79 protein-coding genes, 1 other RNA gene and 2 pseudogenes (2 of these 82 cut by a window edge) are annotated in these 48946 nt (G+C 58.4%); 41 read left to right on the top strand and 41 right to left on the bottom strand.

Going from position 1 to position 48946, the window contains the following annotated elements; genetic code table 11:
- A protein-coding gene (psb29, locus tag FZZ85_RS02330) for a photosystem II biogenesis protein Psp29 (RefSeq protein ID WP_226411804.1) crosses the window boundary here: on the top strand, positions 1-191 show its 3' end. Its footprint begins 457 nt before the window's first position; only the last 191 of its 648 coding nucleotides appear in the window; the start codon falls outside the window, past its left edge; the stop codon is at positions 189-191.
- On the opposite strand, the gene FZZ85_RS02325 is transcribed toward psb29, so the two are convergent.
- From FZZ85_RS02325 to petN, 3 genes are all read right to left on the bottom strand, one after another.
- Positions 173-475: a hypothetical protein gene (locus FZZ85_RS02325; protein ID WP_226411802.1), complete on the bottom strand. Its 303-nt coding sequence runs from the start codon at positions 473-475 to the stop codon at positions 173-175. The two genes, psb29 and FZZ85_RS02325, sit on opposite strands and share 19 nt — an antisense overlap.
- 301 nt (positions 476-776) lie before the next feature.
- Positions 777-902 carry a hypothetical protein gene (locus FZZ85_RS12020; protein ID WP_255615952.1) on the bottom strand — a complete coding sequence of 42 codons (126 nt, stop codon included), beginning with the start codon at positions 900-902 and terminating at the stop codon, positions 777-779.
- 8 nt (positions 903-910) lie between these two features.
- Positions 911-1012, bottom strand: coding sequence for a cytochrome b6-f complex subunit PetN (gene petN, locus FZZ85_RS02320; protein ID WP_011364412.1), 102 nt, complete (start codon positions 1010-1012; stop codon positions 911-913).
- A 72-nt stretch (positions 1013-1084) separates the two neighbouring features.
- On the opposite strand from petN, the gene clpS reads away from it, so the two are divergent.
- Positions 1085-1381, top strand: a complete 297-nt coding sequence (gene clpS / locus FZZ85_RS02315; RefSeq protein ID WP_226411800.1) for an ATP-dependent Clp protease adapter ClpS — start codon at positions 1085-1087, stop codon at positions 1379-1381.
- Between the two features lies 1 nt (position 1382).
- Here clpS and FZZ85_RS02310 read toward each other — a convergent pair whose 3' ends face one another.
- Positions 1383-1610, bottom strand: coding sequence for a hypothetical protein (locus tag FZZ85_RS02310; RefSeq protein ID WP_226411798.1), 228 nt, complete (start codon positions 1608-1610; stop codon positions 1383-1385).
- Positions 1611-1684: 74 nt separating this feature from the next.
- On the opposite strand from FZZ85_RS02310, the gene FZZ85_RS02305 reads away from it, so the two are divergent.
- On the top strand, positions 1685-1960 hold the full coding sequence (locus FZZ85_RS02305; protein WP_226411796.1) for a DUF2103 domain-containing protein: 276 nt from the start codon (positions 1685-1687) through the stop codon (positions 1958-1960).
- On the top strand, positions 1957-2187 hold the full coding sequence (locus FZZ85_RS02300; RefSeq protein ID WP_226411794.1) for a hypothetical protein: 231 nt from the start codon (positions 1957-1959) through the stop codon (positions 2185-2187). Before FZZ85_RS02305 ends, FZZ85_RS02300 begins: the two co-directional genes overlap by 4 nt.
- Before the next feature lie 109 nt (positions 2188-2296).
- On the opposite strand, the gene FZZ85_RS02295 is transcribed toward FZZ85_RS02300, so the two are convergent.
- Positions 2297-2449: a hypothetical protein gene (locus FZZ85_RS02295; protein WP_226411792.1), complete on the bottom strand. Its 153-nt coding sequence runs from the start codon at positions 2447-2449 to the stop codon at positions 2297-2299.
- Positions 2450-2577: 128 nt separating this feature from the next.
- Here FZZ85_RS02295 and FZZ85_RS02290 point away from each other — a divergent pair, with 128 nt between their 5' ends.
- Positions 2578-2790, top strand: a complete 213-nt coding sequence (locus tag FZZ85_RS02290) for a hypothetical protein (RefSeq protein ID WP_226411790.1) — start codon at positions 2578-2580, stop codon at positions 2788-2790.
- 319 nt (positions 2791-3109) lie between these two features.
- Here FZZ85_RS02290 and ssrS read toward each other — a convergent pair.
- From ssrS to FZZ85_RS02275, 3 genes are all read right to left on the bottom strand, one after another.
- Positions 3110-3292, bottom strand: a non-coding RNA gene (ssrS, locus tag FZZ85_RS02285) — 6S RNA.
- Positions 3293-3299: 7 nt separating this feature from the next.
- Positions 3300-4460 (bottom strand): 5-(carboxyamino)imidazole ribonucleotide synthase, encoded by a 1161-nt coding sequence (locus FZZ85_RS02280; RefSeq protein ID WP_226411788.1) that lies wholly within the window; start codon positions 4458-4460, stop codon positions 3300-3302.
- A gap of 52 nt (positions 4461-4512) precedes the next feature.
- Positions 4513-5448, bottom strand: coding sequence for a carbohydrate ABC transporter permease (locus FZZ85_RS02275; protein WP_226411786.1), 936 nt, complete (start codon positions 5446-5448; stop codon positions 4513-4515).
- Here FZZ85_RS02275 and aroB point away from each other — a divergent pair.
- Positions 5447-6562 carry a 3-dehydroquinate synthase gene (aroB, locus tag FZZ85_RS02270; RefSeq protein WP_226411784.1) on the top strand — a complete coding sequence of 372 codons (1116 nt, stop codon included), beginning with the start codon at positions 5447-5449 and terminating at the stop codon, positions 6560-6562. The two genes, FZZ85_RS02275 and aroB, sit on opposite strands and share 2 nt — an antisense overlap.
- Here the strand turns inward: aroB and FZZ85_RS02265 are convergent.
- Positions 6534-7682, bottom strand: a complete 1149-nt coding sequence (locus FZZ85_RS02265; RefSeq protein ID WP_226411782.1) for a class I SAM-dependent methyltransferase — start codon at positions 7680-7682, stop codon at positions 6534-6536. The genes aroB and FZZ85_RS02265 overlap by 29 nt on opposite strands.
- A gap of 64 nt (positions 7683-7746) precedes the next feature.
- Here FZZ85_RS02265 and FZZ85_RS02260 point away from each other — a divergent pair, with 64 nt between their 5' ends.
- Positions 7747-8556, top strand: coding sequence for a TPM domain-containing protein (locus FZZ85_RS02260; RefSeq protein ID WP_226411780.1), 810 nt, complete (start codon positions 7747-7749; stop codon positions 8554-8556).
- Positions 8557-8581: 25 nt separating this feature from the next.
- Here the strand turns inward: FZZ85_RS02260 and FZZ85_RS02255 are convergent, their stop codons facing one another.
- From FZZ85_RS02255 to FZZ85_RS02245, 3 genes are all read right to left on the bottom strand, one after another.
- A complete protein-coding gene (locus tag FZZ85_RS02255) occupies positions 8582-9301 on the bottom strand; it encodes a glycoside hydrolase family 104 protein (protein WP_226411778.1) in 720 nt (239 codons plus the stop codon).
- A 203-nt stretch (positions 9302-9504) separates the two neighbouring features.
- Positions 9505-10590, bottom strand: coding sequence for a hypothetical protein (locus tag FZZ85_RS02250; protein ID WP_226411776.1), 1086 nt, complete (start codon positions 10588-10590; stop codon positions 9505-9507).
- Positions 10584-11432 (bottom strand): TIGR04168 family protein, encoded by an 849-nt coding sequence (locus FZZ85_RS02245; RefSeq protein ID WP_226411969.1) that lies wholly within the window; start codon positions 11430-11432, stop codon positions 10584-10586. The genes FZZ85_RS02250 and FZZ85_RS02245 overlap by 7 nt, the downstream gene beginning before the upstream one ends.
- 52 nt (positions 11433-11484) lie before the next feature.
- Between FZZ85_RS02245 and nadA the strand changes: the two genes are divergently transcribed.
- Both nadA and FZZ85_RS02235 read left to right on the top strand, forming a co-directional pair.
- Positions 11485-12417: a quinolinate synthase NadA gene (gene nadA, locus FZZ85_RS02240; RefSeq protein WP_226411774.1), complete on the top strand. Its 933-nt coding sequence runs from the start codon at positions 11485-11487 to the stop codon at positions 12415-12417.
- A 66-nt stretch (positions 12418-12483) separates the two neighbouring features.
- Positions 12484-12915: a hypothetical protein gene (locus FZZ85_RS02235; protein ID WP_226411772.1), complete on the top strand. Its 432-nt coding sequence runs from the start codon at positions 12484-12486 to the stop codon at positions 12913-12915.
- Here the strand turns inward: FZZ85_RS02235 and FZZ85_RS02230 are convergent.
- Positions 12916-13148: pseudogene (locus FZZ85_RS02230) on the bottom strand (hypothetical protein).
- Positions 13149-13215: 67 nt separating this feature from the next.
- On the opposite strand from FZZ85_RS02230, the gene FZZ85_RS02225 reads away from it, so the two are divergent.
- The gene (locus tag FZZ85_RS02225) at positions 13216-14202 is read left to right on the top strand and encodes a ligase-associated DNA damage response exonuclease (RefSeq protein ID WP_226411770.1); all 987 of its coding nucleotides are present in this window, start codon (positions 13216-13218) and stop codon (positions 14200-14202) included.
- On the opposite strand, the gene FZZ85_RS02220 is transcribed toward FZZ85_RS02225, so the two are convergent.
- Entirely contained in the window at positions 14199-14459 is a 261-nt protein-coding gene (locus FZZ85_RS02220) for a hypothetical protein (protein WP_226411768.1), read from the bottom strand. The two genes, FZZ85_RS02225 and FZZ85_RS02220, sit on opposite strands and share 4 nt — an antisense overlap.
- 118 nt (positions 14460-14577) lie before the next feature.
- On the opposite strand from FZZ85_RS02220, the gene FZZ85_RS02215 reads away from it, so the two are divergent.
- The 6 genes from FZZ85_RS02215 (at position 14578) to FZZ85_RS02190 (ending at position 21303) form a co-directional block, all read left to right on the top strand.
- Positions 14578-16233: an ATP-dependent DNA ligase gene (locus tag FZZ85_RS02215; protein WP_226411967.1), complete on the top strand. Its 1656-nt coding sequence runs from the start codon at positions 14578-14580 to the stop codon at positions 16231-16233.
- Positions 16233-18722 (top strand): ligase-associated DNA damage response DEXH box helicase, encoded by a 2490-nt coding sequence (locus FZZ85_RS02210; protein ID WP_226411766.1) that lies wholly within the window; start codon positions 16233-16235, stop codon positions 18720-18722. Before FZZ85_RS02215 ends, FZZ85_RS02210 begins: the two co-directional genes overlap by 1 nt.
- Before the next feature lie 574 nt (positions 18723-19296).
- Complete coding sequence (locus FZZ85_RS02205) at positions 19297-19497, top strand: hypothetical protein (RefSeq protein WP_226411764.1); 201 nt, start codon at positions 19297-19299, stop codon at positions 19495-19497.
- A 24-nt stretch (positions 19498-19521) separates the two neighbouring features.
- Positions 19522-19920 carry a hypothetical protein gene (locus FZZ85_RS02200; protein ID WP_226411762.1) on the top strand — a complete coding sequence of 133 codons (399 nt, stop codon included), beginning with the start codon at positions 19522-19524 and terminating at the stop codon, positions 19918-19920.
- On the top strand, positions 19917-20462 hold the full coding sequence (locus tag FZZ85_RS02195) for a DUF1543 domain-containing protein (protein ID WP_226411760.1): 546 nt from the start codon (positions 19917-19919) through the stop codon (positions 20460-20462). Before FZZ85_RS02200 ends, FZZ85_RS02195 begins: the two co-directional genes overlap by 4 nt.
- Positions 20463-21048: 586 nt before the next feature.
- Complete coding sequence (locus FZZ85_RS02190; protein WP_226411758.1) at positions 21049-21303, top strand: hypothetical protein; 255 nt, start codon at positions 21049-21051, stop codon at positions 21301-21303.
- Position 21304: 1 nt separating this feature from the next.
- Here FZZ85_RS02190 and FZZ85_RS02185 read toward each other — a convergent pair whose 3' ends face one another.
- Positions 21305-21454: a hypothetical protein gene (locus FZZ85_RS02185; protein ID WP_226411756.1), complete on the bottom strand. Its 150-nt coding sequence runs from the start codon at positions 21452-21454 to the stop codon at positions 21305-21307.
- Between the two features lie 596 nt (positions 21455-22050).
- Here FZZ85_RS02185 and FZZ85_RS12015 point away from each other — a divergent pair.
- On the top strand, positions 22051-22173 hold the full coding sequence (locus tag FZZ85_RS12015) for a hypothetical protein (RefSeq protein WP_006849913.1): 123 nt from the start codon (positions 22051-22053) through the stop codon (positions 22171-22173).
- 16 nt (positions 22174-22189) lie between these two features.
- On the opposite strand, the gene FZZ85_RS02180 is transcribed toward FZZ85_RS12015, so the two are convergent.
- The 6 genes from FZZ85_RS02180 to FZZ85_RS02155 all read right to left on the bottom strand — a co-directional run bounded on the left by FZZ85_RS02180 (position 22190) and on the right by FZZ85_RS02155 (position 24890).
- Complete coding sequence (locus FZZ85_RS02180; RefSeq protein ID WP_226411754.1) at positions 22190-22534, bottom strand: molecular chaperone DnaJ; 345 nt, start codon at positions 22532-22534, stop codon at positions 22190-22192.
- Between the two features lie 18 nt (positions 22535-22552).
- Positions 22553-23275 (bottom strand): triacylglycerol lipase, encoded by a 723-nt coding sequence (locus tag FZZ85_RS02175; RefSeq protein ID WP_226411752.1) that lies wholly within the window; start codon positions 23273-23275, stop codon positions 22553-22555.
- Positions 23257-23439, bottom strand: a complete 183-nt coding sequence (locus tag FZZ85_RS02170) for a hypothetical protein (RefSeq protein ID WP_115132715.1) — start codon at positions 23437-23439, stop codon at positions 23257-23259. The genes FZZ85_RS02175 and FZZ85_RS02170 overlap by 19 nt, the downstream gene beginning before the upstream one ends.
- A 78-nt stretch (positions 23440-23517) precedes the next feature.
- The gene (locus FZZ85_RS02165) at positions 23518-24174 is read right to left on the bottom strand and encodes a methyltransferase domain-containing protein (RefSeq protein ID WP_226411750.1); all 657 of its coding nucleotides are present in this window, start codon (positions 24172-24174) and stop codon (positions 23518-23520) included.
- A gap of 3 nt (positions 24175-24177) precedes the next feature.
- Positions 24178-24399 (bottom strand): chlorophyll a/b-binding protein, encoded by a 222-nt coding sequence (locus FZZ85_RS02160; protein WP_226411748.1) that lies wholly within the window; start codon positions 24397-24399, stop codon positions 24178-24180.
- Positions 24396-24890 (bottom strand): hypothetical protein, encoded by a 495-nt coding sequence (locus tag FZZ85_RS02155; protein ID WP_226411746.1) that lies wholly within the window; start codon positions 24888-24890, stop codon positions 24396-24398. Before FZZ85_RS02155 ends, FZZ85_RS02160 begins: the two co-directional genes overlap by 4 nt.
- Positions 24891-24955: 65 nt before the next feature.
- Between FZZ85_RS02155 and FZZ85_RS02150 the strand changes: the two genes are divergently transcribed.
- On the top strand, positions 24956-25141 hold the full coding sequence (locus FZZ85_RS02150) for a hypothetical protein (protein ID WP_226411744.1): 186 nt from the start codon (positions 24956-24958) through the stop codon (positions 25139-25141).
- Here FZZ85_RS02150 and FZZ85_RS02145 read toward each other — a convergent pair.
- Complete coding sequence (locus tag FZZ85_RS02145) at positions 25125-25316, bottom strand: hypothetical protein (RefSeq protein WP_226411742.1); 192 nt, start codon at positions 25314-25316, stop codon at positions 25125-25127. The genes FZZ85_RS02150 and FZZ85_RS02145 overlap by 17 nt on opposite strands.
- Positions 25317-25354: 38 nt before the next feature.
- Between FZZ85_RS02145 and FZZ85_RS02140 the strand changes: the two genes are divergently transcribed.
- From FZZ85_RS02140 to FZZ85_RS02120, 5 genes are read left to right on the top strand one after another with little or no spacing between them, the layout of a single operon-like run.
- Entirely contained in the window at positions 25355-25852 is a 498-nt protein-coding gene (locus FZZ85_RS02140; protein ID WP_226411740.1) for a hypothetical protein, read from the top strand.
- Positions 25849-26280, top strand: a complete 432-nt coding sequence (locus FZZ85_RS02135) for an NUDIX hydrolase (RefSeq protein ID WP_226411738.1) — start codon at positions 25849-25851, stop codon at positions 26278-26280. Before FZZ85_RS02140 ends, FZZ85_RS02135 begins: the two co-directional genes overlap by 4 nt.
- On the top strand, positions 26270-27058 hold the full coding sequence (locus FZZ85_RS02130; protein WP_226411736.1) for an ABC transporter ATP-binding protein: 789 nt from the start codon (positions 26270-26272) through the stop codon (positions 27056-27058). The genes FZZ85_RS02135 and FZZ85_RS02130 overlap by 11 nt, the downstream gene beginning before the upstream one ends.
- Positions 27059-27113: 55 nt before the next feature.
- Positions 27114-27314, top strand: coding sequence for a hypothetical protein (locus FZZ85_RS02125; RefSeq protein ID WP_011364449.1), 201 nt, complete (start codon positions 27114-27116; stop codon positions 27312-27314).
- 13 nt (positions 27315-27327) lie between these two features.
- Positions 27328-27483 (top strand): hypothetical protein, encoded by a 156-nt coding sequence (locus FZZ85_RS02120; protein WP_226411734.1) that lies wholly within the window; start codon positions 27328-27330, stop codon positions 27481-27483.
- Positions 27484-27491: 8 nt separating this feature from the next.
- Here the strand turns inward: FZZ85_RS02120 and FZZ85_RS02115 are convergent, their stop codons facing one another.
- On the bottom strand, positions 27492-28316 hold the full coding sequence (locus FZZ85_RS02115; RefSeq protein WP_226411732.1) for a metal ABC transporter permease: 825 nt from the start codon (positions 28314-28316) through the stop codon (positions 27492-27494).
- A 32-nt stretch (positions 28317-28348) separates the two neighbouring features.
- Here FZZ85_RS02115 and FZZ85_RS02110 point away from each other — a divergent pair, with 32 nt between their 5' ends.
- A complete protein-coding gene (locus FZZ85_RS02110) occupies positions 28349-29713 on the top strand; it encodes a 1-acyl-sn-glycerol-3-phosphate acyltransferase (RefSeq protein WP_226411730.1) in 1365 nt (454 codons plus the stop codon).
- On the opposite strand, the gene FZZ85_RS02105 is transcribed toward FZZ85_RS02110, so the two are convergent.
- Positions 29714-30469 carry a metal ABC transporter ATP-binding protein gene (locus tag FZZ85_RS02105; protein ID WP_226411728.1) on the bottom strand — a complete coding sequence of 252 codons (756 nt, stop codon included), beginning with the start codon at positions 30467-30469 and terminating at the stop codon, positions 29714-29716.
- Complete coding sequence (locus tag FZZ85_RS02100; RefSeq protein WP_370631101.1) at positions 30469-31437, bottom strand: metal ABC transporter substrate-binding protein; 969 nt, start codon at positions 31435-31437, stop codon at positions 30469-30471. Before FZZ85_RS02100 ends, FZZ85_RS02105 begins: the two co-directional genes overlap by 1 nt.
- A 98-nt stretch (positions 31438-31535) precedes the next feature.
- Here FZZ85_RS02100 and nth point away from each other — a divergent pair, with 98 nt between their 5' ends.
- Positions 31536-32189: an endonuclease III gene (nth, locus tag FZZ85_RS02095; RefSeq protein WP_226411726.1), complete on the top strand. Its 654-nt coding sequence runs from the start codon at positions 31536-31538 to the stop codon at positions 32187-32189.
- Here the strand turns inward: nth and FZZ85_RS02090 are convergent, their stop codons facing one another.
- Positions 32190-32474 carry a 2Fe-2S iron-sulfur cluster-binding protein gene (locus tag FZZ85_RS02090; RefSeq protein ID WP_226411724.1) on the bottom strand — a complete coding sequence of 95 codons (285 nt, stop codon included), beginning with the start codon at positions 32472-32474 and terminating at the stop codon, positions 32190-32192. It abuts the gene before it with no gap.
- Positions 32475-32870: 396 nt separating this feature from the next.
- On the opposite strand from FZZ85_RS02090, the gene FZZ85_RS02085 reads away from it, so the two are divergent.
- Positions 32871-33119: a DUF1651 domain-containing protein gene (locus FZZ85_RS02085; RefSeq protein ID WP_226411722.1), complete on the top strand. Its 249-nt coding sequence runs from the start codon at positions 32871-32873 to the stop codon at positions 33117-33119.
- Positions 33103-33561 (top strand): hypothetical protein, encoded by a 459-nt coding sequence (locus FZZ85_RS02080; RefSeq protein ID WP_226411720.1) that lies wholly within the window; start codon positions 33103-33105, stop codon positions 33559-33561. Before FZZ85_RS02085 ends, FZZ85_RS02080 begins: the two co-directional genes overlap by 17 nt.
- Before the next feature lie 99 nt (positions 33562-33660).
- On the opposite strand, the gene FZZ85_RS02075 is transcribed toward FZZ85_RS02080, so the two are convergent.
- Positions 33661-34260, bottom strand: a complete 600-nt coding sequence (locus FZZ85_RS02075) for a uridine kinase (RefSeq protein ID WP_226411718.1) — start codon at positions 34258-34260, stop codon at positions 33661-33663.
- Between the two features lie 159 nt (positions 34261-34419).
- Here FZZ85_RS02075 and FZZ85_RS02070 point away from each other — a divergent pair, with 159 nt between their 5' ends.
- The 4 genes from FZZ85_RS02070 (at position 34420) to FZZ85_RS02055 (ending at position 35932) form a co-directional block, all read left to right on the top strand.
- Complete coding sequence (locus FZZ85_RS02070) at positions 34420-34662, top strand: hypothetical protein (protein ID WP_226411716.1); 243 nt, start codon at positions 34420-34422, stop codon at positions 34660-34662.
- A 62-nt stretch (positions 34663-34724) separates the two neighbouring features.
- A complete protein-coding gene (locus FZZ85_RS02065; RefSeq protein ID WP_226411714.1) occupies positions 34725-34937 on the top strand; it encodes a hypothetical protein in 213 nt (70 codons plus the stop codon).
- The gene (locus FZZ85_RS02060) at positions 34934-35626 is read left to right on the top strand and encodes a hypothetical protein (protein ID WP_226411712.1); all 693 of its coding nucleotides are present in this window, start codon (positions 34934-34936) and stop codon (positions 35624-35626) included. Before FZZ85_RS02065 ends, FZZ85_RS02060 begins: the two co-directional genes overlap by 4 nt.
- Before the next feature lie 12 nt (positions 35627-35638).
- Positions 35639-35932 carry a hypothetical protein gene (locus FZZ85_RS02055; protein WP_226411710.1) on the top strand — a complete coding sequence of 98 codons (294 nt, stop codon included), beginning with the start codon at positions 35639-35641 and terminating at the stop codon, positions 35930-35932.
- A gap of 175 nt (positions 35933-36107) precedes the next feature.
- On the opposite strand, the gene FZZ85_RS12010 is transcribed toward FZZ85_RS02055, so the two are convergent.
- Positions 36108-36233 carry a hypothetical protein gene (locus tag FZZ85_RS12010; RefSeq protein ID WP_255615903.1) on the bottom strand — a complete coding sequence of 42 codons (126 nt, stop codon included), beginning with the start codon at positions 36231-36233 and terminating at the stop codon, positions 36108-36110.
- A gap of 375 nt (positions 36234-36608) precedes the next feature.
- Between FZZ85_RS12010 and FZZ85_RS02050 the strand changes: the two genes are divergently transcribed.
- Together FZZ85_RS02050 and FZZ85_RS02045 are read left to right on the top strand one after the other, a co-directional pair.
- Positions 36609-36860 carry a hypothetical protein gene (locus tag FZZ85_RS02050; protein WP_226411708.1) on the top strand — a complete coding sequence of 84 codons (252 nt, stop codon included), beginning with the start codon at positions 36609-36611 and terminating at the stop codon, positions 36858-36860.
- Between the two features lie 131 nt (positions 36861-36991).
- Entirely contained in the window at positions 36992-37336 is a 345-nt protein-coding gene (locus FZZ85_RS02045) for a hypothetical protein (RefSeq protein ID WP_226411706.1), read from the top strand.
- A gap of 6 nt (positions 37337-37342) precedes the next feature.
- Here FZZ85_RS02045 and FZZ85_RS02040 read toward each other — a convergent pair whose 3' ends face one another.
- The gene (locus tag FZZ85_RS02040) at positions 37343-37708 is read right to left on the bottom strand and encodes a hypothetical protein (protein ID WP_226411704.1); all 366 of its coding nucleotides are present in this window, start codon (positions 37706-37708) and stop codon (positions 37343-37345) included.
- Here FZZ85_RS02040 and FZZ85_RS02035 point away from each other — a divergent pair.
- Both FZZ85_RS02035 and FZZ85_RS02030 read left to right on the top strand, forming a co-directional pair.
- Positions 37708-38094: a DCC1-like thiol-disulfide oxidoreductase family protein gene (locus FZZ85_RS02035; RefSeq protein WP_226411702.1), complete on the top strand. Its 387-nt coding sequence runs from the start codon at positions 37708-37710 to the stop codon at positions 38092-38094. The two genes, FZZ85_RS02040 and FZZ85_RS02035, sit on opposite strands and share 1 nt — an antisense overlap.
- 148 nt (positions 38095-38242) lie before the next feature.
- Complete coding sequence (locus tag FZZ85_RS02030) at positions 38243-38464, top strand: hypothetical protein (RefSeq protein WP_226411700.1); 222 nt, start codon at positions 38243-38245, stop codon at positions 38462-38464.
- On the opposite strand, the gene FZZ85_RS02025 is transcribed toward FZZ85_RS02030, so the two are convergent.
- Positions 38449-38742: a hypothetical protein gene (locus FZZ85_RS02025; protein ID WP_226411698.1), complete on the bottom strand. Its 294-nt coding sequence runs from the start codon at positions 38740-38742 to the stop codon at positions 38449-38451. The two genes, FZZ85_RS02030 and FZZ85_RS02025, sit on opposite strands and share 16 nt — an antisense overlap.
- 318 nt (positions 38743-39060) lie before the next feature.
- Positions 39061-39921: an SDR family oxidoreductase gene (locus tag FZZ85_RS02020; protein WP_226411696.1), complete on the bottom strand. Its 861-nt coding sequence runs from the start codon at positions 39919-39921 to the stop codon at positions 39061-39063.
- A gap of 116 nt (positions 39922-40037) precedes the next feature.
- Between FZZ85_RS02020 and FZZ85_RS02015 the strand changes: the two are divergent.
- A pseudogene (locus tag FZZ85_RS02015) lies at positions 40038-40390 on the top strand (YccF domain-containing protein).
- Positions 40391-40405: 15 nt separating this feature from the next.
- Here the strand turns inward: FZZ85_RS02015 and FZZ85_RS02010 are convergent.
- Positions 40406-40759, bottom strand: a complete 354-nt coding sequence (locus FZZ85_RS02010) for a hypothetical protein (protein WP_226411694.1) — start codon at positions 40757-40759, stop codon at positions 40406-40408.
- Positions 40760-41249: 490 nt separating this feature from the next.
- Positions 41250-41486 (bottom strand): hypothetical protein, encoded by a 237-nt coding sequence (locus tag FZZ85_RS02005; RefSeq protein ID WP_186495351.1) that lies wholly within the window; start codon positions 41484-41486, stop codon positions 41250-41252.
- A gap of 85 nt (positions 41487-41571) precedes the next feature.
- On the opposite strand from FZZ85_RS02005, the gene sodC reads away from it, so the two are divergent.
- Positions 41572-42108: a superoxide dismutase family protein gene (sodC, locus tag FZZ85_RS02000; RefSeq protein WP_226411692.1), complete on the top strand. Its 537-nt coding sequence runs from the start codon at positions 41572-41574 to the stop codon at positions 42106-42108.
- Between the two features lie 211 nt (positions 42109-42319).
- Here the strand turns inward: sodC and FZZ85_RS01995 are convergent, their stop codons facing one another.
- Positions 42320-42475: a hypothetical protein gene (locus FZZ85_RS01995; RefSeq protein ID WP_226411690.1), complete on the bottom strand. Its 156-nt coding sequence runs from the start codon at positions 42473-42475 to the stop codon at positions 42320-42322.
- Positions 42476-42587: 112 nt separating this feature from the next.
- Here FZZ85_RS01995 and FZZ85_RS01990 point away from each other — a divergent pair, with 112 nt between their 5' ends.
- The gene (locus tag FZZ85_RS01990; RefSeq protein ID WP_226411688.1) at positions 42588-42839 is read left to right on the top strand and encodes a hypothetical protein; all 252 of its coding nucleotides are present in this window, start codon (positions 42588-42590) and stop codon (positions 42837-42839) included.
- Positions 42840-42906: 67 nt separating this feature from the next.
- Here FZZ85_RS01990 and FZZ85_RS01985 read toward each other — a convergent pair whose 3' ends face one another.
- Positions 42907-43152: an RNA-binding protein gene (locus tag FZZ85_RS01985; protein WP_186540459.1), complete on the bottom strand. Its 246-nt coding sequence runs from the start codon at positions 43150-43152 to the stop codon at positions 42907-42909.
- 192 nt (positions 43153-43344) lie between these two features.
- Between FZZ85_RS01985 and FZZ85_RS01980 the strand changes: the two genes are divergently transcribed.
- A complete protein-coding gene (locus tag FZZ85_RS01980) occupies positions 43345-43518 on the top strand; it encodes a hypothetical protein (RefSeq protein WP_226399537.1) in 174 nt (57 codons plus the stop codon).
- On the opposite strand, the gene FZZ85_RS01975 is transcribed toward FZZ85_RS01980, so the two are convergent.
- Positions 43515-44708 carry a glycosyltransferase family 2 protein gene (locus FZZ85_RS01975; protein ID WP_226411686.1) on the bottom strand — a complete coding sequence of 398 codons (1194 nt, stop codon included), beginning with the start codon at positions 44706-44708 and terminating at the stop codon, positions 43515-43517. The genes FZZ85_RS01980 and FZZ85_RS01975 overlap by 4 nt on opposite strands.
- Positions 44709-44738: 30 nt before the next feature.
- On the bottom strand, positions 44739-45056 hold the full coding sequence (locus FZZ85_RS01970; RefSeq protein WP_226411963.1) for a DUF3303 domain-containing protein: 318 nt from the start codon (positions 45054-45056) through the stop codon (positions 44739-44741).
- 138 nt (positions 45057-45194) lie between these two features.
- On the opposite strand from FZZ85_RS01970, the gene FZZ85_RS01965 reads away from it, so the two are divergent.
- The gene (locus FZZ85_RS01965; RefSeq protein ID WP_226411684.1) at positions 45195-45365 is read left to right on the top strand and encodes a hypothetical protein; all 171 of its coding nucleotides are present in this window, start codon (positions 45195-45197) and stop codon (positions 45363-45365) included.
- A 30-nt stretch (positions 45366-45395) separates the two neighbouring features.
- On the opposite strand, the gene FZZ85_RS01960 is transcribed toward FZZ85_RS01965, so the two are convergent.
- From FZZ85_RS01960 to FZZ85_RS01950, 3 genes are all read right to left on the bottom strand, one after another.
- Entirely contained in the window at positions 45396-45848 is a 453-nt protein-coding gene (locus tag FZZ85_RS01960; RefSeq protein WP_226411682.1) for a hypothetical protein, read from the bottom strand.
- Between the two features lie 551 nt (positions 45849-46399).
- A complete protein-coding gene (locus tag FZZ85_RS01955) occupies positions 46400-46936 on the bottom strand; it encodes a DUF924 family protein (RefSeq protein WP_226411680.1) in 537 nt (178 codons plus the stop codon).
- On the bottom strand, positions 46933-48606 hold the full coding sequence (locus FZZ85_RS01950) for a protein adenylyltransferase SelO family protein (protein ID WP_226411678.1): 1674 nt from the start codon (positions 48604-48606) through the stop codon (positions 46933-46935). The genes FZZ85_RS01955 and FZZ85_RS01950 overlap by 4 nt, the downstream gene beginning before the upstream one ends.
- 108 nt (positions 48607-48714) lie before the next feature.
- On the opposite strand from FZZ85_RS01950, the gene FZZ85_RS01945 reads away from it, so the two are divergent.
- Entirely contained in the window at positions 48715-48864 is a 150-nt protein-coding gene (locus FZZ85_RS01945) for a hypothetical protein (RefSeq protein ID WP_226411676.1), read from the top strand.
- A 17-nt stretch (positions 48865-48881) separates the two neighbouring features.
- Here FZZ85_RS01945 and FZZ85_RS01940 read toward each other — a convergent pair whose 3' ends face one another.
- A protein-coding gene (locus FZZ85_RS01940; protein WP_226411674.1) for a hypothetical protein crosses the window boundary here: on the bottom strand, positions 48882-48946 show its 3' portion. It continues 112 nt past the right edge of the window; only the last 65 of its 177 coding nucleotides appear in the window; the start codon falls outside the window, past its right edge; its stop codon occupies positions 48882-48884.

Genomic DNA, 48946 nt, shown 5'->3' with positions numbered 1-48946 from the left:
TCAATCAGAGCAAGGAACTCGCCAAAAGCCTTGGTTTGCCCAGCGATCGCGTCGAGAAGGATCTAACGCTGTTTAGCTCCAATAGCGAACGGATGGAGCAGGCCGTTGAACTGGTGAATGAAACGATCGCTGCTGAAAAGCGCAAGAAGGAGCGCCGTTTGGCAGAGCAGGCTCAAGGCACCTCCAACTGAAGGCGAAGCCCTCCGGGCTGTTTCTGCATCGGCAGTGCTGTCATCTCAAGCTCCAGTTGAGATGCGTTGCCAATCACCCGAGGCCAGCCCGGTCCGAGCCAGCCCAGCCGAACCAATCGATCCGGTCTCTCTTGAAGGCGAAGTCGTGGTGTCCCACCCTTTTCAACGGTGAGGGGCCGATGGTCGTGGCGTCCCCCAAGGCAAGCAGCAGATCCAGGGAAGACGAATTCGATGCGGACGGAAAAGCCAGAAGGGGGTACCCGTCGTCCAGCCAGATCAGCCACCAGAGCCCGAAGCCGTGCCGGGCCCAGCGATCAGGGGCTGCCTAAAGACCCAGTCTCTTCTGCCAGACCTTCGGCACCAATCTGGAGGAATCAGCCTCAAAACTCTGAACCAAGCGAGCCCGCCAACTGAGCTCAAACAGCTCTGCTGCTCCACAGCGATTCAGAGATTGCGTCTGCAGGCTGGACGAGCCGAGCCGCAGGACGGGCAAAAAAAAGCACAACCACTGAAAAAGGGCTGTGCAAAGGTGATTTTGAAGTTAGCGTCGGATGGACGCAATAAAGAAGAGGACTTGTTTGCACCCTAACGGCGTCGACGGTCTCTCCATTCGATCGTTGAGAGATAAATCACGGCAACGCTGACGAAGACGAGAAGCACTGCTGCCGTGACCGCCAGGGTCTGGCTGAGAAGTGGTGCGTCTTGAAGCACAGATTCGATCAGAAATTCAGGGTGCCATCACCGTTGCGTCCCCAGACCACCATGGCGATGGAGAAACTGAACATGGCGGCCAAGGACGCCCAACCCAGAGTGAACAACATGCGCTTGACCGCTCGACTGTCGGGATCCTACCTAGGATTCGGCACCTTTTCGTCTGTCCGGAGGCAACTGTCATGACCAGCTCAAGCCCCGGTTCATCAGCAGTACTGGAGCGTCAGGAAACAACTAAGCGTTACCCCCAGGCTCGCGTGATCGTTCTGGACGACGACGTGAACACGTTCCAGCACGTGGTCGATTGCCTCCGCAAGATCATTCCCGGAATGAGCGAAGACAACGCCTGGAACCTCGCCAACAAAATTGATGGGCAGGGTTCGGCTGAAGTCTGGTGCGGGCCCCTGGAGCAGGCCGAGCTGTATCACCAGCAGCTTCAGGCCGAAGGGTTAACGATGGCCCCTCTGGAACGCTGCTAAGTCAGGCCGCCGGCTTACGACTTGCTTTGGTGAGTCGCAGCAGATCAGCCACCTGCAGACGCTGCAACTGCTCGTCCATCACAAAACGCACAACGCGGCCAGGGCACAAGGCCAGGCCCCGAACCTCCGTTCCGTGCACCTCAGCGGTGAGCATGCGGGCCTGGGGTCCACATGCATCCTCCAGCGGTCCACTAATCGCGTGGTGGAGAGCGTCAACTGATTTCAGCATCACAGCCCCGGAGCGCTCTCTCTGGCATAGCCAAAGTCGCTAACTTTCACCAGTTCTCGGGTTTTCATTCAGCTTTGGGCCGAGTCGTCATCACCCACAGCACCTATGTGGACGGCTTAATCCCGTGGCTGAAGGCCTTGTCCCATGAGACTGATATCCAGACGATTACCCCTGCCGTGATCAGCCGCGTGCGTGGCCGCAGTCCCGAACTACGGCTGCGGGTGTCCACACCGATCCATGGGGGTTACAAGCTGGTGGCTCGCAAAGGCACCTCAGCCCAAGAGGTCTTTGTGGTGACATCGATGAGTCGGCCAGACCTAGAACAGGCGGTTCTGCATCACCGCCCATGAGGGGATTGGCCTTGCTGGAATCCTGCATCACGAAAGGCCTCAAGATGACCAATAGCAACGTTGGGTTCACGGGCATAGAGATCAGCCCAATCGGATCGGCGGAAACATTGGGTAAGGATGGCCCGGCATGCGACTTCAGCGTCATCCGGCAGGAAGAAGACAGCGTCAGCGAAGGAGCTGCCGAAACAATCAACAAGCAGTCCGCCTGCAAAGGCCAAAAAAAGTGAGAGCAATGAAGCCAAAATCGAACGATGAAATATCAAGCGACAAAAAACTGTTCTAAAAAAAATTATGATTTAACTAAAACTCAATTCAAAATGATCAATAACGACGACATCAATTATTGGAATCAGATAAAGGAATCTTGAATTCCATAAAGAGTGCCTCTGCATCAGCATAATTTTTCTTTTCACGCAAATAAAAAACCTGAGCTTTCCACCAATCCCAGGTTTCCATTTGAATTAGCTCATCCAGGCGGGGATCACGCATCACGACACAGCAACCGATTCAAAGCTAAGGACAACCAAAGAACTGACAAGCTTTGTTCACACAGCAGTAAGCATCATCGACTACACAACGGTTGAGGGGTAACCTTTAATCGCTCAAGCGATCGAACGATGCCCCTGGAAATTACCGTCAAAGAAGGGCAACAAACGACGAAGACTATGGGAAGCTTCGACGATCTCGAAGATGCTCTGACCGAATTCAATGAATTGATCAATCGCCGAAACTGGCATCCAAGCGTGACCACCATTGCGCTGAGCGACACTGACAAAAACAAATGCCTCGCCCAATACGCTCTACAGGAGTTCAACCACTCCGAGAACTAGCCCTAAAAAGCCGATCTACACCAATCCGGACAAAACGAATCTAAAGTTCAGCAAAGCGAGCTTTTCAGAATGAACGGCAAGATTCTGGTGATCGGTATCGGTTCATTCTTCATTATATTTTTTGTGATTGAGTCTTGGTTGATGAGGGGCTTGGCTCACTAATCCAGGTTAAATTTCTTCCAGATATTAACCGAAAAAGAATTTAAAAAACTGAACCTGTAAAGTTTAAACTTTAGACGTATCCAGAGAAAAACTTAAACAATTTATTCGCTGATGGCTTGGGTCAGATCCAGGCAACGACCAAGCAATGAATTGAAGAGGGTGAACCACCATGCCGTGCGAGCCCCAGTGGTCGACCTGGAAGAACCAGAAGGGGCGACAAAGTGGGGTTTCGTTTCCGGCTGCATGGCCGGTCTACGTCACCGTCACGACAGTCTCCCCAAGTCGAAAGAGAGTCAGATCAGAGCACTAGAAAAGGCCGTCACCAACACAGCAGTTCGTTTGCAAGCCTAGTCCTGACTCTCGCTTTCGAGCGGCCAGATCCGGCGAATGGAGGCAAGCGCTGACTCTGCCTCATCGCGCCGCTTCGAGACCGTGTCGCCGTCGAGCAGCAGCGTCACGTGTCCCAACTTGCGCCCCGGTGTTTCCGGGGACTTTCCATACCAGTGCAGGTGAAGCCCCGGCATGGCCTCAAGAGCCTGAAGTCGCTGATCCAAAGGAGCATGGCGCTCCGGATCCAGACCAAGCAGGTTGACCATCAAGGCACCGCGGCTGTTGAGCTCGGGATCAGGCACAGGCAGCCCGGCTGCGATGCAGAGCTGCTGATCAAACTGACTGCTGGTGCAGGCCTCGATCGAGAAATGCCCGGAGTTGTGCGTGCGTGGGGCAATCTCATTCACCTGCAGGCCGGCTGGCCCGTAGAAAAACTCCAAAGCCAACACCCCCACGTAGCCAAGCTTCGTCATCAGCGATGCCGCAACGTTGTAAGCCAAGGCCGCCACCGAGGGTTCTACAGGTGCAGGCGCCAGAACCCAGTCACAAACCTGCTGGTGCTGGTGGGTCTGCACTAAGGGGAAATGGCGGATCCGGCCGCGCTGATCACGGCTGACCACCAGAGCCAACTCCAGCTCGTAGTCCACCCAGGATTCCAGCAACCAATCGTCGGCCCGGACGGCGCGCAACAACTGCGCCAGGGCATCGATTTCGCGCAACACCACCGTGCCCTTGCCGTCGTACCCCCCGCGGGAGGCTTTGGCCATCACGGGGAAGTTCCAGCCCTGTGGAAGTGCCGGTTGAGCGGGCGAAATCAGGCTCAGCGGACACCAAGGCGGGCTGGGAATCGCGAGGTCATCCAAAAGTTGACGTTGAGAGAGTTTGTCGACCAGGGGCGAGAGCGCGGCCAAAGACGGCCGGAAACGAACACCCTGCTGCTCCAGCGGCAGAAGGGCATCGATGTTTACCCACTCGTTCTCGAAGGTGATGCCATCACAGCCCACCACCAGGTCCCGGGTTCCAGCCACATCCCTCGGATCCGCTGCAATGAGACGCGAGGCCAAGCCAGCGGCGGGATCCGCTGCATTGGACGTTTGAACCGCGATCGGAACCCCGCGTTGCGCGGCGGCCTGCACAAGCATCCGTGCCAGCTGACCACCTCCCACAACACCGATCATCGTGTCCGAGCTGATTTCCGCAGCTTGCCACTTTGCAGGGTCGATGACAGCGTCAGATCAGCGGCCGATCGCCGGCAAAGGCCAACCGAATCATGGTGAACAGCAACACCAAGAGGAACAGCGCCAGGCCCAGGGTGCAGGCGTAGCTGATCTCCAACTCAGCAAAGGCCTGGTCGTACACGTAGTAAACGATAGTTCTCGTGGCATCAGCAGGACCTCCCTGGGTCATCATGAATACCTCCTCGAACACCTTCGTGGCCGCGATCGACGACACCACGGCGACCAGGGTCACGTAGGGACTCATCAAGGGCAGAGTGATGTCTAGGTGCTTTCTCCAGCCCTCGCTGCCATCCAGCTCCGCTGCCTCATAGAGCTCTTGAGGAATGCCCTGCAGACCTGCCAGAAAAATCACCATGTAATAACCAAGCCCCTTCCAGAGGGTCACCAACATCACTGCGGGCAGGGCCAGCTGCGGCGTGGTGAGAAAACCAATAGGGCTGAAGGCATCGCCGAGCAGAGCGCTCAACCACCCATTGATCAGTCCGTTCTCGGCATACAGCCAGCGAAAGGCGATCGCTGCGACAACGATCGACACCAATACGGGGGTGTAGAAAGCGCCCCGCAGCAGGGAACGTCCGGGCAAACCCTGATTGACCAACACCGCCAGCGCCAGCGCCCCGAAAACGATGGGCGGCACCACACCAATCAGATAGAGGAAGGTGGTGACCAACACCTGCCGCGCCATCGGATCGGACAGCAAGAGCTCCAGGTTGGCCAAACCAACAAAACGCAGGGGTTCACTGACGTCCAGCCCGGTGGCGGTGAAGCTCATCACCAGGGCCATCAAAGCCGGCACCAGCACCGACAAACTGATCAGTACCACCGCCGGGAACAGGAACGCCCAAGCCGAAAGGGAGTTGCGTACTGATCTCTCGCGCACAGGACCAGCAACACTTTTGAGAGAGTAGGTGGATTCCAGCGGTTTCATGACCACAGTCACCCCGTTGCATCACATCAGCGTTGCGCTGGAGCGCAATCCTTACGAGGTGGTGATTGGAGCCGGCGGCCTTGTCAGGCTCGGTCAGCAGATGCTGGACGCCGGTGTGCAGACTGGTCGGCGTGTCCTGGTGGTCAGCAATCCGGATGTCGCCAGCCCCTATGGCGATGCCTGTCTGAAAAGCCTCAAGGAGGCAGGTTTCAGCGTTGACCTTTTGGTAGTTGACGCCGGCGAACACCAGAAGACCCCCGCCACGGTGGCTTTGATCCACGATGCGGCCTACAACGCCAAGCTCGAACGCAGCTCCTTGATGGTGGCCCTCGGCGGCGGCGTAGTGGGTGACATGACGGGTTTTGCAGCAGCCACCTGGCTGCGCGGCATCCAGGTGGTGCAGGTGCCCACAACCCTTCTGGCCATGGTGGATGCGTCCATCGGTGGCAAGACCGGAGTCAACCATCCCCGCGGCAAAAACCTGATCGGCGCCTTTCACCAGCCGCGCCTGGTACTAATCGATCCCTCCACCCTCAACACCCTGCCCGAACGCGAGTTCCGGGCCGGCATGGCGGAAGTGATCAAATACGGAATCCTCGGCGACACTTCGCTGTTCGAAGAACTGGAGGCCTGCGCCGACCCAAGCACCCCCGCTGGACTTGGAGAGGAACGCCTGAGCTCGATCCTGCAGCGATCGGCCGCGGCCAAGGCCCGGGTGGTGGCCGCTGATGAAAAGGAAGGTGGCTTAAGGGCGATCCTTAACTACGGCCATACCTTCGGCCATGTGGTGGAGACCCTCTGCGGCTATGGCACCTGGCTGCATGGTGAGGCTGTCGCCATTGGCATGGTGGCGGTTGGCGAACTCGCCGTGCTGCGAGGAAGCTGGAGTCGCGACAACGCTGAGCGGCAACGCCTGCTGGTCGAAAGCGCCGGACTCCCCACCGCCTGGCCCGATCTCTGCGCCGATGCGGTTCTCGACAGCTTGCAGGGCGATAAAAAGGTGCGCGACGGTCGCCTGCGCTTTGTGATGCCCACTGGTATCGGTTCTGTTGAAATTCGCGATGACGTCAGTCGCGACGAAATTCTTAGCTGCCTGGAGCGCCTGAAAGGCTGAAGCCGCCTTCAGGCAATCCGCGCCGATAGGTGAGCCAGCGGAACGCACCCAAACCCGCAGGATCCACCAGCCGAAGCAGAGCTTCGCGGCGTTGCAAGGCCTCCGCCAAGCGTTGGCCCGGCAGCTGCTGCAGCCCATACAGACGCTGCGCAAGCCCCAAGGCGAGAAGTGCTTCGCCCTGCTTGGCCTGATCACCCACCAGCCAGCCATTGCGCTGGGCCGCTTCATCCACGACCTCGATGCAGAGGTGTGCCGTGAGGTCCTGCTCGCCGGGCTGATCAAAGGGCGACAGCCCCGCCTGCTGAGCACAAACAGCCATCAAGGTCCCATCGGAGCGGCGAGCCGCGTAATAACGCTGGGCCTCCAGGGCGTAATCAATCACCAGCAGCACGCCCGCATCCACGGCGGCGGCCGCCGCAGAGAACCAGTCGGGCAGTGCGCTACTCCACTCCGTGGTCCACCCCTCTTCGGCATCGGGGGGCGGCAACTGAATGCCGGTTTGGCTGCACACACGCTTGATCTCTTTGTGCAACCCATCCGGAAAAGGCCGATGCGTCGAGCGGAGGCCACCGTTTGGATCAAGCTCCACCCACTGCTGCTGGAGGACTCCCTCCCGCCAGATCAATCGCTCCACCGGGAGGGCATCCAGCAACTCATGGGCGATCACGACCCCATGAACCGGATCGCGGCGCAACTCGCCCAAGGAACACCAACGCATTGGAAGATCATCCACCTCTTGCAACAGGGCCTGTTGCCGCCGCCGCATGCCGGGATTGGCCTCCACCAATACCAACTCGATCTGGCCCAGCAGCTCTGGAGCCGCAACACACAATGCAGCAGCGAGATCCCGGGCCAGATGACCTTCACCAGGACCGATTTCCACGATCGACAGGCGTTGTGCAGGATCCGTCCGGGGAACCGCAGCCAGCCAGGCCAGAAGTTGGGGCGCCAGAAGGGCTGCAAAGTCGCTGCCCAGAGAGGGAGATGTGACGAAATCCCCCTGGGCGCCGATGCGTGCGCGACCTGAGCCGTAATAACCATGCTCCGGCTCATTCAGAGCCAGATCCATGAACCGGGAAAACGGAACGGAACCCCCTGCCTGATGCAGATGCGTTGCCAACCAGTCAGGACAGGACGCAGCTATCGGTTTCATTGGAGAGAATGCCGGTCGCTGCAGCAGTTCCATGGGAACACATCACATCCGACATCTGTGGAGCCTCGTCGTCGTAGCTCTGGTCAGCCTGTGTGTTCTGGTGACGCCGGCTGAGGCCTACGACAACCCGGAGCTGCTGCCGGATCACCCCACACCTGTGATAGACCTCGCCAAGGTGTTTAGCGACACCCAGAGGGCTCAGCTGGAGGCATCTCTGGGGGATGTGGAGGAACGCACCGGCTGGAAAATGCGGGTTTTAACCCAGTACGAGCGCACACCAGGCCTGGCCATACGCGAGTACTGGGGGCTGGATGAAAGCAGCCTGCTGCTGGTGGCCGACCCCCGTGGCGGGAACCTGCTGAACTTCAACGTTGGCGATGCCTACTTCGCGATGATGCCGCGCACCTACTGGGTGGAGCTGCAGACCCGCTACGGCAACCAGTACTACGTGAGGGACCACGGCGAAGACGGAGCCGTCCTGGATGCCCTCAATGCTGTGGAGATCTGTCTGGACCGGGGTGGCTGTCAGGTCGTGCCTGGTCTTCCCCAGGAACAGTGGCTGTGGACTCTGACCACCTCGATCTTTGGCGGCTTGATTGCTGGCTTTGCCGCCTACCCCCGGAAGGAGGGCGAAACCATCGCCTGGGCCTGGTTGCTGCTGCTTTCACCGCTGTGGGTGATGCTGTTCGGCGTCTTTGGCGTCGCTCCCGTGGTGACGCGCACCTCAGAGGTGATGCCCCTGCTGCGAAATGGGGTTGGCTTCCTGGCCGGGGGCATTGCTGCATATCTGGTTGCCCAGGCCACCGTCGGGCAAAAGCTTCAGAACGACGCCGAAGGCTGAGGGACCTAAAAGTTCTCGAGGCTTTTCAGAGCCTGGTGGCGCACTCGATGCGCGACCCGGTACACAGCGCCGGCGGAGGCGCCAGCAGGGCATGTCGCTTGACGTCACGCAGTCGACGTAACTCAGCAAGATTCACATCGTAAAAGGAGCGAAGGCGCGCGTATTTCTTGACGGGCTGACCGTAGTAGCTGCGACCGGCAAGGGTGGGGAATGAGGCCCACTCGGGAGCCAGCATGGCGGCGAGAACTGGGCTGAGAACACCGGTATCGGTCAGAGACAGGGCTTTCCGCCGCTGAATCAGGAACAAAGCACCCTGGTCCTGAGCCTCAGGCCCGAAACCACGCACTCCAATGCTGCGCTGAACCAGGTTCCAGGTGAAGGGCATGAACTGGTAGGCCCCGGCAGCTGCACTGGCGTAGCGGGAGCTATAGATCACCCGGTTGGGATGACGGGCAAGGGAAGGCATCAAGCCACCTCCAAACATCACCCGATAGCCCACATCCAGGCCACCTTTCCAGGTGCCTTCAGCGAAGCGGATCGTGTTGAGCATCGCCCGACGTTCGGGCGTGATCACATAGGGAATTGACCGACTGGGCTGGATATCAGAGGCATGAATTAACTGTGCCCGCGAAGCGGGGGGCAACAGGCTCGCCTGGGCGGGCAGTGGGGAACTGAGAACAGGCAAAACTCCGACGATCACGGCCGCTGAGAGCGTCTGACGACCGATGAATGCAGAGATAGCCATAGAGAGCGTTCAAACAACATGCCCTCGAGAGGGCGAAGAGCAGTTCAGAAGCGGATGAAATGCTCAGGCTGAAACAAATCCACCGGATGCACCTTCTCGAACCAAGGGTTCAAAGCAATAGGTATATATGCCAGTGAAACAATCGGCCAAGACATCAACGTGGAAGCAAATGAGCTCAAAAAGGTGTTGATAAATACCAGAAATTACAAGTGATCTTCCACCCAGTTCACCAGTGTTTGAGCGGCTTCTGAGGCCCCTGATGCAGAAAGAGGGGCGTCGCTTGGCGCCAGCAACGGCTGGTCCAGCTGCCATGCCCCGGTGTCTAGCTCCTGACGGCTGAGGCAACGGTGCTGACCGTGGCGACGCAGACCAGCCATCAACGCCGAAGCTTCAGAAAATCCGCTGCGCTCCACCACGTGCATCCCAACCCCTTGGGCCATCGCCTCACAGAAGCTGCTGAAACCGGGCTTGCCCAGGAAACGGGAGCAACGGCCGAGCACATCAACGGGACGCAGCCCAACCGGCAGAGGCGTGAGGTTGGGGAGCGCCGCCAACTCAAGCGCTTGCGCGGCATCTGCTGAATCCGGAAGCAGGAAATGGTGGTTGGGCCAGAGCTGAAACAGATCCCGCGAAAGGGACAAACCCAGGCCTCCAAAACCCACCAACACCAGGGGAGCGTCCTGGGCATCCAGGGAAGCCTCAAGATCCGCCGGGATGGACCGCGGGCTGGCGCAGACCAAACCGAGCCTCCTTTCAGGCAACCCCCAATTCATCGCCAGATCAAATGGACAGCGCAGCAGCAGATCACCGCAGCAGTAGGACTCAGTGGCAGCGTCAGCCCAGCGTTGGAAGGCAGCCCCCAAGGGGCCATAAATGTCATCCCATCCGAAATTGCTCATCCAAACCAAGGGGGCATCGAGGCGCTGGGCCAAGGCGGCCGCGGCCGGAGGAATGTCCCCAACGATCAGAACCGGCTGCCCCTGCGACGCGAGCCAGACGGCCTCAGCCTCGATCAGGGCCGGCAGCCGTTGCTCCAACTGATTCAGGGCACTGAGGGTGGCGGCGCAATCCACACCGAGCGCGTCGGCCTGAACCATGCCCACATCCCATTGACAGGACCGTTGCTGAATTGATGTATCCCCCAACAGCAGCGTTAGTACAGGAGAGGACAGACCTGAGCTCATCACCAAGGTCCACTCAGGACGCAGGCAGCGCAGCCGCTGCATCACTGCAGCATCGCGGGCGGCATGGCCATAGCCATGACTGCTGCTGCAGAGATAGATCAGCACGGCAGCGGAGCATCCATCGGCAACGACTCCTGATGGATCAACTCAGCATCGGGGGTGTACCAGCGATGGGCAAGCAAAGCGAGACGGGAGCCCTGGAATTCAGCCCAGGAAAGGTGCAATAGGGTCCGCCCTTGCCCATCAACCCCTGAACGCGGCACACAGGCGGCGTTGATCAGCGCGGTCCCATGGCGATGACGCAACAGGTTCTGGCGGAAACCGGAGCCGCGCTTGAGGGCATGGTGCATGTGGCCAAAGATCACCAGATCGGCAGGTCGGCCCTTGGCCATTCGATCCAAAGCAAGGGCCAGATCCTGATCTCCCCAGTCGACCGCCGGTGTCTTCCAATCGCGCCCGCAGGGACTTGCAGCATCGGATCCCAACCCCGAGGGACCGCAGTGGGCCATCACGATCAAGGGCTGATCGTCGGGAACAACTGCTGCGGCCTGAACGATCCGATCGGCTGAGGCATCAAGCGACACCGGGCCGTACACCGCCTCCACTGCTTTCGACAGATGAAAACCTCCACCTGCACTGCAGGGTCGCGCACCCACAACCGTCAATGGGAGCTCGGGCCATTGGATCGAGCGCCAGGCGCAGTGCAGATCGCCGAGCAGAGCAAGTTGCTGCTCAAGGATGCCGCCACTGCGATCCCGTCCGCGGTCGTGGTTTCCCAGGATCACGGCTACGGGAAAGGGAAGCCGCGTGATCCTGCGCGTCAGCCGCAGATCCCCATCAGCGAGATCACCAACGAAGAGAACAGCATCAGGATTGAGATTGTGCAGCAGCTGTTCATCAGCGTCGCCCCAGGCGCCGTGCAGATCACCGGCAATGGCTAGACGCAGGTGCTTCAGAGTGGATGCCTAGTCTGTAGCCATCCTGCCCGAATCGGTCCTGATGAGCGCTGACACCGCCCTTGTTGCGGCGATCAACCAGCTTCGCCAGGACCGCAATGCCGTGATCCTGGCGCACTACTACCAGGAACCGGAGATACAGGACATTGCCGATTTTGTTGGTGACTCCCTGGAGTTGTCGCGCCAGGCCGCCAGCACCAATGCAGAAGTGATCGTGTTCTGCGGCGTGCACTTCATGGCGGAGACCGCCAAGATTCTCAGCCCAGAAAAGACGGTGGTGCTGCCGGACTTGGAGGCTGGGTGCTCCCTGGCGGACGACTGTCCCGCCGATGAGTTCGCCCGCTTTCGTGCAGAACACCCCGACCACTTCGTGGTGAGTTACATCAACTGCACAGCAGCGGTGAAGGCGCAAAGCGATCTGATCTGCACCAGCAGCAATGCAGTTGATCTGGTGAACCAGCTGCCTGCCGATCAGCCCGTTCTGTTCGCCCCCGATCAGAACCTGGGGCGCTGGGTTCAACAACAGAGCGGTCGCGAGCTGACCCTCTGGCCGGGACGCTGCATCGTTCATGAGACCTTCAGCGAAGAAGCCGTGCTGGCCCTCAAGCACGAACATCCCTCAGCCGAAGTCATCGCCCACCCCGAATGCCAGCAGAACCTGCTGGACCTGGCGGATTTCATTGGATCCACCAGCAAGCTGTTGAAATACGCCGAACAGAGCTCCTGCAACAGCCTAATCGTTCTGACGGAACCAGGGATCCTGCACCAGATGCAGCAACGGGTCCCTGAGAAAACTCTGCTTGACGTGCCAGGCATCGATGGATGCAGCTGCAACGCATGCCCCTACATGCGGCTCAACACCCTGGAGAAACTGAAGGCATGCCTGGAGACCCTCACGCCTGCGATCGAGATGAATGAATCGATGCGCCTGAAGGCCCTGAAACCCATGCAGCGCATGCTCGAGATGAGCCGTTGACGCGCCAACGGATCAGGGAAAGACAATCTGATACGAATAAATTTTCAAGAATCCACCGCGCAATGCATGGCACCTGTAACCCAGCCCGAGGGCATCAGGCTTCTGATCTTGATGGCAGCGATGACGGGAACAACGTGCACCGCAGCAGCTGCACAACCCTGGAACCAACCCATCCCTGAACCCGTAACGGAATCCACAGCACAAACGATCAAGTTGGCCGACCAACTCAACACTGTTGACGCCAAGTTTTTTGGGGCCCATTGGTGCCCCGCCTGCAAAGAGCAGATGCAACTCTTCGGCAAACAGGCCGGACGCAACCTGAACTACGTGGAATGCGGTCTGCCCGACAAATATCCCAACCAGCTCAGCCAATGCAGGGATGAAAACATTCGATCCATCCCCACATGGACACGGCCCGGATCAACGCGGCTGGAGGGCGTTCAATCGATCAACACCCTCGAGCGCTGGAGTGGTCTGAGGCCTGAATCAAAGAACTGATTACTTCTTGCGGCCATAACCAGCACCAACATTTATCCATCCGTAGGGGCAGGCTTCACTATTGGTGGTCATCGTCTCGTAATAGATATGTGAGGTACAGGTGGTGCCCAGGGTGTTGACGTAACCCAGGGAGTATTGGTTATGGCCTTGTGCCTTGGGATCTTTTTCTAAGCCAGAGCGGAACTGGGCACAGCCAGGGCTGAAAAAAACAGAGCAGCAGTAAGAAGCTTCATCGCCAGCGGGACAAACGCGTTCAAGTCACGGGGCTTTCAGACTGTCTTCAGCGATCAGCAGCGGAGCTTGATCGAACACACGCCAGAAGGGTTGTATTGCCAAGCTGCAAAGGCCTGGGTCGACCCTTGGCGTCCAGTCCCTCGGGCTCTGATCACCCACGCTCATGCCGACCACGCCCGACCCGGATGCGGGGAGTACTGGGCCGTGGCCTCCAGTGAAGGGGTTCTGCGCCAGAGGCTCGGTCAGAACATCACGCTTCACCCGGTGGCCTACGGCGAAGAACACTGGCTGGGGCAATGCAAGGTGTCGTTTCACAGCGCCGGACACGTGCTCGGTTCAGCGCAGATCCGCCTGGAATCGGAGGGTGAGGTGTGGGTGGTCAGCGGTGATTACAAACGGGATGATGACCCCAGTTGCGAACCCTTTGAACCGGTTCGCTGCGATGTGCTGATCACCGAAGCCACATTCGGGATGCCGATCTATCGCTGGCAGAGCGGGGCGCAGGTAGCCCAGGACATCCATGCCTGGTGGAGCGGTGATCGCAGCAGGCCGTCACTGCTGTTCTGCTACGCCTTCGGCAAAGCCCAACGCTTGCTGGCTGAGCTCAAGGCCATCGGCGTGGAAGAGGAAGTGCTGTTGCACGGTGCCGTGGAGACCGTGACCCGTCACTACCGGGATGCGGGGGTTCCCATGACCCCCAGCCGTCCCGTCAGCGAACTGCCCCGAAAGGATCCTCTCCATGGGCGATTGATCCTGGCGCCGCCATCGGCCCATCGCTCCAGCTGGATGCGCCGCTTCAAATCACCTCAAACCGCCTTTGCCTCCGGCTGGATGGCCGTGCGCGGAGCCAGACGACGCCGGGGCTATGAGCGGGGGTTCGTGCTCAGTGATCACGCCGACTGGCCTGGACTGATCCAGACCGTTCGAGACAGCGGCGCCCGCAAGGTGTACGTCACCCATGGACAGAGCGACGTTCTGGCCCGATACCTGCGGGAGGTGGAGGGTGTGGATGCGGAGCCGCTGGAGACCTTATTTGAAGGGGAATCTGACTAGAACTTGGCGATGCCGTCAGGCAGCTCGGGGAGGTTGAGATTCGCTTGACGGCCTTCAATCGCGGCATTGAGCGACTCGATCATCATGGTGTTGCCGCTGTCTTTAACGGCTTCAAGTGCCTTCTGCAGCCGACGTTGACGGTCGGAAGGATCCTCCGCATTTTCCGAAATAGCCACAGGAGTCACCACGGCAGTTGCTGACTCAGTGGCGCGGATAGTGTCCAGTTGTTGCGCCAGGTTGTCCCAGAGAAGTGCCATCCGGCTGATTCAGAAAGCTGTCGCTCAGATCAACACAGGTCTGCGCCGGATTTCCAGCACTGCTCACAAAATGTCTTGTCAGGATGGCGGTGCATTCATCCATCCCGTTCAAGCGCGCATGCGGGCCTTTCAGGACCTGTTCAATCAGCTGGATCAGGTCACTGGCACCAAGGCCAAGGTGCAGGCGCTGGTGGATCACTTTCAAGGGGTCGAGCCAGGGGAAGCGGCTTGGACGTTGACGCTGCTGTTGGGCAAACGACGCCGTCGCTTGATCACCGGTCGCCGACTGCGCGACATCCTCCGGGACCGAGGTGGTCTACCGGATTGGCTGATCGACGACTGCTACGGCCAGGTGGGCGACTCAGCCGAAACCATCAGCCTGCTCTGGCCCGCCGTGCAAGAGCGGGTTGAAGCAACCGATCCCGGTCTGCCCAGCACAGAGGGAGAAATGCCCCTGCGCTGGTGGATGGACACCCTGCTGCCGGCCATCAGCACCAGAAGCGAGGACGGTCAGGCCAATGCGGTGATCTGGCTCTGGCACCGAACCCCGCGCGATCAACACTTCATCGTCAATAAGTTGCTCACTGGGGGGTTCCGTGTAGGCGTGTCGACGGGACTGATCAGCCGCGCCATCGCCAAGGCTTTTGATCTCGAGGAAAGTTTGGTGGTGCAACGGCTGATGGGGGGCTTTGAGCCCTCCGCCGAGCGATTCGATCAACTCACCGCCCCTGCGACGCCGGATGAGCACCGCTCCAGTGGCACGCCGTACCCCTTTTATCTCGCCAGCCCCCTGGAACCCGAACGACTGAAGAAGACATCCGTAAAAGATTGGCAACTGGAGTGGAAATGGGATGGGATCCGCGGTCAGCTGATTCACCGCGGTTCCGGCGTCTACCTCTGGAGCCGTGGAGAAGAACTGGTCAACGAGAGCTTCCCTGAGCTTGTGGATTTGGCTCAGGCTTTGCCATCCGGCAGCGTTCTCGACGGCGAGCTGATCTGCTGGCAACAAAACGCGGCCACACCGCTTGGCTTTGATCAGCTGCAACGACGGCTCGGCCGCAAAACCGTTGGAGCAACGTTGAAACGGGACTGCCCGATGCAATTCATCGCCTATGACCTGCTGGAACATCAGGGCGTCGACATCCGCCAGCAGGGATTACGACAGCGTCAGCAGCAACTGGCTGCGCTGCTGGGAAACATCAAGCATCCAGAGTCGTGGCGGCTGCAGCAGAGCCCGTCCTGGTCGATCAACACCTGGGAGGAGCTGGAGACACAACGCAACATGGCCCGTCAACACAACTCCGAAGGCCTGATGCTCAAACACGCGGAATCGCCTTATCTGAGCGGACGCAAGCGCGGCAACTGGTGGAAACACAAGCTGGAGCCTATGACCCTCGACGCAGTGCTCCTTTATGCCCAGGCCGGCAGTGGGCGACGCGCCAACCTGTTCACCGATTACACCTTCGGCCTCTGGACCAATGCTGAAGAGCCCCAGTTGGTGACCTTCGCCAAGGCCTATTCCGGCCTCAACGACGCCGAAATCCTCGAGCTTGACCGCTGGATCCGACGCAACACCCTCCAGCGCTTCGGGCCGGCACGATCCCTGAAAACCGAGCTGGTGTTTGAAATCGGCTTTGAGGGCATCCACCCCTCAAAACGCCACAAATCCGGCATTTCCGTGCGTTTCCCGCGCATCCTTCGCTGGCGACGCGACAAACCCGCCGATGAAGCGGATTCACTCCAAACAGCGATGGGGTTGATCCAGAACCGCTGATGGCAGCTTCAAAAGCGAAGGCCAAGGTCAAGCCAAAAAGCAGCGACCCTCGATTGAACCCGATTCATGCCTGGTTTGCGCAGAAAAACTGGGCACCGCTCCCGTTCCAACAGGAGACCTGGATCGCCTATCTGGCGGGGCGGAACGGGTTGATCCAAGTGCCCACAGGGTCCGGCAAAACCTTCGCCGCTGTAATGGGACCGATTGCGCGGATGTTGGCTGAGGAACAGCCGTTAAAAGGAATACGTCTGCTCTACATCACGCCATTGCGCGCCCTCAGCCGCGACTTATCACTAGCGATCCGCGAACCGATCGAGGCGATGGATTGGCCGATACGGTTGGGCATCCGCAATGGCGACAGCAGCAGCAGCGAACGCACAAAACAGCTCAAGGCACCACCACAAATCCTGGTCACCACTCCCGAATCCCTCGCTCTCCTGCTGAGCAATGCCAAGGCCGAAGAGCTGTTTGGCCAGCTGCAGACGGTGATCCTCGATGAATGGCACGAGTTGATGGGTAGCAAACGGGGCAGCCAGACGGAGCTGTGCCTGAGCTGGTTGCGCCAGCTGTGTCCCCAGCTCCAGACCTGGGCCATCAGTGCCACCATTGGCAACATCGACCAGGCAGCGCGCCATGCCCTGGGGACGGCAGGGGAGCCACAGCTGATCGGGGGCGCCCCTGCCCGCAGCATGGATATTCAGAGCATCCTTCCGGAGACGATCGATGGCTTCCCCTGGGCCGGACACCTCGGGTTGCGGATGTATGAGGAGCTGGTGGCCCGCCTCAATCCCGGGATCAGCACCTTGCTGTTCACCAACACCCGCAATCAGTCGGAGCGTTGGCACCAGTGTCTGCGCTTCGCCTGCCCGGAAATGGAGGAGGGATTGGCTCTGCACCACAGCGCAATTGATCGCAGCGAGCGTGAAGCGATCGAAGCCTCCGTGAAGGCCGGCGGCATTCGTTGGGTGGTGTGCACCAGCTCCCTGGACCTCGGGGTGGACTTCCAACCCGTGGAACAAGTGGTGCAGATCGGCAGCCCAAAGAATCTGGCGCGGCTGCTGCAGCGGGCGGGGCGGTCAGCGCACTTGCCCGGCGGAACATCCAAGGTGCTGTTCATGCCCACCAATGCGCTCGAACTGCTCGAACTCAGTGCTGTGCGTCGGGGACTGGCGGAGGGCCTGGTGGAACAACGCAAGCCACCGAAAGCCCCTCTGGATGTGCTGCTGCAGCACCTCACGGGGTTGGCATGCGGCCCTGGTTTCAATCCCGAGCAGACCTTGCAGACCGTGCGGAGCTGCGCGGCCTACACCGAGCTGAGCCAGGAGGATTGGGACTGGTGCATGCTGTTTCTCGAGCAAGGCGGGGAGTGCCTCGGGGCCTATCCCCGCTACCGCAAGCTCGAGTGGGAGGAGACAAGCCAGCGCTACCGGGTTGGCGAGAAGGCCATCGCCCGGCTGCACCGTCTCAACGTTGGGACGATCACGGCCGCACCGGCAATCACCGTGCGCTTTGTGCGTGGTGCAGTGCTCGGCCATGTGGAGGAGAACTTCATCAGCCAGCTGAAGCCGAAGGATGTGTTCTTCTTCTCCGGCCGTCAGCTGGAATTCGTGCGGCTGCGCGACATGACCGCTTACGTGAAGGTGAGCACAAAAAAAACGCGCACGGTGCCTGCCTGGGCTGGGGGGCAGATGGCTCTCTCCGATCTGCTGACCCATCACCTGCGTCTCGAAGTGGACCGAGCCAGCCGGGGTGATCTCGACAACGCCGAACTGCAGGCTCTAAAGCCCCTGTTTGATCGGCAACAGGACATCTCGGTGTTGCCGACGGTTGGGCAGCTGTTGATTGAGACCTGTCACACCCGGGAAGGCACGCACCTGTTTGCTTACCCCTTTGAAGGGCGGTTCGTACATGAGGGCATCGGCTTCCTCTGGGCGTCGCGGCTCACCAGTCTGGAGCGGGGCACGATCACGGTTTCGGTGAACGACTACGGCTTTGAGCTGTTGGCTCCAAAGAACTACCCCATGGCGGAATTGCTGGAGGATCACATCGATCTCCTGCTCGATCGTCAAAAACTGGAGCAGGATCTGAAAAACGCACTGAATCTTTCCGAGCTGCAACGGAGACGTTTTCGCGCCATCGCCCAGATCGCTGGACTGATGAACCGGGGATTCCCTGGATCCAGCAAAAGCACCGGTCAGCTTCAGATCAGCGCCTCGCTGCTGTTTGATGTCTTCAGCCGTCACGAACCGAATAACCGCTTGCTGCTGCAGGCACAGCAGGAGGTGCTCGACGACCAGTTGGAGATCTCACGACTGGAGGCAGCCTTGGAACGCGCTGCAAGCCAGGAATGGCTGCACGTTGAAACCCTGCGGCCCAGCCCATTGGCCTTTCCACTGTTGGTAGAACGGCTCAATAACAGGATGAGCAATGAATCCGTTTTGGAGCGGGTTCAGCGGATGAAGGATGAAGCCATCCGCAGAGAGGGTTGAGATCGCTGTCCACTGAAGTGCCCTTAAGGTTCAGCAGCGGAAAGAATTAGCAACGTTGACCAAGCTCGGGGAGATCAAACTCAAACAGATTCCACAACTGAACACGGCCAACAGCTCGCCGTTGATTCGGAAACACAAGGAGATTCTGAATCTGATGATGAGAACGCTTTCGCTCGATACCTACGGCCTCACCTGGGCCCAGTTCATCAAGGGGTTTGGTTGTGGTGCCTTGGCTGTTTGGCTACTGATGCGCTGAGATCAACCGTGACGTACCGGCCTTCCGCCTTGTCGCAGCGACTCCAACATGCCCCTTTCCAAGGCCGTCAATTTTGGTGTCGGCTCATTCAGTGCAGCTTCCGCCCGTGACTTGGCTGCGGCAATGAATCGGTCTGTCTTATCTCCAGAATCAAACGCCAAGGTGCCTTAGCAAGTACAACCAAAGGTATGAATCGGCGGCCGTTAAGGCTCAGGACTTAAGGAAAATCCCTGAACCCAACAGATGAGGGCGAGAGCCCCGGCAACCATTCCCTCGATCACTTGTTCGTTGCTATCGGTTGGAGGTTGCAGCGCCTCGATGAGCCGTTACCCCGTCTTCTATTGCTCTCCAGCGTCCGTTGACGCCGGCTTCATACCTGTTGAGGCATCGGATGCCTACGAGGCTGAGCTAATCGTGCGGCGCGAACACCCCGGTGCCGTGACGGCATCCCTGAGCGAGCGCATAACGAACGAAGAGGAAATCCGCCTGTTGTTCCTGGCCTGGCTCGAAAAAATCTGAAAATCTTGAGCCACCGAGGGGTGCATGGGACGCAATCCGTTGTCGGTCAGGCCCCCCAGCTGGCTGGACATCGATGCCAACAGCTACAAACGGCTGCTGAACCACACTGCGGTAACGATCACCAAGCGCGCCAGAAAGCGAGGAGCCACCTACCAGGTGAGGGAGGCCATCGATGCCATTCACTCAGCCTTTCAGCGTTGCGACGGCACGGATCCCTTCGACGGACTGCCGTTGGACAGCCAACTTCATGATGGAAGCCGCAGTCCGACGGTCTCCCCGGTGAGCAGCAGCAGCGCCGCGACCTTTGAGATTCTCAGCCTGCAGACGAAAGAAGCCAAAGGTGAGAGAAACGCCGAGGAGTTCATCGCCCACTGCCGAGCCATCGTTGCCCATACCGACGACCCATCAACAGCCCAGCGATGAGCAGCGCAAAGAAGTTGTTCCTGGTAGTGCTGGGGGGCCGTTGTAAGGGCTGCCATGTCGAGCAGCACGATGTGCGCTGGGTGGTGGGTGAGACCATTGAGGCCACGTTGCCGGCCCTTCGGCAGGAATGGATCGGCCTTCGCCGTGGCTTGCACATCGACAGCTATCGCTGCATCGACCATGTCGATGGCCATCGCGTTGAGGTTATTGAGCAAGCGCAGGATCGATCCAGTGCTGATAGTCAGCAGCTGTGGTTCGTCAACCTTGGCGCCTATGACCCCACTTCAATGGCCGAACAGCACGCCTTTGGGGTGATCGTGGCCTGTTCTTCAGCCTCTGCAAAAGCGCGGGCACGCCAGCGTTGGCTGCGAGGACAGGAGCAAGTTCATAAGGATGACCTTCACTCTGTCGAAATGGACAGTGCGCTCGATGATCTGCTGCCGATTCACGGCAATGGCCAATGGCATTTAAAACTGATCGCGGATCCCCAAGTCAATGAAATTCCAGCCCATCCCGATTGGTACGGCTACTGGACGATCTGACCACAGAACAAACACAGGTCAGCTACAACACACCCCCACTTTGAGGATGTGTCGTGCTGATCCTGATCCTCCTCGTTCTGACGGGCTCCTATGCCGGACTATGGGCGTTGCGATTCGTGCTCGAACAGCGCACAGACACTGAATAGGCATTCACGGCCCAAAGCAGCATCCAGTCAAACTTGACCGGAAAGCTGACATGGTTTGCAGGTCGAGCCGCAATACATTTTTTTAGTCAATCGACCCACCATGACACTTGTCCAACGTCTTTGCATCGCCATGCTTTTCGTGGGGGGAAGCCGGAATCGTCCTGAGTCCTGCAGCTGAAGCCCATCGCGGTCACTCCCACCACAATCGACAACACTCCCACAAGAAGAAAAAGGCCTAGCAAGGGCTACAGGAGGGGCTACAAAAATGCGATCGACAACCCCTGTCGCCGCCTCGTCCGTCCGATCTACCGCAGCTATTCCCCGGTGTATGGCCCTATGAGTTTATCGGCGCCCTGGATGGTTCCAGTTCACCTGTATCACCACGGCAAGCGGGGCATTGGCGGTTTCGGGTTCAATCTGTAAACACAGGTCAATCCACCATGTCTGATCGAGTCGGCAAAGACGCAAGCGAAGCGTGGCGCGACCATGTGCTGAAGCAGGTGGTGGATTATCTAGAGACCCATCGCGTTGCAATCCTCGATCGCTTTGAAGCTGACAACGCTTACAACTTGAAGCGTGAGGACATCGAACAGTCAGATCTTCTCGATTTCGATGTTTCAGTCACGCTGCACCGTGATCAATCCTCATCCTTTGGCCTTGGATTCGGTTTTTTCAAGGCCAACATGATTCGCTGAATCAATCTGCAGGCTTCCAGAGCACGTCAGGATCCTGGCGTTGCAGTGTTTGTTCAGCCAGCTTGAGGTAATAGAAATAGCTCTGCCTGTCTTCAGATTCAGCAGCTTTGTTCATTAAGTGCAGATAGCTGAGACGCTGATCGCTGTTCATGCGTTGACTGGAAGAGGTCCAAACAATCACCTCGGGGAGTCTTGAGTTTCGGTATCGGAGCAAACAATTGACACAATTTTAGGTATAGTTGATCAACTTTTTAATTTTTTCTTTTGAAAGTTTTACCCAAAAACCTTTCCTGACAATGCAATTAACAGGGCTGGAAGTTCTTCTTGACAGGCGGGCCGCCTCCAGGAGGAACGAAACAGCCAGGATCGAGTGAACGCTCAGGCAACGCCGGACCTTGAAGTACAGGCCCTGCTGGGTATGCCGGGCCCAGGCCCGGCCGGATCAGTTGAGACGTGACGTTGAACGCCAACCCGCCAAGCAACCCAAGCCCCATCGAGGCCGAAAAAGCAACAAGAATTTCACGCTGACGGTTGTTCATCCCACTGCTCGATCCCGGTGAAGGTGGATTGGCCGTGAGCTCTGGCCCCAATCTCAGTCAATAACGGAGATTTGACAGATCAAAACAGACCGCCGGATGATCCGCCTGCTGCAATCAGAACGATCGAAACACAGTCTCTGCTGACGCTGCTCACCCCCTTCCTCGTGTTCGGAGCGTTGTTTGTGGTGCTCCTGCTGGTCTGGGACCGATGACAGCCCCCGTTGCGGGACTGTTCTGGACGCCATACGCCGATTGGATTTACACCGTGGTCAGCCTCAGTGGTCTGATGCTTATCACCTGGTTGGTGCTGGGTCGCAGCAGCGGTAGCTGATCGGCCTCAAAGGGCGTCAGGCAGCAAGCATCTCCATCTCAGGCTCAAGCAGCACATCGCGGGCTGTGTTGAACCGCGTCATTACGTCAGGGTCTCCCCCTTTGTCCGGGTGATGTTGAACAGCTAGAAGTTTGTGGGCCCGCTTCACCTGGGCAAAGGTCAACCGCCCGGTCAGCGGCAATCCAAGGCACTGCCTGGCCTGAATCGCCTCAAGACCAGGATCGCGCCCCATCGGACATTGATCGCGGCGATGGTTTGACGTGCCTGGCTTGCGCTTCTTGCTGGTTTTGCGTTTGGCCGAGGTGGCCTCACCCCCAAACCCTTTCGATTCCTGCACAAGCTGATCGCCGAAGCAAGCCACAATGACTGATCGCCTGGCTCAGTCACCCAACAGCGACCACCAGCGTTCGATGCGATCGGTGGAGCCGTACCAGCTTTGGCCGAACAATCCCCCGTGAGCCGTATCAGCGAGCTCAATCCAACGGGCATCCCGCAACAGAGCTGATGAAATCGGCACCAGACCATCCCCCTCCAGATCCGGGTCGCCCATGATCTGGCGATAGCTGCGGGCAGAGCTGCGCCTCGAAAAGCTGGATGCATTCGCTCGCAGAGGATCCAGCCGACCCGCAACTGCGACGTAATCCACCCGATCGGCTTCAGGACAACCCGGAAACTCACGATCCACCCGAGCGCGCAGCGGTGTGGCACGCAGAGCCTGATGGGGACTGCCGAGAGTGATCAAGCGATTGCATCGGGCTGCACCGTTGAATCGACGTCCCAGAAAGGTCTTATCGGCCAGATAAGGACGCAACATCACCCCACCGGAACTGTGACCAATCAGGGTGACTCGACCGGTGGGCGACTGGCTTTGAAGCTCGCGCACAGCGGTATCAACGCGATCTAGCAGGCGACACCAACCGAAGCCCCAGCTGGTGGCCAGCCAATCCAATTTGGACGCAGGCACGATCCGCACTGCAACACCGCTGGCCTGATGAATCCAATCAGCGAGGGGGCGATAGGCCTCTTCCGTGATCAGAAAGCCACCGAAAATGACGACGGGCTGGGTGAGACGAGCTGTGCTGATCACCTGATCAGCGCACATTGCGGGGCCTTGATCAGGTCGTAGCCACGCCGAATGCGACTTCCACCAGGCTCAAGAACCGTGCTCAGCTGTTGATCCTCGGAGGAAGCCTCGAGAACAACCTGCTGACCGATCAAAACGATCCTGAAGCGCCAGGGGAGAAGACCCGGAAGGGTAAAACTCATGGAGATCCTGGTTCTCGCCTCACGCTGCCGCACTTGAGGTCAGCGTCCATCCCTTGAATTCAAAGGAAAGACGAGGAATTACTGGAGAGGTTTCTCCGCCACAACGGCAAAGAAAGGATCTCCCTTGCCACCGAACAAACCCATCACACCTTCGGCGCGGGTGTCTTCGGCAACGATTTCCGGCTGTGGCCAGCCCTGGGCCATCAACACCTCAGCGACATAACGGAGGTGATCGCCGTCATCACCATCGGTCCAGACCTGCGGAGCCTTGGTGAAGAACATTCGATTTGAAAACGCCACGATCACCTGGCCCCGGGGACGGGTGATCCGCAACAGCTCAGCGGCGATCAGCTCGGGCTGTTGTAGGTATTGCCAACCAGCCACGATGAGGGTGGCATCGATCGAAGCGTCCTCAACCGGAAGGGTTTGGTCACGGTTGAGGTTCTGAACCCAATGCTGATCCAATCGCGGGTTGGCGCTGAGCTCATCTCCATTGAGGCCATGACCGATCACCTTGTCATAACTGATGTCTTCCGGCAGGTGGCTGACCCAACTGCTCATGAGATCCAGCACCTGGGCACAGGGCGGAATGCGCTCGCGATAGAGGGCGGTCAGCCGAGTCCTAAAACCTGCATCCAGGTGGTGAACAAAACGAGGCTCGCTGTAGAAGATCGCGTCATCAGTGGCATCCAACTTGAAGCGTTGGGAGTCCTTCAGAACAGGAACAACCGTCATCGATCAACCCAACTGCAGGTACCAGCGCAGAGCTGCACCAAGCTGACCCGCAATTCCCAAGCCTGTGGTCTTTTCAAACACCACTGCAGCCGCGAAACCGAGCATGGCTACCCGGCCATTGAGACGCTCCACATCGGTCAGAGCAGACCGGTTCCAGGGACGTGCCGTGGTGAGCGACTCGCCGAAGCGTTCCGGTTCTTCGTAGCGAAAAGCAGGCCGACTCATCGCAATGCGCAGATCCAGCGGACCTTAACCACGGTTCCATCCCGTCCGGGGTAATTGGTCCAGGAACCATCGGCCCGGCGTTGCTCCAGCTGACCGTTGGCGCAGTTGGCGCGCATCGGCAGAACCCGTTGGCTCCACTGATCCTGGCCAGCGCGCTGGATTAACAGGCCTGCCTCGACCTCAACGCCACCTTCCACAGTTTTTGGGTACCGGATGTATTCAGCCGCCTTGAGCGCGGGGGTGTCGAGGGCCTCCATGAAGATCCAGCCATCGCCGGGCAGCAACTCGCCGCGACGCGATTGCCAAACCCCCGGCTCCTGCATCGGCTGCCATTCCGCCAGACCAGGCAATGCACTCAGAGACAAGAGTGAGGCCACAGCAACGTTGAACGACAGAGAACAAAAGGCCATCGGCAGGAGGATGCGGGCAGAGCGTTCAGGGGGACTGTCAGTTACTTCAAACAGCTTCACGAAGCGTTGAAACGCAAACATGAACGAATGGTTATGGAATTCCACCTGGCAGGAGTGCCAGCTTGAAACGACTGATTCATCAGCCCATGGCCAGCATTACTCAGGGACGGGCTGCTTACACCGTCCGCCACAAGACATCAAACGGAGAAAAGTTGGAATCCTGTTTTTACGCCACGGATGCCTTTGAAGCGCGTCTGCTGGCCATGGAGTTCAACGAATACATCCGTCAGCACCCAAATTGCATCGATTCGATTCTCAGAACGGAGGCTTGAGCGGCGCTCGCCGACGCTCCACCTGAACGAAGACAAGCCAGGCTAGGCTTGCTAGACAGCCTCCACTCCAATCGCTGCGCAGCAGTTCAACCAGGGCGAGGGTGCTCGCCCCAATGCGCAGACCCCGTAGAAGCAGGTCCGTTAGGGGAGGTATCCGGCGCTTGTCGCGCTTCATGGGCCGACTCCGAAAAAATAGGGAGGTTGCAGAGCCCCATGATCTCAGTCGTATCTGGTCCGCCTGCCGCTGCCCTTCTGGCTCGTGAACGTCAGAGCCGCCGAAATGGGAGCGGCATTCAGATCGAGCAGTTGCCGGGCTGCTGGATCTTGCAGCAAACCTGGAATCGCAACGGTGATGTGCCGGCGCCCGGCACATCAACACTGCTGCGTTGGCTGCAAGCCAGCCTGATTTTGAGCCCTTGTGACCAGGGCCTGGACATCACCAATCAGGTATCCCTGGCCGGGTTCCGATTGAGGTTCAGTGGTCATGCCCAGCTCAAGGGTTCAAGACCGCTGCTGATGTTCAGCTTCACGTCAATGGAGCTGTCCTGGTCGAGTCAGCTGCTGCTTCAGCGAAGCCTGCCTTCACCACAGCCCCAACGGCTTCCTTTTTTTGCCCTGATCGAGCTGAACGAGCAGCAGAGAACTCTGACGGCGCGGGGCCGGGGCGGTGGACTCGCTCAGTGGTCGCGGCTCAAACCGGAGGTGCCATGAAGCACGCCGTTGCCCTGGCCATGCTCCAGCGGGAGGGGCAATGGCTGCTCCAGCTGCGAGACGATGTCGACTCGATCATTTATCCAGGCCATTGGGGGCTATTTGGCGGCCATCTCGACCCGGGAGAAACAGCCAGCGAAGCCGTGCACCGCGAACTGCAGGAGGAGATCGATTGGTCACCCAGCGTGCCGCTCCAGCATTGGTTCAGCGACGACAGCGGCAACCGGGTGGCCCATGTGTTCCGTGGAGCCCTCAGCGTGCCCTTGAGCAAGCTGCAGTTGAAGGAGGGCCAGGAGATGAAGTTGGTCTCCCTCAGCGAACTTGTGCGTGAGTCGATTTGGAGCGAGCGGCAGCAGGAGCTACGGCCCGTCGCGCCCCGCCTGTCGATCGTGATCGAACGGCTGCTGCAGGAAGGCCATGACTGCTGAAACCTGGCTCGATCTCTGCAATGTGGAGGCATGGTTGGGCGATCGCCCGGTGCTGCACAACCTCAACCTGCAATTGAAGCTGCGGCAGTCCACAACGGTGTTGGGGCCCAACGGCGCAGGTAAAAGCAGCCTTGTGAAACTGATCGACCGCAGCGTTTATCCCATTGTTCGGGCCGACGCGCACCTGCGGCTTTTTGGCAGCGAGACGGTGAACCTCTGGGCGCTGCGCAGCCGCCTGGGGGTTGTATCCAGCGAGTTGGAACAGCGGGTTCATCCCAAAACAGCGGTTGATGAAGTGGTGGTGAGCAGTTTTTTTGGTGCCACCCGGCTGGGCCGGGATCAGAAACCAAGCGGTGAGCAATGGGAGCAATCGCAAGATCTACTCGATCAGCTGCAACTCCAAAGCATTCGTGGGCGCTGCTATGGAGAACTGTCGGACGGACAGCGGCGCCGCCTGTTGATAGCTCGCGCCCTGGTGCACGACCCTGAGGTGCTGGTGCTGGATGAGCCGAGCCGAGCCCTTGATCTCCAGGCCTGCCATCAGTTGTTGAACATCCTCCGAGGCCTGATCCAAGCGGGGACAACCGTGGTGCAGGTGACCCACCGCGTGGACACGATCCTGCCGGAGATGGAACGGGTGCTATTTCTGGCGCAGGGACGCCTTGTTGGGGATGGGAGTCCGCTGGAGATGCTGCGGCCAGCCGAGCTGAGTGAGCTATTCAAGACCCCGCTCAACGTGGTCGAAGCCCATGGCTTTCGCCAGGTTCTCCCGGGATAAATCCAAACGCAGCACCCTGCTCTGCTAGGGATGAGGGCCAGACTTTGCAATCGCCATGGCAACGGCAGAACAGAAAAAGACCATCACCAAAAAGCGCTTACAGGAGCTGCGAAACCAGTGCCGCGACCACTACAACGTGGTGGCCGATGGTGTTCTGCCCGACGGTGCCGATGTTCGCGTCACCATGGGCAGGCTCCAGGAGCTGATCGAACTGCTCGATGGCAAAGCCAAGTGGGATGACAGCGAAGCCTCCTGAGCCACTCCAAGACATGCGGGACGATCTTGATTACCGCGAGCCGTGGGACCAGGCAGGTTCCAAACAGAAGGCATCTAATCAGGATTATTCCGCCAGGGAATTTCACTTCCGGGAAGCCGGCGTTCAACGCTTCAACGACATCTACGACTGGGACGACGACGCGCGCTGATCAATCGATCAGAGACGCCGCAGCACCCCCTGACCAGGGGCCAAAAGGAAGGCGAGCACGAATTGCGCGGTTTGCGCCAGCACGATGCAACCAGCGGTGGAGCTGTCGGACCAATAGCTGATGAACACCCCCAGAACACTTGAGAGCACGCTGCTGGTGACGGCCAGCAGCGTCATCCGATCGAACCGATCGGTAAGCAGATAGGCCGTGGCACCGGGAGTGACGAGCATAGAAACGACCAAAATGATTCCTACGGTCTGCAGACCGGCCACGGCGGCCAGGGAGAGGAGCCCCAACAGCATGTAGTGCAGGAGCCCGGTGTTGATCCCGATAGATCGGGCGTGGGTGGGGTCAAAGCAAAAAAGCATCAAGTCCCGCCGGAACAGCAGCAGCAGCACCAGCACCAGTACGGAAATCACCAGGGTCTGTTGCACGTCCCCTGTTGAGATCCCCAGAACATTGCCGAACAGGATGTGGGTGAGATCGATGTTGCTGCGCGTCTTCGAGACAAGCACCAGACCAAGGGCGAAGAAGCCGGTGAAGACAAGCCCAATTACGGTGTCTTCCTTCACCCTCGACTTCTGCTTCACAAATCCGATGGCCGCAACGGAGCCGACACCGAAGACGAACGCCCCCAAGGAGAAGGGGAGTCCCAGCGCATAAGCGACCACCACGCCAGGGAGAACGGCATGGGAAACGGCGTCACCCATCAACGCCCATCCCTTCAGCGTCATGAAGCAGGACAACAGCCCACAAACACCGCCGACGAGGGCACTGATCAACAACGCCTTGACCATGAAGGCATGACTGAGGGGTTCCAGCAAGAGCTCCATCGGTTCAGTATGGGCGCGCTGCAGCCGGTTCGATGCCCCGCGCCTCCACCCATACCGCTCGTCCCGCGCTGCGCCGGCTACCCACACGCCCCAGCCGGATGGTTCAGGCCGTTGTCAGCCGACTGCTTCCACTGCTTTTCCGCAGTCAGGGGCTCGAGATCCGCTATAGAAATGCGGCAGAAGGCTTGGCGCGGGCCTTTGCAGAGCAGCAGTCGGGCGGCTGCAATCTGCTGATCGCCTTTCGCCACCCCAGCACCCGCGATCCGGTGGTGCTGGCGGATCTGTTCTGGAACCGTGTTCCCCAGGCGGCAAGGCGGCTCAAGCTGCCGTTGCCACGTCCCATCCAGTTGCGGTTTCTCTACGACCGTGGCATTCCGATCTGGGCTGGCCAGGTGATTGGTTGGCTGCTGCAACGCAGCGGTGGCATTGCGATCCATCGCGGTCGGTTGGACCGCCCGGCCCTTGCCCAGGCCCGTGCGGCTCTGACCCAGGGGCACTACCCGCTGGTGGTGGCACCGGAAGGAGCCACCAACAACCTCTCCGGCGAGATGGCGCCGTTGGAACCGGGAGTGGCCCAATTGGCGTTCTGGGCCGCTGAAGATCTGGAGAAAGCTAACGACGTGCGGCCACTGGAGGTGCTGCCAATTGGCATTGACTACAGCTGGAGACAACACAACTGGGATGCCATCGATGCGCGGTTGACAGCCCTGGAAAGCCATCTCGGCATTTCCGGCGCCGACGCCGACCCAGAAAATCCCGAGGGAAGCAGGCGCGACCGGCTGATCCAGATCGGCATGAATCTGCTCAAAGCGCTTGAGCAGCTCGAACGGCTGAAGCCCGATCCAGATCAGACCTTCGGCGAACGGATTGGTGCCTATCGCCTGCATGGTCTTGCCAAAGCCGAGGGCCATTTCGCCTTGCGTGCCGTCGGCAATCTGCAAGAGCGTTGCCGTCGGATCGAGCAGGCCGCCTGGGATCGGATTTACAGGGAAGGTGTTGATCAGCTCTCACCCCTGGAGCGGAGCCTTGCGGACTGGGAGGCACGGGAAGCCGATCTCCAACTCACCCGGATGCGACTGGTGGAGCATTTCACCAGCGTGAGTGGTCACTACATAAGCGATCGGCCCGACTTTGATCGTTTTGCTGAGATGTTGCTGCTGGTGGAGGAGGCGATCGGCTGGATTGAAGACAAGCCCTGGAAGGGTCAGCCCAGCCTCGGACCACAACGGGTGGAACTGCGTCTTGGACGTGCTTTGCCCGTGCGGACTCGACTGAACCAGTACCGCCGTAACCGACGCGAGACGATGCATCTGTTCATGCAAGACCTGGATCAGGCTCTCGCTGCCCTGATGCCTGACGCTTCTCGAACATCAACGACTGAAGCTAGAAGGTCTTAATCAGAACTTCTCTTCCGGGGAGCTGTTGCCAGTTAGCAGATCGGGCGGCACGCCGCCGAAGGTCATGGCCAGGTTCTCGGGGGTGAAGACTTCCGAGGTTTCCCCATAGGCGAGCACGGTCTTGTTGATCAGAACCACCAGATCACAAAAATCACGGACGTGACCCAGGTCGTGGGTGGAGATCAGGATCGTGCGTCCCTCGTCGCGAAACTGAAGAAACAGCTGGGCCATCAGCTGCTCAGTGCGCACATCGACCCCGTTGAAGGGTTCATCCAGCAGCAGCACATCAGCACGCTGGGCGATCGCCCGGGCCAGGAACGTGCGCTTGCGCTGACCACCCGAGAGGGTGCCAAGGGGACGATCTGCCAGCTCCAGCAGATCGACCCGCATCAAGGCGTCCCGCACAGCCACATGATCCGAGCTTCGGGGAATCCGCAGTGGATTCATCGCGCCGTACCGACCCATCATCACCACATCCCTCACAGAAACAGGGAACTGGGCATCCACCCCTTCGCTCTGGGGCACGTAGGCCACCGCCTGATGACGCTGGGCTTCGGCAACGCTGCTGCCGTTGATCCGGATTCTGCCGCGTGAGGGACGAACAAACCCAGTGAGGGCCTTGAAAAACGTCGATTTACCGGCACCGTTCATACCCACCAAACCGCAGATGCATCCTGCTGGCAGGTGCAGGCTGGCGTCGTACAAGGCAACGGTGCCGTTGTAATCCACACAGAGCTGGTCGGCCTGAATGCGCATCAGCGGTTGCTCTCGGACAGGTCTAGGCCCTTGCGGATCAGACCCACATTGTGCCGCTGCAGTTCCAACAGGGTGGGGGCAGGCCCATCCAGGGACGAAAGGGAATCCACGTAAAAGGTGCCCCCGAATCGAGCGCCTGCCGCCGCCGCCACCTCCCGTTGGGCTTTGTCGCTCACGGTGCTTTCACAAAAAATTGTGGGCACCTGGCGCTCTCTAACGGTGTCGATCAACCGTGCCATGCGTTTGGGTGTGATCTCACTTTCGGCATTCACCGGCCAGAGATAGGCCTCCTCAAGCCCATAGTCCGCCGCAAGATAGGTGAAGGCTCCTTCGCAACTCACTAGCAACCGCTGTTGTTCAGGCAGCGCAGCCATCGCCGTCCGCAGCTCCTCATCAAGGGCCTGGAGCTTTGCTTTGTAAGCCGAGGCGTTAGCGGCAAAGACCTCGGCCCCGGCAGGATCGAGTTGGCTGAAGGCCCGCTCCAGATGGTCCACATAGCCCATCGTGCGCTGGGGGGACATCCAGGCATGAGGGTTGGGCTTGCCGGAATAGGCGTCCTCCGTGATCAGCAGAGGGTCTATCCCCTCCGAAAGTGTGATGGTGGGCACATCCCCCGCTGCAGCCGTGAAACGCTGGGCCCACAACTCCAGCCCCAACCCGTTCTCAACAATCAGATCCGCCTTGCTGGCGCGCTCGATGTCACTGGGGGTGGGTTGGTAGCCGTGGATTTCTGCACCGGGCTTGACGATCGAAGCCACTTGCAACCGATCACCGGCCACATTCCGGGCCAGATCGGCCAAAACCGTGAAGGTGGTGAGCACCTGTGGGCGTGAATCCGCGGTGACGTCCTGGTCTCGGCTGCGGCAGGAGGCCAGCAGCACACCCATCACAACCAGCAGCGCAGCCGCCGAACATTTCCAGTTCAACAGGGGTAAAGAGAACTGACCTGACGTAATCGAGGATGGCATCAGTCGGTCCTAAAACAACAGCGGCAACGGCAGGGAATCGCTGCAAGGAAGCGATGCAATCACCGAAGCGCCAAGATCACTGCACCCACTGAACTCCCGTGCGCAGGTCAGAGCGGGTGGAGGTGATCCTGCAGCGCCTCCACGAAAAGTACCCGGAAACACCGATTCCCCTGGATCACAGTGATCCGTTCACCCTGCTGATCGCTGTTCTGTTGAGTGCCCAATGCACCGACAAGAAGGTGAATGAGGTGACGCCGGCGCTGTTTGCCGCGGGGCCAACACCCGCCGCCATGGCAGCACTCGAGGAGGAGCAGATCCTCGCCTTCATCCGGCAGCTCGGGCTGGCGAAAACCAAGGCAAAAAACGTGCGCCGCCTTGCCCAGATTCTGGTGACGGCCTACGACGGCGGCGTTCCCCAGAGCTTTGAGGAGCTTGAAGCGTTACCCGGCGTGGGGCACAAGACAGCCAGCGTGGTGATGGCCCAGGCCTTCGGCGTGCCCGCCTTCCCCGTCGACACCCACATCCACCGGCTGGCTCAGCGCTGGGGATTGAGCGACGGCAGCAGTGTGGTGCGTACGGAACAGGACCTCAAGCGCCTCTTCCCCAGGGAGCACTGGAACCGGCTGCACCTGCAGATCATCTTTTGGGGCCGCGAGTTATGCACGGCACGGGGCTGCAATGGAACCGTCTGCCCCATGTGCCGTGAGCTCTATCCGAAACGGCGCCGTCCTGTAATCACCCGCAAGCCCTGATCAAGACAAGTGCTCTTCAGCGTTGGCCTTGATCACGCAATCAGCGGTGGGGTAGCTCACACAAAGAAGGGCAAACCCCTGCCCGATCTGATCATCATCGAGAAAACTCTGATCCGTCTGATCCACCGAGCCACTAACCAGACGGCCGGCACAGGTGGAACAGGCTCCGGCCCGACAGGAATAGGGCAGATCAACTCCGGCCTCGTCAGCCGCATCGAGGATGTACGTGTCATCAGGGCACGCAAAGCTGGCTCCACCCTCGATGCTGATGTTGAAAGAGGCCATGATGCGGTAGATCCTGAAGGGTTGTTAGCTGGATCAGCCCATCGGTGCCAAGGCAGCTGGACCGGCGACGTCTTCCCTTGAATGCGTGGGGGAGGCGCAGGCGAGGGAACCTGCGCTCTTTCAACTGCCCGAAGCGTTGGCAGTGATTCTCCCGCCGACCGAATCATCACTCGAGTGAGAACAGCTCTTTTTAAGCAGTAATGCCTAAAAACGTGCAGATCGATCCCCGCGAAAGCTCCAGCGCTATGGGCAGTGCAACACGAAAGCACCAATTCTTTCCATGCGTCTCCGAGGGGTTGGACTAATTGCTCCTTGTTTTGGCTTGAACTTGAGACAGGAGCTCACTTGACCGCCCACGCTCGTCATTGCTAGTACTGGTGTACTCATAGCAATGTCATGGGAGAAGGCTGGCTAATTGACAGTGATGGCCGTTGGATCTGGCGATTCCATCGCGATCAGAAGGGATGGATCAACGAGCCGAAGGTTTTCATCGACAGAGGCCGACGCCTGCCTGATGGCCCTCCCCTACTGAAGGAGCGGCGACATCTCAGAAAGGCCGAAGCAGAACAACTCTGGGCGTCATTGCAGACCCAAGGCTGGAAGCGCCTTGCGTCTCCGGCCTGGGGCGATGCGGCTGAACTTTGAGACGGGCCTGGTGCCAACCGCGAGGCTGTCCATCAGCAATCCCACCGCGAGCCTCGTGTTGCCATCTTTGATGTGTGAGGAAAAGTGCCTCGCAGGGTGGAAACAAGGACACACTCCTGCGAGTCGTTTTGGAACCCCTGCCTTTGGCGGGGGTTTCTTTTTGCCTGGAAGGAATCCCATGGAAACGGTAATCAACGAAATCGAGTTCGACTTCGAGCAGACCGTCAGCATCCGAACTGACGTGAAGCTGAGCAAGGATGACGTAAAGCAGATCGTCTCAGAAGCTCCAGCAGAAACACTGGAGGAGATCGTTTACCAAAGCCTGGTGGCGGATGAGTTGTACCTGAGAGCGAGAGCCAAGGAGATCGCCACCAAATTGAAACAAGACGCCCTTGAAGTGAGAAGGATCGAGTACTGGGACGACAAAGGAAACAAGGCCTGACAGCTGAGCCTGGTCATCACACCTCTGGGAATGACATTCACCAGAGTCCTGTCTTGCCTCAGAGGAGGGGAGGCTTACGGCTGCCTCCATTAACCGCGATTATTCAATCCTGCTGAGAACAGGGTCCAGATTCCAGTCGTAACCACGAACGATCACATCAGCGCGCTGCTTCAAAGGGTGAATGAAGTTTCTTTCACCGGGCAACATTTCACCCAGCATCTGACGAATCACATACAAAGCCGACCGCTGCCTTTCGCGTACATCACGCCAGAGACGCCTGACCAGCCTCTGCAGAAGAGGGGTTTCGATGTACACCACAAGCGAGATCGGCACCGCCTCCAGCAAATGTTGGGGCCCATAGGAGCCTTCAACCAGAACCAGGTCATAGGGCTGATTCAATGGCCGTGAGCCAACCTTGCGGCTGCGCATGTCGTAGCTGCGCAGGGAGCCCAGCTGCCGGTAGCGAACAGCGCTGAGCTGCATCCGCAGCTGATCCGCGTCAATGGCATCCACCGTGTCGAATCCATAGCGAGAGCTGGGGAACCAACCACTGCGGTAGTAGTCGTCGCAAGCGATCAGAAGTGGACGCCGTCCCCTACCACGCAGCTGCTCGGCGAGATGAGCCGCAAAGGTTGTCTTGCCAGCTGCAGAGGGCCCGCAGATGCACACCAGAGGAACTGCCTCAGACAATCGCCGCATTCATCAAGACCCATGCTGCCAAGCCCCCCACAACGAAGCAGAAAAACAGTAGCGGTTGATACAAACTAGGGCTAGGGTGTGGTCACGTTGAGCCTCTTCAGCAGGCAGCAGTCAGATCCACGCCAAGCAACGGGGGCGTGGGCACCGCGCAAGAGAAAGATGAACACCCTTCAACTGATCAAGGCACGGACTGTGCGCAATCAGGCCATTGAGACGGCCAGAACACAAATGGCACGGGCATACCGCCACCAAGGCCACACCGACCAGGTGCACACCCCGGTGGGAACCAAAACCAAGGTGCTGCGCTATCGCGGCGTTGTCTACGAAGCGATCGACCCACAACAGCACCCAAGCGGCGGACGGGAACTGCGTTACCGCGGGGTGAGCTACGACGTGTACTAAGGCCAAATCTCCACTCATGATTGAAGCGGGGACATCCCCCGCTTTTTTCATGGCCGTTGAAGGTGGCAAAGCAGCAGTGGCGCATTGTGGTGATCTCAACTGCGGCAGTGGCCTTCAGCATCACAGCAGGCCTGGGAACTCCCCTGCCAAAGCTGGTCAACTTCGCCAAGGCGGGGACGAGTTTCATCGCCAAGCAGCTCTGCAGCGGCGCGCTTATGGCTGGGATGGATCCAAACCAAATGTTGAAAGAAGACCTGGCGACGGCCAGGGGATGATCCACACCCAAATTGGTCGAGTTAAAGCGAGCTCCCAGTTCGGGCTGATTCGTGCTGAAGCAATTGATAACGGTGAAAGGGGCTGCACTTCGAGCATCAACGGCCAACCAACGCCCCGAGCACTCAGCCAAAACAAACCTGGCTCAGGGAATTCCAAGCCCATTGGAGACCCCAGGCTCCTAATCGCCACAGCTCAGCCAGAGCCACCTGAAATCGATCGCCAAGCGCTGAACACGCCTTTCGATCTCGCCTTTCAGGAGAACGAGCCGCTCCTACCAAAACGAACCCAGGCTGTGGTTGTGGTGCAGAACGGCTGGGTGAATGCCGAGCGCTACGACAAGGGCATTCAGCCCGACATGCCACTGATTGGCTGGTCGATGAGCAAAAGCATCAACAATGCCCTGATCGGACGAGCCATCCACGAAGAGCTTCTGGATCCAGACAAGCCGCCAAGGGTGCCCGAATGGAGTATTGCGCTGGATCCACGCAAAAAGATCAACCTGGATCAGCTGCTGCGAATGAACAGAGGGCTGGCTTTCGAGGAATCGACGGGAGTACTGAACTCGGATCTGGTACGGATGCTGACCCAGGAAGCCGACATAGCAGGGTTCGCCGCAAGCAAATTGCTCATGAAAAAACCAGGGAAAACTATTCATCCAGAACCACCAACATCCTCAGCCGGATCCTGAGTCACGCCATCGATGACGATCAGCGCTACTGAAACTTCCCCCTTACAGGCGTTGTTCGGGCCTCTCGGGATGACTACTGCTGTTCTGGAAAGCGACAACAGTGGAACTTTGGTGCGCTCATCCCTGGCTTGGGCAAGCGGACGCGATTGGGCCCGCTTTGGCCAGCTTTACCTGGATCAGGGCAGCTGGAACGGCAAGCAACTTTTGCCCTCGAACTTGGTTCAGCAGGCTCGAACGGCGTCACGGGGATCCAAGCAGGCCTACGGAGCGCAATGGTGGCTAAGCCGCAGCATGTCAAGGCCTTAACTTCCCACAGACAGCTTTTCAGCGGAGGGCTATCTAGGGACAACTGCTGCTTGTGGCTCCTTCCCAGGGCGCGGTGATTGTGCGTGTGGGACAGACACCCAAAAAGCCAGCTTTTGATGCCAATGCTTTCGGGGCTGATGTTCTCTCAGCCCTTCGATAAAGCGGGCGGCACAACTCAGTCGTTGTCGCCGCCCTTGGGAACAAAAGCCTGGGATGCTGCGACCAGAAGACCGGTGATGAGCAGGGCCGGAAGAATCACAGTCGGACCTCCTTGAGCTGTCTGAGAGGCGAACAACAGCATGGTCTGGCAACAAAAACCACTGTTAACCCTGGCAGAGCAGGGGGCAAACAGCTACTTCTGCAAACGTTTGTCGCAGAGACCAAGGCTCAGCAGATCACAACTGGAAAGAGGAAGAGCTCTCCCTGCACGGCATCACAAGCTCGAGCTGCAGCGGGCGGCTTGGCACGAGACTTAGCCAAGGCTGAGGCTTTCGCCGGGAACGCCTTGCGCGGACGGATGAAAGAATGACGCATCCACTCGTCAGCGCAGAAGGGGGCATAAGGGGAACTCGCAGACATGAGCTTTAGAGCAGTACATCTGTTTTAGTGCGCATGTACTACACCGTCAACCCTGTCTCTCCCTTCAGCAATCAGAGGCCCTCCCGCCCCTCCGCATATGACGCAACAGGACGACGCCATCGCCAGCCGCCTGAGCCGGATCGAAACGCGGCTAGCCAGGATCGAAGAGCTTCTGGTCAGCGCAAGGGATGTTGAAGGCCAGAACCCCATGGCAAAGCAACAGCAGTGCTACGAAGAATGGATCCACTATCTGAACAACACTCCTGAGGCCGTCGAAGCTCACCTCACTGCCCATGAGATGGCCGCCCTAAAAGCCTCTATCAACGCCCATGCTCCAAGTGATTCGTAGTTTTATACACAGCTTTTCCACAGGACTCAAGCCTGTGATCCTGGCGAACACAGCGGTTTCGGCAGTCGGCGTGGAAAACAAGCCTCAGACGCTCACCAGTACCAAGCGAATCCTCCAGTTCGTTGACAAGAATGCTGTTCTGGCAGTTGTTTTCAAGGAACCAACGCATCAGTGATCCTGAGAACGCATCAAGTCCAAACGAAGCGCTTTCTGCTGTGAACCAAGCAAAGAATCCTCAGCGGGAGTCTCAGCAGCCCGATGTGCGACAGGAGTCAGGTAAAAAACTGTGGAAAAACAAAAGCTTTTGTTGTGATCACTGCAGACAGCCGGGGAGCGTGCATTTCCGAGTCAGTACGGAAGGACTCGCGGACTGGATACTGGTGTGCAAAACCTGCTGGCCGAACTTTCAAGAACAAGCTGGTTATCGCTATGGAGGAACCCGCAAGGCCAACCGCCGAAAGCGAAAACTGCAGTAAAAGGACTCAGATCAGTTCGCATTGGTGGCGAACCACCGAGCCTCGGCGTTCCCAGAATTCCGGCGCTGAAGCGTCAACAACACGCCACCACCAACGGCCATCGGTGTAACTGGGCTCACCTGCATTGTTGGTGCGCGGAAGTTGCAACTCCACATCACGCCAACGAAGCAAAATGCCATCTCCAGGCAGGGTTCCCTCCAACGAGTTGGGAATGCCCTCCGGCAGACCGGTGAGATCGACGGCTCCTCGCGTGATCACAACACTGAGCTGATCGCCATCGCAGATCCAATCGGCCCATAACGGCTGGGGCGCCACCAACAACCAGCAGAGCAACAACGCCAGGCCCAAGCCCTTCGCGACAGAATTCAGCAATGCTGTTAACCCTCATCTACGACGGCGGATGTCCATTCTGTCGGGAGTTTGCCCTGCGCAGTGAGCTCCAGGCGGGTGTTCCAAACTTGCGCATTGTTGACGGGCGCGCCGATCACAACATCCGTCGCGAGCTCAATGCCCTCGGACTGCCTCTTCGCAATGGAGCCATTTTGATCGAAGGAGAGCGTCGGTGGCATGGCAGTGAAGCCATCGCAGAACTCAGCCGGCGCATGAAACCCAGCGATCCCCTATTAGGGCTGCTGGCCAAGCTGTTCGGTGATAACCAACGTTCAGCACTCGCCTATCCCGCTCTGTTGGCAGCCCGACGCCTGGCACTCGCCACGCGCGGCCTAAGCGTTGACCCGGATCAAGCTCCATCACGCTGACGCAATGAGCCAAAACACGGGTGGTCTTAACCGATACCCCTGAACTAGCGTCGAGACATACCTAAAGATTCTCTTAAGCATCGATCTCGATCCCTTTGTTCCTGACGCGCTGAGTCACCAGCAACTCAACGCCTTGCTGAAAGCGGCGATGGACACATCCGCCGTTCCTGAAGGTCAACTCAGCGATGACGAACTGCTGCGCGCAGCACTGAGTGCGTGGGCCGACCAAACCCAGGAGTTGCTGCGTTGGATTGAAGGGCAGGGTGATGCAGTGAGCGACACCCGGTCGCCCAAACAGGTAATGGCGCTGGGAAGTTTTCGCACCCATCTGGTGATGGGTCTCAAAGCACTGCGCTATTCCGAGGGCTGAGCCCTCTGATGCTCCCGACGGGCATCACAACATTCCTTGAGAACTGAAAGAAACTGTTTCGGCTCCAGTTGATCATCAAGATTAAAGCGGGTAGCAGTCGTCACAGTGAAGTTGATCCAGGTCTCAACTTCAGGGCCACCGGAGGCCATTACGAGGTCGTAACAGGCTTGAAAATCTGAATCCGATGCAAGATCACGCGCGGCATTGATGACGTCATATAGCTGATCCAAAGCTTCTGTTTGAGCGTCAGCAAAGACGGCACGAATGCTAGCCAGCATTAGCAAGCACGCTCAAGTTCAACTACAGAAGCATCTGTTTTCACATTAGAGGCTTCGTCTGCAAGCTCAAGCAGTTCTGCATTGAGCTCCAACAACATCAGTGCCAAGTAGGACGCAAATTCAGTGCAAAACGATTCGTCTTTCACAGCGCCACCGCGTTGAATGCAGAGGGTCTAATCAACGCAGCAAGTTGACCGTGGATCCCGCAATCCTGCTTTACATGAACATCAAAAAAATGAGAGAAATTCGCTCAATGTGTATCGAAAAATCAAATCAGCCGCAGACGTTGTACGGATCCGCTAACCAATGCTGCGAGGCTCAGGCCGCCACAGGTTCGAGCATGGAGCTGATACTGGGCTGAAATCCAATTTCACGCAGCCGGGCGTTGCTGACACGGGCATTGAAGATGCGGCCTCCGGGGCGATCGTGGTTGTCCCAGATCACAGGAGGCAATCCGAAGTCATCACACAGGGCATTAGAGAGCTGACGCCGAGTGAACTGAAGATCATCCACAAGGTTGTAGATGCCTTGGAGACTCCGGCCGAAAGCAAAGTCAACGCCACGGACGATGTCGAGCAAATGAACCCAGGCGTTGATGTGATTGCCGTTCTTGCGAACCGACTGACCAGCAGCACTACGGATGTACGACGGGATGTCCTTACCAGGACCGTAAATACCACCCAGCCGCAACACACAAGCCTGGGTTGAGGCGTCGTTCAATGAAAGAACAGACGTCTCGGCGCTGGCCAGAAGAGCGTTGGCATTGTTGGAACAATCAGGAGGCGTCAGCTCATTGCAGATCGCACCGGACTGATCTCCGTACACCCCAGCACTGCTCAGGTAGGTCACATGCAGAGGCCGGCGCCCCTGGCGTTGACGCAGCGCATCAACAAGGGACGGCACCGCCTGGCCGTAGACCTTCTCATATTGATCCTCTTCAAAGGTGGTTGTAGTGGGAGCTATCGCAATCAGAACGCCATCGAGCCGATCCAGGAAGCTGGTATCGGCCATGGAGTCGCCCGCGTTGTAGAGGCGGGGATGGTCGACCAGATCGCAGAGTTCAGCCAGCCGTTCAGGGCTTGTGGTGGTGCCAACAACCTCGTGGCCTTGACGCCTGAGATGAGCTGCAACAGCAGATCCGACATATCCACAACCAATAATCCCGTAACTGCCCGACATAACCGGTCAAACATCTTTTACAGAATTTAACGAACGAGCATTGGGCTTGCCGTGACAATGGAGACATGTTCTCGATAGTCCTAAACCTCCTCTGAGTTGTTCTCGGCGGACTGCCCATGGCTCTGGCCTGGTGACTGGCCGCACTGATCTGCGCCATCACCATCATTGGACTGCCATGGGCGCGGTCATGCTGGATGATCGGGTATTTCTCGCTCTGGCCTTTCGGTTCCGAAGCCGTGAGACGTCGTCAACTCAGGGAAAGAGGCGATCTGAGGACGGGTCCCTGGGTGCACTCGGCAATGTGATCTGGTTCCTTTTGGCCGGCTGGTGGCTTGCCCTGGGCCACCTCAGCAGCGCCCTGGCCTGTTTTGTCACGATCGTCTGCATTCCCTTTGGCATTCAGCACATCAAGCTGGCTTTGATTGCCCTGGCCCTTGTCGGCATGACGGTGGTGAAATCAAGAAACTGATCTGAGCAGAAGTGATCAGAACAGCAGCTGAATCAGCCAGACCATCACCAAACCGAGCAGGCCGGCCAACAGCAATCCGCCAACTAAGAAGGTGATCGCAGCAGCAAGCCCGATCCTGGCCATGCTGTGTGGGTAGAGAAGAAACAGTGTCAGGCCAAGGGCCACAGGCCACAACGGCGGAATTAACAGGCAGACCCCGGTGAGGATCATCAGCTTGCGATCACGCTTTTGCTTGGCCTCAACCTGAATGGCCACGGCATCGGCTTCACGATCAAGCTCAGCCTGCTCATCGTCACTGAGCCAACGGCCACGAGCTTTAGCACGGTCGAGATCGTCCTCGAGCCGTTCAGTGGGGTTGCCCTTGCTCATCAATTGAGCTTAAGGAGCCCGGATCTGCGATCAAATCAAGCTTTCGAGCGCATGCTCTTGCGTTCAGAAGCTCGGAAAGAATCCTAAAAACCATAATTGCAATCGAATAGGTAATCCTTTCTAGGTATTTACCCTCCGCAATAATTTCATTGCCCAAAAAAGAAAATCAGCATAGTGTCGCTCTGCGAATTGAGAATGACATGCTGAATAAAGACCTAGAATCACCAAATGCAGCCCAGGCCTGCGTCACTGAAACACAAGTAAATGCTTATTTTGAGTGTCTAACACTCTGCAATCTCGATGACGGAGTCTGTTACGAGCAATGCATTCTCGTGCATCTGAAAAACGAGGTTGATGCATGAAAAGCTTGAGTCATCAAACACAAATGAGCTTGGCATCCCTGGCCTCAACGGTTGCTGTTGCTCTTCTCGTGATCGGTTTTATGGGCATGGCCCAGCACATCAACGCCAGCCCGCTCTAAGACACCTGTTCACTTCTGACGTTTGAAGGTGTAGCAACCACCGTGGTAGCCGGTAAAGGGTTGGGCGTAGGTGACCAATTCCCAGCCCTGCTCACCCAATTCATTCATTAACCCCACCAGACTGACGTCCCGCTGTGGATGGCTTCTGGAGATCAGCTGGCGATCATCCAGCCAGAGCTCCTCGATTTCACCGGTCCACGACTTCCCCCGGGGCACGAAGCGCAACTGGGTGTATTCCCACCTCATCACCAAGCATCAGCCGAACGACGCACCATCTTCACCGCAGACGGCACCAACCGGAAGCGACAATTCAAGAACACGCGGTTCTGTGATGCGTCATCTGCTCGCCCAGCTCGTTCTGCTCATCGGCCTGCTCACGCTCACTCCGGGCTTGTGCGAAGCCTTGGAGGTAACCCTGCAACGCATTGATGCCAATGGCATTGGCGAGTCGATCGGCAGCATCACAGCGCAAGATACCGACCAAGGCCTGGTGATTTATCCCGATCTGGCGGGGCTGAGCCCTGGGGAACACGGCTTCCATCTCCACAGCACGGGAAGCTGTGAAGTGGGCGAAACCCCCGAGAGCACCCCAGTTGCCGGCCTTGCTGCAGGTGGGCACTGGGACCCTGACGAAACTGGCCAGCACCTCGGCCCCTTTGGAAACGGTCACCGGGGCGATCTAAGCAGGCTGGTGGTGGATGACGATGGCAAGACCAACACCAGCGTGGTGGCGCCACGGCTCAGCACAGCTGATCTGAGGGGCAAAGCTCTGATTGTTCACGCTGGAGGCGACACCTACAAGGACGAGCCCCCCCTTGGTGGAGGTGGAGCGCGGGTTGCTTGTGGTGTGGTGCCTGACGAGCGCTGACTCAGCCGTTCACCAGCCTGGCGTGGAGGTGACAGACCCTGATGGCCTGTGCGGGAGGCTCCTGACAAAGGGCACCGAGCTCCCTGTTCAACTGCCTGAACAGGGAAAGATCCGCTCCAGGAATCGAGGGAAACACCAGGAACAAACCTGAGGCGATCAATCCGATCACGGCACCGCTCCAACTCTTAAGAGAAGCCTAAGCCCGCATCAATTAAGGGTCGTGTTCGTCCGTGCAGACCACGGCCATCAGTGCATCAATGTGCAACATCAAACCAGCGCGCCAGGCAGCGTCCTCGTCACAGGCCTCGATGGTCTCCACCACAACCAAGCCCCCACGCTCAATGATCAGGTCATAGGCGGGTGGCATCAGAGCGTTGCAGCGCCTCCTCGTTCAGTAGGCAAACCGCGTCTGGCACATCCCCCAATTGAGGGAGGTCCTCAGCAGGAGAACATGATGAAAGGTTCGGACTCTCAAACCGTTGTTCAAATCACCCCTGTTTCGGCGTGTCGGGATCTACCTCGTGCTCAGCACGGCAGCCGTCACAGTCGTCAATCAGCTCGAAATTGAACAGCAGAGTGCCTATCAGATTTATATCCCGATGTTCATTGGGATCTATGTTCTTTCGCGTTGGCTCGACAGTCGGTTCAACCAGGCCTCACAACAGCAACCGGCCAACGCAAAGCATGAGACAAGCTCACCATCCACAACCGACCGAGGTTTTGGACAGTGAGGTGAGTCAGGGGTTCGGGTGCCAGTGAACGATCACCGGCCCATCCCCCTTGGGCTTGTTTTGAAGCTCAGCGGCGGGGTTCGGCCTTACGAACGGAGATGGCACGGCCCATCCACTCAACGTTCTGCAGGTCGTCGATCGCCGACTGCTCATCGGCTTCGTTGCTGAGATCCACAAAAGCGAAACCACGCTTGCGGCCCGTCTCCCGGTCGAGGGGCAAGGAGCATTTGCTCACCTCGCCGTACTGACTGAACAGATGAGTGAGATCCTCCCGCTCAGCGTCCCAGGAGAGATTTCCAATGAAGATCGTCAAAAAAAGAAATTGATCAAGACTTCTTACCTTCGCACACAAGCGGCCCATGCGAGAGGCTTCAGAGGGAATGGCTTATCGGTCAGATCGAGGCTGAACAACCATTCCCCTCAAGGGTGAATTCCATAGAAGGTCTTTACTTCGAGCCCAATTGAGCTTCAAGAGAACCAGGCTTGAGCTAGTTGAGGCATTGAGATGAGTGGACTCAGCGGCACCAAGACAGACGATTTCATCAACGCAGCCAAAGCCCGCGGCGAGGCTGCCCTGCAGTACCAGCAGCCCAAATTGACGAAGCTGGAAAAAGCATTCCGGCATGCCGCGATCCGGCGGCGGGCTGAAGATGCCCGCAAAACAGGGCACCAGGCCTAATTGAGGGGCCGGCCTTTCCAGGTCCAGCCGCGTCCCGAACGGGTGCGCCAAATCGAGACAGGGCCAATCGCGCCCACCAGCAACCCACCGGCACCCATCAGCCACCAATAGCTGAGGGGCACGTCAAAGTTTCTGCGCGTCCACAGCCGCAGCAGCAGCTGTTGAAAGATGGCCAAGCTCGCCAAGGCCATCAACCACCACCAAAGATTCGCCAACAGGGGCTGGAGCCAGAGCAGCACGAGCGATGCCGGCAGTAACAGCCAGGGCACTGTGAACATCAACAGCACCACCAAGGCTGCTCCGAGGGCTTTGACGGGATCCCGATCCAAACCCAGAAACCAGTTCTTGGTCCAGCCCTCCCAAAGAGCCGCCAGGTCGCTGTACATCCGCAGATCGACCGCATCAAGCCCCAGGAGATAACGAAGCCGATGGCCGCCGCCCTTGATGGCACGGGCGAGGGCCAGATCTTCCACCACCTCGCCAGCCAGGGCACGGTGGCCACCGATCTGCGCATAGATGGACGCCTTGAACAACATGAAAGGTCCCGCCGCAAACGCCACCGGCGATGCAGGGTCGTTGGTTTCAAGAATGGGGAAACCGAGGCCCAGCAGGCTGGCCATGATGGGCTGCACCATCCATTCCGCCAGGCATCCGCAGCTCAACCGCGGCGCCAGGCTGAGCAGATCAGCATCCTCATCAAGGGCCTGTGCAAGGGCCCGTTGCAGCGCATCGGGCTTGAGCCGAACATCGGCATCGATGAACAACAGCCAATCGCTGGAGACCTGTTCAACGGCCTTGCTGCAGGCCCAATTCTTGCCCACCCAGCGTTCATTGACGGGCCTGGGGCCGGCCTGAATCAGGCGGAAGTGGGACGCTTCAGAGCCAGCGCGACTGGCGTTCTCCACCGTTGCATCGGTGGAATCGTCATCCACCACCAGCACCGACCAATCCCGGCAAGGAGGCTCACTGGCCAGCACGCAGCCAACACAGGCTGCGATGTTGTGTGCTTCGTTGAATGCAGGGATCACCACAGTCAGCGAGGTGTCCGGAGCAGCGTCCGACTGAGCCGGCTTCAAGCGCGGTGCAACAGCAAACACGCGTTGCAGACCCAATTGCAGGATCAACAATCCCGCTGAAGCCGATCCAGCCGCAGCAAGAAACAGCAGAGGCTCAAGCAAGGCAAGCGTCAAGGCCGGGCAAAGGTTTACGGATTAGCCGTCTCAGTCGACGGATGATGCAGCTTCCACCATCGGCCACATCGCAGCAAATTCGGCATCCGAAACCACGGCAGTGACGTCGAACTGAATGCCGAAGTCTTTGATCCAGGGGCCGAGATGCGCCCACACCTTGCCGATGTCACTGGCAACGGCAATAGCAACACCACTACCGCTGATCGGTTCACAGACGCGGTATTTGAGAGCAAAGCCGTCGAACGCATCACCAGGTGCTCCCGCATTGATGTAGTCAGCAAAGCCAGGGCACGACTCCCAGGCCCCCTCAACGGTCGGGAAGGTCCAAACGATCAAGTAGTGCTGCATGGTGAAGGGGGCAACCACTTGCTTCGTAGCCACGAACGAGCATCTAGGCGGAATCGCAACTGAATTCAGCAGTCATTCCGCAGGAGCCTCAGGCGCAGCTGACAACGGGCTACAGCTGAAATAGGACCCAGCACAGCCATGACTCTCCACATCGCCAACGAGATGGATGAAGTGGAAGTGGCCGTCTGGTGGGATTTATCGCGCATCGTCCGTCATTTCGAACGCCAGGGACTCGAGCGCCGGGAGGTGAAAGCTGCTGTGATGAATGCGGCGCTGCGCCTGATGAAGGATGAAGGCGAACAGAGCTGAACAACAAGAACAATCGTTGATAACTCGCCGTTAAGACGAAAAATGATTGCGCTGGTGCGAATTCACCAGCCCCCCTTTTCCATTTCGACCACCTGCAACGGTGATCAAGGCATTGAAACGTTGATCAACCGTTTGATGAAGCAATTGCTGCTTTAAACTTTCAGCATCAGCTATCGACAACGTTGCCCCAACCCCATTGAGATGATCGAGGGGGCCAGCGTTTTTCTTGAGACCCAGCAATTTCGCCACAGCAAAAGGAAGGTGATGACGAGACATCCACTGTGCTGCAGTGGTTCTTTTGCTTTCTTCGTAGGGACGAGCCGTCGAATGATCCGAACAATCGAGCAGGGATCTTGCGACACTTTCAGCCACCAAGTTCACGACTACAGGAATCTTTTTCAAACCCAGCAGCTGCGCCAAAATCAAACGATGGCGTCCATCGATGAGCAGAAGATCGCCTTTCGCGGCCAAGGCAACTTCCACGTTGTTCTCAATCGAGTCGGACCGCCGATACCCGTTTCGCTCGATATCTTGATAAATCGCGTCGTACCACTCTAATTTTTCCGATAGAAACGCCTTAAAAACTCCTTTTCTATAGCTCTTTCCTTCATAAACTGCTTGTATTTTTTCTAAAACAGCACTGAATACTTGGTTTGATGCCAGTCAAGACCCTCAACGAATCGTTGAGGCATTGCATGAACATGCTTGCATCGTTGCAGACGCTTGCCTGGCTTTAAAGACTGATCAGCAATCACCATGCCGAAGTAGCGCTTGTTGCCATAGGTCCTAGCCGAAACGTCACTGGGCAATCCAGCCTCATCGAGCACCCGTGAACGCAAGAAATGCGTAATCGCTGCGGGACTGACCTCAAGAAGCTAGCAGTGATCTCATTTCTGGCCTTAGATCAACACGCCCTCAATCCAAGCTTCAACTCTTAGTTGTGATCGAACGAAAAGAATTTATCAACTCACGACTGCAACAACCATTCCAAAATATTCCAAAAAATCAACATCAGCAGAGAGATTAATCAACCATCAACGTTGTGCTTGCTGCACAAACAATGCTTCCTCCGGTGAGCTCAACCTTCCAAGAGCAGCATCGCGATGAAGATAACGACCAAAGCTCTGCAGCTGGATGAGATGGCGGCGGGCGACATCAGCGGTGGCGACGTCGGCGAATTGCTCCAGCAGAGGGATGGCCTGGACCAACACCTCGTGCTCTTCGCTGTGCAAGAGAGGCATCAGCCAGAACTGACGTTTGGCTCGCTCCTTTTCCTGTTGAATCCAACCCTGTTGCAAGGCCTTCTGGCTGAGGGCCTTGGCCTGCTGGTCGCCGGCGAAGGCCTTTGCCTCACCGCGCCAGATCTGACGGCTGAATTGATCCAAAAGCAACACAAGGGCGAGGCCGCCCGATGGCGTATCAGCCCAGGCCTCAAGCTCGCCGGCCAGTGCCCTCTCCACAAGAGCAGCAAAACGATCGCGCACCAGCGCATCGAAGCTGCTGCTGCGGCGAAACCACTGCCAGGGACGGCACTGCTGAAACCAGAACTCCAGAACGTCGTCTGCTGTCAAGACGAACAGCTGTAGTAGGACACGCCACCAGCGCTGAAGTACTCCCGCGGTTTCAAGCGGTCGTAGCGGGCCGCCAATTCAGGGGCAGGAGTGTCGTAGGGCGTGCTGAACAACTGCTGCAGTTCAGCCATCAAAGAGGTGTCGCCTTCGGCTGCCTGCTGGTAGGCCGGAGCGATCAACCACTCACGCCAGGTGATTGCCGGATTGACCCGCCGCATACCAGCGGAGATCTGGGCCGGATCAACGCCACTGGGCCACTGGGCGCGCCAGCGCCGCAACCAGTCCTGCCACTGGGATTCGAGGGACGCTGAAAGGGGCAGATAGAAACAGTCCCACAGCGGATCAATCTGCTCGGGCAGATCCGACAAGCGGCGGAACAACATCGAATAATCAGCGCTGGAATCCACCAAGAGCTGCAACAGCTCGCGCACCAGGGCGTCGTCGGCACTGGACACGCCGAGTTTGCTGCTCCACATCCGTTGCATGGCCTCCTGCATGGCCGCAGGGAAGTCCTCCAGCAACTGGTCCAGTTGGGCCTGGGCCTCCGCCTGGCCCTCCATGAGTGTTCGCAGTGATTTCCAGAACATGCGGTAGTTGGCCTCCGCGGCCACCGGCTGGTTGAAGAAGCAGAAGTGGGCGCCGCCACCCGTCCAGGGCTGAAAGCGCAGATCGAACAGCTCGCAGAACCCAAACGGGCCGTAGTCGAGGGTGAAGCCGCCAGCGGCGCAGTTGTCGCTGTTGAAATTGCCCTGGCAGTAGCCAACCCGGATCCAGTTGGCCACTAGGGCCGTGAGGCGATCACGGAACAAGCGCGCCAACAGCACAACCTGGTCGCTGAAGGGCAGGCCGGGATCGATCTCCTGGCGGTAATTGCGTTCGATCAAGTGCGCCACGATCACGTGCAGCTCTTGGTGCGCCCGGGGATGGGCCTCACTGCGGGCACGGCGGGCGAACAACTCAAGCTGACCCACCCGCAGAAACGATGGCGCCACCCGCGTGCTGATGGCCGCCGGGTTGTCGACCATCACGTCCGGGTCCATCGAGCGTGAGTTCTCGGAATACCAGGGGCGACGCACCGTCTCTGCATGGGAGACGTAGAGCGTCAACGAACGGGAGGTGGGCACACCAAGGGCATGCATGAACTCCTGGGCCAAAAATTCACGAACGCTGGAGCGGAGCACCGCACGGCCATCGGCACCACGGCAGTAGGGCGTTGGACCACCGCCTTTGAGCTGCATCTCCCAGCGGCGCCCTTCAAACAAACCCTCAAACACCGACATGGCGCGGCCATCGCCGTAGCCGTTGCCATTTCCAAAGGGGCACTGCTGGGTGTATTCGGTGCCGTAGATCGAGAGGGCATAGCCCGTGGCCCAGCCCCAGGGCCGCATCGGACCCGTGGCCACACCGAGATCACCGGAGAACATTCGGCGGAACTGATCATCCTGGGCCAGGTCGTCGCTGAGGCCCAGCTCGCTGAACAAGCTGCGGCTGTGCGCCAGGTATTTGGGCTCAGGGAGTGGGGTGGGCGTCACCGGCACGTAGTGACCGGAGAGAACCTGGCGCGGACGGTGGTCCTCCCCATCGGCTGTCGCCTCGGGATCAGGCGTGAGGGCTTCCAACAGGGAATAGTCGGCCCGTTCGGCGAACTCAGCAAACGTGGCGGTGCTCATCGGGCCTTGACGCTGAGCCCATCATCGCCAGAGCTGCGGCCGGGTGTTTTGACCGATGGCCAATGGTGAACAGAGGCCCTACACCGAGGGAAGCATCCAAGAGGAACCGTGGGCAAAGCCAAGAAACTTCGCTCCGATAACCGGCAGGAGGAGCTGATCACCAGCCTGATCGGCCTCACCGCGATTTTTGTGGCAACCGCCATCTGGTGGAGCGTGGCTCCCCAGTGGCTCACCAGCAGCTGGCAGACCTTTCAGTAGACGGCCTAATAGCCGGGCTAGTAGTCGGGCATTGACGCCTCAGCCCGCAGCGTGCACCAGGGCTCAAGCAGGGTGGGGCGGC

Origin of the sequence: Synechococcus sp. MU1642 (genome assembly GCF_020514115.1) — a bacterium.
In the GTDB taxonomy this organism is placed as follows: Bacteria; Cyanobacteriota; Cyanobacteriia; order PCC-6307; family Cyanobiaceae; genus Parasynechococcus.
The sequence above is the reverse complement of the archived record's forward strand: the minus strand, read 5'-3'. Positions and strand labels throughout refer to the sequence as shown.

Excerpts from the sequence above, each read along its gene's own strand:
- FZZ85_RS02010 (WP_226411694.1), bottom strand. The coding sequence starts at position 40,759 with ATGAGCAAGGGCAACCCCACTGAACGGCTCGAGGACGATCTCGACCGT.
- FZZ85_RS12015 (WP_006849913.1), top strand. The coding sequence starts at position 22,051 with ATGACAGCCCCCGTTGCGGGACTGTTCTGGACGCCATACGCCGATTGG.
- FZZ85_RS02140 (WP_226411740.1), top strand. The coding sequence starts at position 25,355 with ATGATCTCAGTCGTATCTGGTCCGCCTGCCGCTGCCCTTCTGGCTCGT.
- FZZ85_RS02255 (WP_226411778.1), bottom strand. The coding sequence starts at position 9,301 with ATGGCTATCTCTGCATTCATCGGTCGTCAGACGCTCTCAGCGGCCGTG.
- FZZ85_RS02105 (WP_226411728.1), bottom strand. The coding sequence starts at position 30,469 with ATGCGCATTCAGGCCGACCAGCTCTGTGTGGATTACAACGGCACCGTT.
- FZZ85_RS02110 (WP_226411730.1), top strand. The coding sequence starts at position 28,349 with ATGCCCCGCGCCTCCACCCATACCGCTCGTCCCGCGCTGCGCCGGCTA.
- FZZ85_RS02060 (WP_226411712.1), top strand. The coding sequence starts at position 34,934 with ATGATCCACACCCAAATTGGTCGAGTTAAAGCGAGCTCCCAGTTCGGG.
- FZZ85_RS02045 (WP_226411706.1), top strand. The coding sequence starts at position 36,992 with ATGCTGTTCTGGCAGTTGTTTTCAAGGAACCAACGCATCAGTGATCCT.
- FZZ85_RS02050 (WP_226411708.1), top strand. The coding sequence starts at position 36,609 with ATGACGCAACAGGACGACGCCATCGCCAGCCGCCTGAGCCGGATCGAA.
- FZZ85_RS02085 (WP_226411722.1), top strand. The coding sequence starts at position 32,871 with ATGGGAGAAGGCTGGCTAATTGACAGTGATGGCCGTTGGATCTGGCGA.
- FZZ85_RS01965 (WP_226411684.1), top strand. The coding sequence starts at position 45,195 with ATGACTCTCCACATCGCCAACGAGATGGATGAAGTGGAAGTGGCCGTC.
- aroB (WP_226411784.1), top strand. The coding sequence starts at position 5,447 with ATGACCACAGTCACCCCGTTGCATCACATCAGCGTTGCGCTGGAGCGC.
- FZZ85_RS02120 (WP_226411734.1), top strand. The coding sequence starts at position 27,328 with ATGCGGGACGATCTTGATTACCGCGAGCCGTGGGACCAGGCAGGTTCC.
- FZZ85_RS02220 (WP_226411768.1), bottom strand. The coding sequence starts at position 14,459 with ATGGCACTTCTCTGGGACAACCTGGCGCAACAACTGGACACTATCCGC.
- FZZ85_RS02030 (WP_226411700.1), top strand. The coding sequence starts at position 38,243 with ATGGACACATCCGCCGTTCCTGAAGGTCAACTCAGCGATGACGAACTG.
- FZZ85_RS02125 (WP_011364449.1), top strand. The coding sequence starts at position 27,114 with ATGGCAACGGCAGAACAGAAAAAGACCATCACCAAAAAGCGCTTACAG.
- FZZ85_RS02200 (WP_226411762.1), top strand. The coding sequence starts at position 19,522 with ATGGGACGCAATCCGTTGTCGGTCAGGCCCCCCAGCTGGCTGGACATC.
- FZZ85_RS02115 (WP_226411732.1), bottom strand. The coding sequence starts at position 28,316 with ATGGAGCTCTTGCTGGAACCCCTCAGTCATGCCTTCATGGTCAAGGCG.
- FZZ85_RS02210 (WP_226411766.1), top strand. The coding sequence starts at position 16,233 with ATGGCAGCTTCAAAAGCGAAGGCCAAGGTCAAGCCAAAAAGCAGCGAC.
- FZZ85_RS02295 (WP_226411792.1), bottom strand. The coding sequence starts at position 2,449 with ATGCGTGATCCCCGCCTGGATGAGCTAATTCAAATGGAAACCTGGGAT.
- FZZ85_RS02160 (WP_226411748.1), bottom strand. The coding sequence starts at position 24,399 with ATGAGTCGGCCTGCTTTTCGCTACGAAGAACCGGAACGCTTCGGCGAG.
- FZZ85_RS02310 (WP_226411798.1), bottom strand. The coding sequence starts at position 1,610 with ATGCTGAAATCAGTTGACGCTCTCCACCACGCGATTAGTGGACCGCTG.
- FZZ85_RS02290 (WP_226411790.1), top strand. The coding sequence starts at position 2,578 with ATGCCCCTGGAAATTACCGTCAAAGAAGGGCAACAAACGACGAAGACT.
- sodC (WP_226411692.1), top strand. The coding sequence starts at position 41,572 with ATGCGTCATCTGCTCGCCCAGCTCGTTCTGCTCATCGGCCTGCTCACG.
- FZZ85_RS02025 (WP_226411698.1), bottom strand. The coding sequence starts at position 38,742 with ATGCTGGCTAGCATTCGTGCCGTCTTTGCTGACGCTCAAACAGAAGCT.
- FZZ85_RS02185 (WP_226411756.1), bottom strand. The coding sequence starts at position 21,454 with ATGAACAGCGATCAGCGTCTCAGCTATCTGCACTTAATGAACAAAGCT.
- FZZ85_RS02175 (WP_226411752.1), bottom strand. The coding sequence starts at position 23,275 with ATGTGCGCTGATCAGGTGATCAGCACAGCTCGTCTCACCCAGCCCGTC.
- FZZ85_RS02260 (WP_226411780.1), top strand. The coding sequence starts at position 7,747 with ATGGGAACACATCACATCCGACATCTGTGGAGCCTCGTCGTCGTAGCT.
- FZZ85_RS02100 (WP_370631101.1), bottom strand. The coding sequence starts at position 31,437 with ATGCCATCCTCGATTACGTCAGGTCAGTTCTCTTTACCCCTGTTGAAC.
- FZZ85_RS12010 (WP_255615903.1), bottom strand. The coding sequence starts at position 36,233 with ATGCTGTTGTTCGCCTCTCAGACAGCTCAAGGAGGTCCGACTGTGATT.
- FZZ85_RS02035 (WP_226411702.1), top strand. The coding sequence starts at position 37,708 with ATGCTGTTAACCCTCATCTACGACGGCGGATGTCCATTCTGTCGGGAG.
- FZZ85_RS02215 (WP_226411967.1), top strand. The coding sequence starts at position 14,578 with ATGCGGGCCTTTCAGGACCTGTTCAATCAGCTGGATCAGGTCACTGGC.
- FZZ85_RS02020 (WP_226411696.1), bottom strand. The coding sequence starts at position 39,921 with ATGTCGGGCAGTTACGGGATTATTGGTTGTGGATATGTCGGATCTGCT.
- FZZ85_RS01995 (WP_226411690.1), bottom strand. The coding sequence starts at position 42,475 with ATGCCACCCGCCTATGACCTGATCATTGAGCGTGGGGGCTTGGTTGTG.
- FZZ85_RS02135 (WP_226411738.1), top strand. The coding sequence starts at position 25,849 with ATGAAGCACGCCGTTGCCCTGGCCATGCTCCAGCGGGAGGGGCAATGG.
- FZZ85_RS02005 (WP_186495351.1), bottom strand. The coding sequence starts at position 41,486 with ATGAGGTGGGAATACACCCAGTTGCGCTTCGTGCCCCGGGGGAAGTCG.
- FZZ85_RS02150 (WP_226411744.1), top strand. The coding sequence starts at position 24,956 with ATGGCCAGCATTACTCAGGGACGGGCTGCTTACACCGTCCGCCACAAG.
- nadA (WP_226411774.1), top strand. The coding sequence starts at position 11,485 with ATGAGCGCTGACACCGCCCTTGTTGCGGCGATCAACCAGCTTCGCCAG.
- FZZ85_RS02090 (WP_226411724.1), bottom strand. The coding sequence starts at position 32,474 with ATGGCCTCTTTCAACATCAGCATCGAGGGTGGAGCCAGCTTTGCGTGC.
- FZZ85_RS02300 (WP_226411794.1), top strand. The coding sequence starts at position 1,957 with ATGAGGGGATTGGCCTTGCTGGAATCCTGCATCACGAAAGGCCTCAAG.
- FZZ85_RS02165 (WP_226411750.1), bottom strand. The coding sequence starts at position 24,174 with ATGACGGTTGTTCCTGTTCTGAAGGACTCCCAACGCTTCAAGTTGGAT.
- FZZ85_RS02130 (WP_226411736.1), top strand. The coding sequence starts at position 26,270 with ATGACTGCTGAAACCTGGCTCGATCTCTGCAATGTGGAGGCATGGTTG.
- FZZ85_RS02195 (WP_226411760.1), top strand. The coding sequence starts at position 19,917 with ATGAGCAGCGCAAAGAAGTTGTTCCTGGTAGTGCTGGGGGGCCGTTGT.
- FZZ85_RS02170 (WP_115132715.1), bottom strand. The coding sequence starts at position 23,439 with ATGAGTTTTACCCTTCCGGGTCTTCTCCCCTGGCGCTTCAGGATCGTT.
- petN (WP_011364412.1), bottom strand. The coding sequence starts at position 1,012 with ATGTTGTTCACTCTGGGTTGGGCGTCCTTGGCCGCCATGTTCAGTTTC.
- FZZ85_RS01970 (WP_226411963.1), bottom strand. The coding sequence starts at position 45,056 with ATGCAGCACTACTTGATCGTTTGGACCTTCCCGACCGTTGAGGGGGCC.
- FZZ85_RS02190 (WP_226411758.1), top strand. The coding sequence starts at position 21,049 with ATGTCTGATCGAGTCGGCAAAGACGCAAGCGAAGCGTGGCGCGACCAT.
- FZZ85_RS01980 (WP_226399537.1), top strand. The coding sequence starts at position 43,345 with ATGAGTGGACTCAGCGGCACCAAGACAGACGATTTCATCAACGCAGCC.
- clpS (WP_226411800.1), top strand. The coding sequence starts at position 1,085 with ATGACCAGCTCAAGCCCCGGTTCATCAGCAGTACTGGAGCGTCAGGAA.
- FZZ85_RS01950 (WP_226411678.1), bottom strand. The coding sequence starts at position 48,606 with ATGAGCACCGCCACGTTTGCTGAGTTCGCCGAACGGGCCGACTATTCC.
- FZZ85_RS02235 (WP_226411772.1), top strand. The coding sequence starts at position 12,484 with ATGGCACCTGTAACCCAGCCCGAGGGCATCAGGCTTCTGATCTTGATG.
- FZZ85_RS02070 (WP_226411716.1), top strand. The coding sequence starts at position 34,420 with ATGAACACCCTTCAACTGATCAAGGCACGGACTGTGCGCAATCAGGCC.
- FZZ85_RS02275 (WP_226411786.1), bottom strand. The coding sequence starts at position 5,448 with ATGAAACCGCTGGAATCCACCTACTCTCTCAAAAGTGTTGCTGGTCCT.
- FZZ85_RS02080 (WP_226411720.1), top strand. The coding sequence starts at position 33,103 with ATGCGGCTGAACTTTGAGACGGGCCTGGTGCCAACCGCGAGGCTGTCC.
- FZZ85_RS02055 (WP_226411710.1), top strand. The coding sequence starts at position 35,639 with ATGACGATCAGCGCTACTGAAACTTCCCCCTTACAGGCGTTGTTCGGG.
- FZZ85_RS02155 (WP_226411746.1), bottom strand. The coding sequence starts at position 24,890 with ATGTTTGCGTTTCAACGCTTCGTGAAGCTGTTTGAAGTAACTGACAGT.
- FZZ85_RS02075 (WP_226411718.1), bottom strand. The coding sequence starts at position 34,260 with ATGCGGCGATTGTCTGAGGCAGTTCCTCTGGTGTGCATCTGCGGGCCC.
- FZZ85_RS02280 (WP_226411788.1), bottom strand. The coding sequence starts at position 4,460 with ATGATCGGTGTTGTGGGAGGTGGTCAGCTGGCACGGATGCTTGTGCAG.
- FZZ85_RS02145 (WP_226411742.1), bottom strand. The coding sequence starts at position 25,316 with ATGAAGCGCGACAAGCGCCGGATACCTCCCCTAACGGACCTGCTTCTA.
- FZZ85_RS02205 (WP_226411764.1), top strand. The coding sequence starts at position 19,297 with ATGAGCCGTTACCCCGTCTTCTATTGCTCTCCAGCGTCCGTTGACGCC.